The organism is Bacillus sp. FSL K6-2869, from assembly GCF_040869405.1.
In the GTDB taxonomy this organism is placed as follows: domain Bacteria; phylum Bacillota; class Bacilli; order Bacillales; family Bacillaceae; genus Bacillus; species Bacillus altitudinis.
Window position 1 is genome coordinate 1 of record NZ_CP152035.1, and the last position, 57,671, is coordinate 57,671.

General features: G+C 42.6%; 49 protein-coding genes, 5 tRNA genes, 6 rRNA genes, 1 other RNA gene and 1 other annotated feature. Of the genes, 54 read left to right on the top strand and 7 right to left on the bottom strand.

The features are described from left to right. The 12 genes from dnaA to rrf (MHI58_RS00060) all read left to right on the top strand — a co-directional run bounded on the left by dnaA (position 1) and on the right by rrf (MHI58_RS00060) (position 14,527). Positions 1 to 1,341, top strand: a complete 1,341-nt coding sequence (gene dnaA, locus MHI58_RS00005) for a chromosomal replication initiator protein DnaA (protein WP_008347594.1) — start codon at positions 1 to 3, stop codon at positions 1,339 to 1,341. Positions 1,342 to 1,537: 196 nt separating this feature from the next. Further along, complete coding sequence (gene dnaN, locus MHI58_RS00010; RefSeq protein WP_008347596.1) at positions 1,538 to 2,674, top strand: DNA polymerase III subunit beta; 1,137 nt, start codon at positions 1,538 to 1,540, stop codon at positions 2,672 to 2,674. Positions 2,675 to 2,824: 150 nt separating this feature from the next. After that, on the top strand, positions 2,825 to 3,040 hold the full coding sequence (gene yaaA, locus MHI58_RS00015) for a S4 domain-containing protein YaaA (RefSeq protein ID WP_008347598.1): 216 nt from the start codon (positions 2,825 to 2,827) through the stop codon (positions 3,038 to 3,040). A gap of 16 nt (positions 3,041 to 3,056) precedes the next feature. Further along, complete coding sequence (recF, locus tag MHI58_RS00020; RefSeq protein WP_024718424.1) at positions 3,057 to 4,169, top strand: DNA replication/repair protein RecF; 1,113 nt, start codon at positions 3,057 to 3,059, stop codon at positions 4,167 to 4,169. 17 nt (positions 4,170 to 4,186) lie between these two features. Then, complete coding sequence (remB, locus tag MHI58_RS00025; RefSeq protein WP_024718423.1) at positions 4,187 to 4,432, top strand: extracellular matrix regulator RemB; 246 nt, start codon at positions 4,187 to 4,189, stop codon at positions 4,430 to 4,432. A 57-nt stretch (positions 4,433 to 4,489) separates the two neighbouring features. Continuing rightward, positions 4,490 to 6,406, top strand: a complete 1,917-nt coding sequence (gene gyrB, locus MHI58_RS00030; RefSeq protein WP_024718422.1) for a DNA topoisomerase (ATP-hydrolyzing) subunit B — start codon at positions 4,490 to 4,492, stop codon at positions 6,404 to 6,406. A gap of 233 nt (positions 6,407 to 6,639) precedes the next feature. Further along, complete coding sequence (gene gyrA, locus MHI58_RS00035) at positions 6,640 to 9,144, top strand: DNA gyrase subunit A (protein WP_017359864.1); 2,505 nt, start codon at positions 6,640 to 6,642, stop codon at positions 9,142 to 9,144. A gap of 365 nt (positions 9,145 to 9,509) precedes the next feature. Continuing rightward, a 16S ribosomal RNA gene (locus MHI58_RS00040) occupies positions 9,510 to 11,058 on the top strand. 96 nt (positions 11,059 to 11,154) lie between these two features. Next, a tRNA-Ile gene (locus MHI58_RS00045) sits at positions 11,155 to 11,231 on the top strand. Between the two features lie 14 nt (positions 11,232 to 11,245). Beyond that, positions 11,246 to 11,321, top strand: a tRNA-Ala gene (locus MHI58_RS00050). A gap of 98 nt (positions 11,322 to 11,419) precedes the next feature. Beyond that, positions 11,420 to 14,350, top strand: a 23S ribosomal RNA gene (locus MHI58_RS00055). Positions 14,351 to 14,411: 61 nt separating this feature from the next. Beyond that, positions 14,412 to 14,527 (top strand): 5S ribosomal RNA (gene rrf, locus MHI58_RS00060). The 16S, 23S and 5S rRNA genes sit together here with 2 tRNA genes alongside, the layout of an rRNA operon. 11 nt (positions 14,528 to 14,538) lie before the next feature. Here rrf (MHI58_RS00060) and MHI58_RS00065 read toward each other — a convergent pair. After that, positions 14,539 to 15,507, bottom strand: coding sequence for a YaaC family protein (locus MHI58_RS00065; protein WP_056407810.1), 969 nt, complete (start codon positions 15,505 to 15,507; stop codon positions 14,539 to 14,541). A gap of 121 nt (positions 15,508 to 15,628) precedes the next feature. Here MHI58_RS00065 and guaB point away from each other — a divergent pair, with 121 nt between their 5' ends. Together guaB and MHI58_RS00075 are read left to right on the top strand one after the other, a co-directional pair. Then, positions 15,629 to 17,095, top strand: a complete 1,467-nt coding sequence (gene guaB / locus MHI58_RS00070) for an IMP dehydrogenase (protein WP_008342039.1) — start codon at positions 15,629 to 15,631, stop codon at positions 17,093 to 17,095. A 160-nt stretch (positions 17,096 to 17,255) separates the two neighbouring features. Beyond that, on the top strand, positions 17,256 to 18,581 hold the full coding sequence (locus MHI58_RS00075; protein WP_008342036.1) for a D-alanyl-D-alanine carboxypeptidase family protein: 1,326 nt from the start codon (positions 17,256 to 17,258) through the stop codon (positions 18,579 to 18,581). A gap of 42 nt (positions 18,582 to 18,623) precedes the next feature. Here MHI58_RS00075 and MHI58_RS00080 read toward each other — a convergent pair whose 3' ends face one another. Further along, a complete protein-coding gene (locus MHI58_RS00080; protein ID WP_008342034.1) occupies positions 18,624 to 20,102 on the bottom strand; it encodes a PLP-dependent aminotransferase family protein in 1,479 nt (492 codons plus the stop codon). A 246-nt stretch (positions 20,103 to 20,348) separates the two neighbouring features. Here MHI58_RS00080 and pdxS point away from each other — a divergent pair, with 246 nt between their 5' ends. The 5 genes from pdxS (at position 20,349) to MHI58_RS00105 (ending at position 24,590) form a co-directional block, all read left to right on the top strand. Beyond that, entirely contained in the window at positions 20,349 to 21,233 is an 885-nt protein-coding gene (gene pdxS, locus MHI58_RS00085) for a pyridoxal 5'-phosphate synthase lyase subunit PdxS (RefSeq protein ID WP_041506554.1), read from the top strand. A 20-nt stretch (positions 21,234 to 21,253) separates the two neighbouring features. After that, complete coding sequence (gene pdxT / locus MHI58_RS00090; protein ID WP_045035229.1) at positions 21,254 to 21,844, top strand: pyridoxal 5'-phosphate synthase glutaminase subunit PdxT; 591 nt, start codon at positions 21,254 to 21,256, stop codon at positions 21,842 to 21,844. A gap of 53 nt (positions 21,845 to 21,897) precedes the next feature. Continuing rightward, positions 21,898 to 22,113 (top strand) — a binding site (T-box leader). A gap of 48 nt (positions 22,114 to 22,161) precedes the next feature. Next, positions 22,162 to 23,436 (top strand): serine--tRNA ligase, encoded by a 1,275-nt coding sequence (gene serS, locus MHI58_RS00095; protein WP_045035228.1) that lies wholly within the window; start codon positions 22,162 to 22,164, stop codon positions 23,434 to 23,436. Between the two features lie 101 nt (positions 23,437 to 23,537). After that, complete coding sequence (locus MHI58_RS00100) at positions 23,538 to 24,365, top strand: methyl-accepting chemotaxis protein (protein WP_008342025.1); 828 nt, start codon at positions 23,538 to 23,540, stop codon at positions 24,363 to 24,365. 132 nt (positions 24,366 to 24,497) lie between these two features. Then, positions 24,498 to 24,590: transfer RNA gene (locus MHI58_RS00105), tRNA-Ser, on the top strand. An 84-nt stretch (positions 24,591 to 24,674) separates the two neighbouring features. Here MHI58_RS00105 and MHI58_RS00110 read toward each other — a convergent pair. The 4 genes from MHI58_RS00110 to MHI58_RS00125 form a co-directional block, all read right to left on the bottom strand. Further along, complete coding sequence (locus MHI58_RS00110) at positions 24,675 to 25,334, bottom strand: deoxynucleoside kinase (protein ID WP_024719578.1); 660 nt, start codon at positions 25,332 to 25,334, stop codon at positions 24,675 to 24,677. Further along, complete coding sequence (locus MHI58_RS00115) at positions 25,331 to 25,954, bottom strand: deoxynucleoside kinase (RefSeq protein ID WP_045035227.1); 624 nt, start codon at positions 25,952 to 25,954, stop codon at positions 25,331 to 25,333. Before MHI58_RS00115 ends, MHI58_RS00110 begins: the two co-directional genes overlap by 4 nt. 79 nt (positions 25,955 to 26,033) lie before the next feature. Further along, positions 26,034 to 27,335: a glycoside hydrolase family 18 protein gene (locus MHI58_RS00120; RefSeq protein ID WP_035391604.1), complete on the bottom strand. Its 1,302-nt coding sequence runs from the start codon at positions 27,333 to 27,335 to the stop codon at positions 26,034 to 26,036. Between the two features lie 45 nt (positions 27,336 to 27,380). Further along, complete coding sequence (locus tag MHI58_RS00125) at positions 27,381 to 27,935, bottom strand: isochorismatase family cysteine hydrolase (protein ID WP_045035226.1); 555 nt, start codon at positions 27,933 to 27,935, stop codon at positions 27,381 to 27,383. A gap of 79 nt (positions 27,936 to 28,014) precedes the next feature. Here MHI58_RS00125 and tadA point away from each other — a divergent pair, with 79 nt between their 5' ends. The 25 genes from tadA to rsmI all read left to right on the top strand — a co-directional run bounded on the left by tadA (position 28,015) and on the right by rsmI (position 47,010). Further along, the gene (gene tadA, locus MHI58_RS00130; protein ID WP_008342015.1) at positions 28,015 to 28,491 is read left to right on the top strand and encodes a tRNA adenosine(34) deaminase TadA; all 477 of its coding nucleotides are present in this window, start codon (positions 28,015 to 28,017) and stop codon (positions 28,489 to 28,491) included. 76 nt (positions 28,492 to 28,567) lie between these two features. Beyond that, positions 28,568 to 28,832: signal recognition particle sRNA large type (ffs, locus tag MHI58_RS00135), an RNA gene on the top strand. Between the two features lie 330 nt (positions 28,833 to 29,162). After that, positions 29,163 to 30,875 (top strand): DNA polymerase III subunit gamma/tau, encoded by a 1,713-nt coding sequence (dnaX, locus tag MHI58_RS00140; RefSeq protein WP_008342013.1) that lies wholly within the window; start codon positions 29,163 to 29,165, stop codon positions 30,873 to 30,875. Positions 30,876 to 30,900: 25 nt separating this feature from the next. Beyond that, positions 30,901 to 31,224 carry a YbaB/EbfC family nucleoid-associated protein gene (locus tag MHI58_RS00145; protein WP_008342011.1) on the top strand — a complete coding sequence of 108 codons (324 nt, stop codon included), beginning with the start codon at positions 30,901 to 30,903 and terminating at the stop codon, positions 31,222 to 31,224. Positions 31,225 to 31,239: 15 nt separating this feature from the next. Then, positions 31,240 to 31,836, top strand: coding sequence for a recombination protein RecR (recR, locus tag MHI58_RS00150; protein ID WP_003218094.1), 597 nt, complete (start codon positions 31,240 to 31,242; stop codon positions 31,834 to 31,836). An 18-nt stretch (positions 31,837 to 31,854) separates the two neighbouring features. Then, complete coding sequence (locus MHI58_RS00155; RefSeq protein ID WP_008342008.1) at positions 31,855 to 32,079, top strand: YaaL family protein; 225 nt, start codon at positions 31,855 to 31,857, stop codon at positions 32,077 to 32,079. A gap of 66 nt (positions 32,080 to 32,145) precedes the next feature. Next, positions 32,146 to 32,409 (top strand): pro-sigmaK processing inhibitor BofA family protein, encoded by a 264-nt coding sequence (locus MHI58_RS00160; protein WP_024719581.1) that lies wholly within the window; start codon positions 32,146 to 32,148, stop codon positions 32,407 to 32,409. Positions 32,410 to 32,683: 274 nt separating this feature from the next. Beyond that, positions 32,684 to 34,232: ribosomal RNA gene (locus tag MHI58_RS00165) — 16S ribosomal RNA — on the top strand. Positions 34,233 to 34,328: 96 nt separating this feature from the next. Further along, positions 34,329 to 34,405, top strand: a tRNA-Ile gene (locus tag MHI58_RS00170). A gap of 14 nt (positions 34,406 to 34,419) precedes the next feature. Continuing rightward, a tRNA-Ala gene (locus tag MHI58_RS00175) sits at positions 34,420 to 34,495 on the top strand. Positions 34,496 to 34,593: 98 nt separating this feature from the next. Then, positions 34,594 to 37,524, top strand: a 23S ribosomal RNA gene (locus tag MHI58_RS00180). 61 nt (positions 37,525 to 37,585) lie between these two features. Next, positions 37,586 to 37,701, top strand: a 5S ribosomal RNA gene (gene rrf, locus MHI58_RS00185). Between the two features lie 170 nt (positions 37,702 to 37,871). Then, on the top strand, positions 37,872 to 38,063 hold the full coding sequence (locus tag MHI58_RS00190) for a sigma factor G inhibitor Gin (RefSeq protein WP_045035079.1): 192 nt from the start codon (positions 37,872 to 37,874) through the stop codon (positions 38,061 to 38,063). A 128-nt stretch (positions 38,064 to 38,191) separates the two neighbouring features. Next, positions 38,192 to 38,806, top strand: coding sequence for a 5-bromo-4-chloroindolyl phosphate hydrolysis family protein (locus tag MHI58_RS00195; RefSeq protein WP_045035080.1), 615 nt, complete (start codon positions 38,192 to 38,194; stop codon positions 38,804 to 38,806). A gap of 21 nt (positions 38,807 to 38,827) precedes the next feature. After that, a complete protein-coding gene (locus MHI58_RS00200) occupies positions 38,828 to 39,889 on the top strand; it encodes a toxic anion resistance protein (RefSeq protein WP_045035081.1) in 1,062 nt (353 codons plus the stop codon). 77 nt (positions 39,890 to 39,966) lie between these two features. Beyond that, positions 39,967 to 41,373, top strand: a complete 1,407-nt coding sequence (locus tag MHI58_RS00205) for an aminotransferase class I/II-fold pyridoxal phosphate-dependent enzyme (RefSeq protein WP_045035082.1) — start codon at positions 39,967 to 39,969, stop codon at positions 41,371 to 41,373. Further along, positions 41,370 to 42,008 carry a dTMP kinase gene (tmk, locus tag MHI58_RS00210; protein ID WP_007496237.1) on the top strand — a complete coding sequence of 213 codons (639 nt, stop codon included), beginning with the start codon at positions 41,370 to 41,372 and terminating at the stop codon, positions 42,006 to 42,008. The genes MHI58_RS00205 and tmk overlap by 4 nt, the downstream gene beginning before the upstream one ends. A 79-nt stretch (positions 42,009 to 42,087) precedes the next feature. Continuing rightward, positions 42,088 to 42,417 carry a cyclic-di-AMP receptor gene (locus MHI58_RS00215; RefSeq protein ID WP_012008640.1) on the top strand — a complete coding sequence of 110 codons (330 nt, stop codon included), beginning with the start codon at positions 42,088 to 42,090 and terminating at the stop codon, positions 42,415 to 42,417. A gap of 12 nt (positions 42,418 to 42,429) precedes the next feature. After that, positions 42,430 to 42,870 carry a YaaR family protein gene (locus MHI58_RS00220; RefSeq protein ID WP_008341898.1) on the top strand — a complete coding sequence of 147 codons (441 nt, stop codon included), beginning with the start codon at positions 42,430 to 42,432 and terminating at the stop codon, positions 42,868 to 42,870. A gap of 11 nt (positions 42,871 to 42,881) precedes the next feature. Beyond that, positions 42,882 to 43,871 carry a DNA polymerase III subunit delta' gene (holB, locus tag MHI58_RS00225; protein WP_045035083.1) on the top strand — a complete coding sequence of 330 codons (990 nt, stop codon included), beginning with the start codon at positions 42,882 to 42,884 and terminating at the stop codon, positions 43,869 to 43,871. A 2-nt stretch (positions 43,872 to 43,873) separates the two neighbouring features. Next, positions 43,874 to 44,701 carry a stage 0 sporulation family protein gene (locus tag MHI58_RS00230; RefSeq protein ID WP_024719352.1) on the top strand — a complete coding sequence of 276 codons (828 nt, stop codon included), beginning with the start codon at positions 43,874 to 43,876 and terminating at the stop codon, positions 44,699 to 44,701. A gap of 14 nt (positions 44,702 to 44,715) precedes the next feature. Beyond that, the gene (yabA, locus tag MHI58_RS00235; protein ID WP_045035084.1) at positions 44,716 to 45,069 is read left to right on the top strand and encodes a DNA replication initiation control protein YabA; all 354 of its coding nucleotides are present in this window, start codon (positions 44,716 to 44,718) and stop codon (positions 45,067 to 45,069) included. Positions 45,070 to 45,124: 55 nt separating this feature from the next. Then, positions 45,125 to 45,868: a tRNA1(Val) (adenine(37)-N6)-methyltransferase gene (locus MHI58_RS00240; protein WP_017359328.1), complete on the top strand. Its 744-nt coding sequence runs from the start codon at positions 45,125 to 45,127 to the stop codon at positions 45,866 to 45,868. Then, positions 45,855 to 46,154, top strand: coding sequence for a GIY-YIG nuclease family protein (locus tag MHI58_RS00245; protein WP_024719353.1), 300 nt, complete (start codon positions 45,855 to 45,857; stop codon positions 46,152 to 46,154). Before MHI58_RS00240 ends, MHI58_RS00245 begins: the two co-directional genes overlap by 14 nt. Continuing rightward, complete coding sequence (gene rsmI / locus MHI58_RS00250; RefSeq protein ID WP_045035085.1) at positions 46,129 to 47,010, top strand: 16S rRNA (cytidine(1402)-2'-O)-methyltransferase; 882 nt, start codon at positions 46,129 to 46,131, stop codon at positions 47,008 to 47,010. The genes MHI58_RS00245 and rsmI overlap by 26 nt, the downstream gene beginning before the upstream one ends. Before the next feature lie 44 nt (positions 47,011 to 47,054). Here the strand turns inward: rsmI and MHI58_RS00255 are convergent, their stop codons facing one another. Continuing rightward, positions 47,055 to 47,345, bottom strand: coding sequence for an AbrB/MazE/SpoVT family DNA-binding domain-containing protein (locus MHI58_RS00255; protein WP_087975202.1), 291 nt, complete (start codon positions 47,343 to 47,345; stop codon positions 47,055 to 47,057). Positions 47,346 to 47,864: 519 nt separating this feature from the next. Here MHI58_RS00255 and metG point away from each other — a divergent pair. From metG to purR, 10 genes are all read left to right on the top strand, one after another. Continuing rightward, positions 47,865 to 49,865, top strand: coding sequence for a methionine--tRNA ligase (metG, locus tag MHI58_RS00260; RefSeq protein ID WP_041506541.1), 2,001 nt, complete (start codon positions 47,865 to 47,867; stop codon positions 49,863 to 49,865). An 81-nt stretch (positions 49,866 to 49,946) separates the two neighbouring features. After that, entirely contained in the window at positions 49,947 to 50,714 is a 768-nt protein-coding gene (locus tag MHI58_RS00265; RefSeq protein WP_017359325.1) for a TatD family hydrolase, read from the top strand. 244 nt (positions 50,715 to 50,958) lie between these two features. Next, a complete protein-coding gene (locus MHI58_RS00270; RefSeq protein ID WP_368004351.1) occupies positions 50,959 to 52,161 on the top strand; it encodes a ubiquitin-like domain-containing protein in 1,203 nt (400 codons plus the stop codon). Between the two features lie 160 nt (positions 52,162 to 52,321). Beyond that, positions 52,322 to 52,882 (top strand): ribonuclease M5, encoded by a 561-nt coding sequence (rnmV, locus tag MHI58_RS00275; RefSeq protein WP_008341876.1) that lies wholly within the window; start codon positions 52,322 to 52,324, stop codon positions 52,880 to 52,882. Beyond that, entirely contained in the window at positions 52,875 to 53,753 is an 879-nt protein-coding gene (gene rsmA, locus MHI58_RS00280; RefSeq protein WP_045035088.1) for a 16S rRNA (adenine(1518)-N(6)/adenine(1519)-N(6))-dimethyltransferase RsmA, read from the top strand. The genes rnmV and rsmA overlap by 8 nt, the downstream gene beginning before the upstream one ends. A 287-nt stretch (positions 53,754 to 54,040) precedes the next feature. Then, positions 54,041 to 54,925, top strand: coding sequence for a sporulation peptidase YabG (gene yabG / locus MHI58_RS00285; protein ID WP_007496216.1), 885 nt, complete (start codon positions 54,041 to 54,043; stop codon positions 54,923 to 54,925). Positions 54,926 to 55,138: 213 nt separating this feature from the next. Beyond that, a complete protein-coding gene (gene veg, locus MHI58_RS00290) occupies positions 55,139 to 55,396 on the top strand; it encodes a biofilm formation stimulator Veg (RefSeq protein ID WP_003217979.1) in 258 nt (85 codons plus the stop codon). Between the two features lie 161 nt (positions 55,397 to 55,557). Continuing rightward, positions 55,558 to 55,743, top strand: coding sequence for a small, acid-soluble spore protein, alpha/beta type (locus MHI58_RS00295; protein WP_045035101.1), 186 nt, complete (start codon positions 55,558 to 55,560; stop codon positions 55,741 to 55,743). Positions 55,744 to 55,890: 147 nt separating this feature from the next. Next, the gene (gene ispE, locus MHI58_RS00300) at positions 55,891 to 56,760 is read left to right on the top strand and encodes a 4-(cytidine 5'-diphospho)-2-C-methyl-D-erythritol kinase (RefSeq protein WP_045035089.1); all 870 of its coding nucleotides are present in this window, start codon (positions 55,891 to 55,893) and stop codon (positions 56,758 to 56,760) included. A gap of 55 nt (positions 56,761 to 56,815) precedes the next feature. Next, positions 56,816 to 57,649 carry a pur operon repressor gene (gene purR, locus MHI58_RS00305; RefSeq protein WP_007496210.1) on the top strand — a complete coding sequence of 278 codons (834 nt, stop codon included), beginning with the start codon at positions 56,816 to 56,818 and terminating at the stop codon, positions 57,647 to 57,649. Positions 57,650 to 57,671 lie beyond the last annotated feature (22 nt).

Sequence of the window (57,671 nt, forward strand, 5' to 3'; positions counted from 1 at the left end):
ATGGAAAATATTTTGGATCTGTGGAATAAAGCACTTCAAAAAATAGAGACAAAATTGAGCAAACCTAGTTTTGAAACATGGATGAAGTCCACTAAAGCCCATTCTCTTCAAGGAGATACGCTGACTATTACTGCACCTAATGAATTTGCGAGGGACTGGCTCGAGTCAAGATACCTTCACTTAATTGCAGATACCATCTATGAACTGACAGGCGAAGAGCTCAGCATCAAATTTATCATTCCTCAAAATCAGGACGAAGAGGAAGCCATGCCAAAATCTCCAATCAAAAAAATGTCGAAAGAAGAACCCGTTGAAATTCCACAAAATATGCTGAATCCAAAATATACATTTGATACTTTTGTTATTGGTTCAGGCAACCGTTTTGCTCATGCAGCTTCACTTGCAGTCGCAGAAGCACCAGCAAAAGCATATAACCCGCTTTTTATTTATGGGGGCGTTGGTTTAGGAAAGACTCACTTAATGCATGCGATCGGTCATTACGTCATCGACCATAATCCATCAGCCAAAGTGGTCTATCTATCATCTGAAAAATTTACAAATGAATTTATCAACTCAATCCGGGACAACAAAGCAGTCGATTTCCGTAATCGCTATCGGAATGTAGATGTGCTTTTGATAGATGATATTCAATTTTTAGCAGGAAAAGAACAAACACAAGAAGAGTTTTTCCATACATTCAACACACTTCACGAAGAAAGTAAGCAAATCGTCATTTCTAGTGACCGGCCGCCAAAGGAAATTCCGACACTTGAAGACAGATTACGCTCTCGATTCGAATGGGGCTTAATTACAGACATTACCCCGCCAGATCTAGAAACGCGTATTGCGATCTTACGTAAAAAAGCAAAAGCAGAAGGTTTAGACATTCCGAATGAAGTCATGCTTTATATTGCCAATCAAATTGACAGCAACATTCGGGAACTGGAAGGTGCTTTGATTCGTGTTGTTGCTTACTCTTCTTTAATCAATAAAGACATCAATGCTGATCTAGCAGCTGAAGCCCTAAAGGACATCATTCCTTCATCGAAACCTAAGGTGATTACAATTAAAGATATTCAAAGAATTGTAGGGCAGCAATTTAATATTCGATTAGAAGATTTCAAAGCGAAGAAACGTACGAAATCAGTTGCTTATCCAAGACAAATTGCGATGTATCTCTCTAGAGAAATGACCGATTCCTCTCTACCTAAAATCGGAGAAGAATTTGGTGGACGAGATCATACGACCGTCATTCATGCTCATGAGAAAATTTCAAAATTAATCGTTGAAGATGAACAGCTTCAGCAGCATGTCAAAGAGATCAAAGAACAACTAAAATAATCAAGCTGATAAGATAAGTACGGGAAAATGTGAATAACTAGAGCATAGTCATACACAGTCTGTCCACATGTGGATAGGCTGTCTTTCCTTTCTTTCTACCGACTTATCCACATATTCACAAGCCCTACTAGTACTTCTACGATTTTTATTAAATAAATATATATACATGTCATTAAGAAAAATTAGGAGGACCACTATGAAATTCACGATTCAAAAAGATCGTCTTGTTGAAAGTGTCCAAGATGTATTAAAGGCCGTATCCTCTAGAACAACGATTCCTATTTTGACAGGGATTAAAATTGTTGCATCTGATGAAGGGGTTTCTCTCACAGGGAGCGATTCTGATATCTCAATCGAATCTTTTATTCCTCAAAGAGATGGAGATTTAGAAGTCATTACAATTGATCGACCGGGAAGTATTGTGCTGCAAGCCCGCTTCTTTAGCGAAATCGTTAAGAAACTGCCTATGTCTACTGTCGAAATTGAGGTAGAACAAAATCATCTGACCATCATCCGCTCTGGTTCAGCAGAATTTAATTTAAACGGCTTAGATGCTGAAGAATATCCGCATCTGCCACAAATTGAAGAGCATCATGCTTTTCAAATTCCAACAGATTTGCTTAAAAACCTTATCCGTCAAACGGTTTTTGCAGTGTCCACCTCAGAAACACGACCTATCTTGACAGGTGTAAACTGGAAGGTTGAAAAAGGTGAATTAATATGCACAGCAACGGATAGCCATCGTCTTGCTTTAAGAAAAGCGAAGTTGGATATTAACGAGGAAAGCTCGTACAATGTGGTCATTCCAGGAAAGAGTTTAACAGAGCTAAGTAAAATTCTTGATGATGGACAAGATCTTGTGAGCATCGTCATTACGGAGACACAGGTTCTCTTTAAAGCACAGAACGTGCTATTCTTCTCAAGATTGCTGGATGGTAATTACCCAGATACAGCTCGCCTCATTCCGCAAGAAAGTAAAACGGATGTAGTAGTGAATACGAAAGAATTCCTTCAAGCGATTGATCGCGCATCACTTTTAGCAAGAGAAGGGCGTAACAACGTGGTGAAGCTTTCTGCTGATCCTGCGCAAAGCCTTGAAATCTCTTCTAACTCGCCTGAAATCGGTAAAGTAGTTGAAACGGTGCAAGCAGATGACATTAAAGGGGAGGATCTCAAAATCTCTTTCAGTCCGAAATATATGCTTGATGCTTTAAAAGTATTAGAGGGAACAGAGATTCATGTCAGTTTCACTGGCGCAATGAGACCATTCCTATTACGCACGCCAAATGATGATTCCATTTTGCAATTGATTCTTCCAGTTAGAACGTATTAATTTGGTCTAAAATGGCTGCTGTGTGAGCGCACAGCAGCTTTTTTCCTCGTTTCCTCAGCTTTCTTTCATCCCAGTTCGCTTTCCCCCTTTCCTTCTTGTCTTGTTTTTTAGTACAATTAGATATTAGTGATATTGAAAGAGGTCGATACAATGCCTAATCTGATAACGATTGAAACAGAAATGATTACATTAGGGCAGTTTTTGAAATTAGCGGAAGTCATTCAATCTGGTGGAATGGCGAAGTGGTTTTTAAGTGAACATGAGGTGTTCATCAATCAAGAGCCAGATAATAGACGGGGACGCAAATTATACCCAGGTGATGTTGTCGAGATAGAAGGTCACGGCACATTTCAAGTTGTGAATTAGAAACGGGTGACAATACATGTACATTCAAAGTCTGGCGTTAACTTCATACCGAAACTATGAACACACCGAGCTTCAATTCGACAATAAGGTGAATGTGATGATTGGTGAGAACGCCCAAGGTAAAACGAACCTGATGGAAGCGATCTATGTATTGTCGATGGCAAAGTCTCATCGTACGTCAAATGATAAAGAACTTATCCGATGGGACGAAGACTATGCTAAAATAGAAGGTAGAGTCATCAAAAAAAATGGTCCACTCCCCATGCAGCTCGTGATCTCAAAAAAAGGAAAAAAGGGCAAGGTCAATCACATTGAACAACAGAAACTCAGTCATTATGTTGGTGCCTTGAACACCATCATGTTTGCACCAGAGGATCTCAGCCTTGTGAAAGGTAGCCCGCAAATCCGCAGAAGATTCCTCGACATGGAGATTGGACAAGTGTCTGCTGTCTATTTGCATGATTTATCGCTCTATCAAAAAATCCTCTCTCAGCGGAATCATTACTTGAAACAACTGCAAACAAGAAAGCAAACGGATCAAGCGATGCTGGAGGTTTTAACAGAGCAGTTGATTGATGCGGCAGCGAAGGTTGTCAAAAGACGACTGACTTTTACGAAACAGCTCGAAAAATGGGCGCAGCCGCTGCATTTTGGGATTTCAAGAGAGCTGGAAACGCTCACGCTCCAATACCAGACGGCCATAGAGGTATCAGAAGCGTCAGACTTGTCGAAAATAAAAAATAGCTATGAAGAATCGTTTCAGAAACTAAGAGACAGAGAAATAGACCGAGGGGTGACGCTATGGGGGCCTCACAGAGATGATCTTCTTTTCTTTGTGAATGGTCGGGATGTTCAGACATATGGCTCTCAAGGGCAGCAAAGAACAACAGCTCTTTCACTAAAGCTGGCAGAAATTGATCTGATTCATGAAGAAATCGGTGAATACCCAATTCTTCTGCTCGATGATGTTTTATCTGAACTTGATGATTACAGACAGTCTCATTTGCTCCATACCATTCAGGGACGTGTACAGACCTTCGTCACCACAACAAGTGTTGAAGGCATCGATCACGCCACCTTGAAAGAAGCGGAAATTTTCAGAGTAGCCAGTGGAAAAGTAATTGACTGATAAATGAGGTGTGGGTCTTGTATATTCATTTAGGTGATGATTGTGTTGTTTCTACACGAGAGATTGTCGCAATTGTTGATTACAAAATGAGGTCATCTTCTGTTGTAGAGGAATTTCTTCAAAAACAAGAAGAACAAATCATTTCGTTGTCACAAGGGACACCCAAATCCATCGTCGTCACAACTAAATCTGTTTATTACTCTCCTCTTTCCTCAAGCACGCTCAAAAAACGTGCTTCATTTGTGATTGAAATTGAAGTCTAAAAGCTCAATTCATATAAATATATCGTTTAAGAAAAGTGTAGGTGAATGTACGTGGCAATGGAACAGCAACATAATAGTTATGATGAAAATCAGATACAGGTGCTCGAAGGACTAGAAGCGGTTAGAAAACGTCCAGGAATGTACATTGGGTCAACCAGTGCAAAAGGACTTCACCATCTTGTATGGGAAATTGTCGACAACAGTATTGATGAGGCTTTAGCTGGTTATTGTACAGACATTACAGTGCAAATTGAAAAAGATAATAGCATCACAGTGAAAGATAACGGCCGCGGAATTCCTGTTGGGATTCACGAAAAAATGGGACGTCCTGCTGTAGAAGTGATTATGACGGTTCTTCACGCTGGTGGTAAATTTGACGGCAGCGGTTATAAAGTATCTGGCGGTTTGCATGGTGTAGGGGCATCTGTTGTTAATGCGTTATCTACGACCTTAGACGTGACCGTATACCGTGATGGGAAAATTCATTATCAACAATTCAAACGCGGTGTTCCAGTTGGAGATTTAGAGATCATTGGTGAAACAGATGTAACAGGGACAACCACTCATTTTGTGCCAGATCCAGAAATTTTCACTGAAACCATTGAATTTGATTACGACACACTTGCTAACCGTGTACGTGAGTTAGCTTTCTTAACAAAAGGCGTCAACATCATCATTGAAGACTTACGTGAAGGCAAAGAGCGAAGAAACGAATACTGCTATGAAGGCGGTATTAAGAGCTATGTAGAACATTTGAATCGCTCGAAGGAAGTCGTTCATGAAGAACCAGTTTACATCGAGGGTGAAAAAGACGGAATCACCGTTGAAGTTGCACTGCAATACAACGATTCCTATACAAGCAATATTTATTCTTTCGCCAACAACATCAACACATATGAAGGCGGAACACACGAAGCAGGCTTTAAAACCGGTCTGACGCGTGTGATCAATGATTATGCTCGTAAAAATGGCGTATTCAAAGATGGTGACTCGAATTTGAGCGGTGAAGATGTACGAGAAGGCTTAACAGCCATTATCTCTATCAAACATCCAGACCCTCAATTCGAAGGACAAACGAAGACAAAGCTCGGTAACTCAGAAGCAAGAACCATTACCGACTCCCTCTTCTCCGAAGCACTTGAGAAATTCCTTTTAGAGAACCCTGATGCTGCAAAGAAAATTGTGGAGAAAGGTGTGATGGCAGCTCGTGCAAGAATGGCTGCCAAAAAGGCACGTGAGCTGACAAGACGTAAAAGTGCACTGGAAGTCTCTAGCTTGCCTGGGAAACTGGCAGACTGTTCTTCTAAAGATCCTTCCATCTCTGAGCTTTATATCGTAGAGGGAGATTCTGCGGGCGGATCTGCTAAGCAAGGTCGTGATCGACATTTCCAAGCGATCTTACCGTTAAGAGGGAAGATCCTAAACGTTGAAAAAGCCCGACTAGATAAAATTTTATCTAACAACGAGGTTCGTTCAATGATTACAGCGCTAGGGACCGGAATCGGAGAAGACTTCACTTTAGAGAAAGCACGTTATCACAAAATTGTGATCATGACTGATGCTGATGTTGATGGAGCGCATATTCGGACGCTACTCCTAACATTCTTCTATCGCTACATGCGTGAAATCATTGAAAACGGTTATGTGTATATTGCACAGCCGCCTTTATATAAAGTGCAGCAAGGAAAGCGTGTTGAATACGTGTATAACGATAAACAGCTAGATGAACTGTTAAAAACACTGCCTCAAACACCGAAACCTGGACTTCAGCGTTATAAAGGTCTTGGAGAGATGAATGCTACTCAGCTTTGGGAAACAACAATGGATCCTGATGCGAGAACACTTCTTCAAGTTACACTTGAGGATGCAATCGATGCTGATGAGACTTTTGAAATGCTAATGGGAGATAAAGTAGAGCCGAGACGTAACTTTATCGAAGAAAATGCACAATACGTAAAAAATCTTGATATTTAGATAGGTATCCCCCCTTGAGAGCAACCTTATTTCTTGTTTGGAATAAGGTTGTTTTTCAAGAAACAGGGGCGTGAAACGAATGTCCTGGTTTTCTGCGTTTCGTTGATTTTCTAGTAAATAAATGTGTATAAAGGCAAGATTATTGATATAATGGAGAATAGTCTTGTGAAGATAAATACATATTTACTCCCACATAATTTATTTCATGTGATACGTAAAGGGAGGTTCTTATAGTGAGTGAACAACATACACCAAATGTACGCGAAGTGAATATTAGCCATGAAATGCGTACGTCCTTTTTAGATTATGCAATGAGTGTTATTGTTTCGCGTGCATTACCAGATGTGCGAGACGGATTGAAGCCCGTGCATCGAAGAATTTTGTATGCGATGAATGACCTAGGTATGACAAGTGATAAACCATTTAAGAAATCTGCACGTATCGTTGGGGAAGTTATCGGTAAGTACCACCCTCACGGTGATAGCGCTGTATATGAAGCGATGGTTCGGATGGCGCAAGATTTCAACTATCGTAATATGCTGGTTGAAGGGCACGGGAACTTTGGTTCTGTCGATGGAGACGGTGCAGCAGCCATGCGTTATACCGAGGCACGTCTATCTAAAATTTCGATGGAGATCCTGCGCGATATCACAAAGGACACCATTGATTATCAAGATAACTACGATGGCAGTGAAAGAGAGCCAGTCGTTATGCCTGCTAGGTTCCCGAACTTATTAGTGAACGGGGCAACTGGAATCGCTGTAGGGATGGCAACGAATATCCCGCCTCACCAACTAGGTGAAGTGATTGATGGGGTATTGGCAATTAGTCAAAATCCTGAAATGACGACACAGGAACTAATGGACATCATTCCAGGTCCAGACTTCCCAACTGCGGGACAAATCATTGGCCGAAGCGGTATTCGTAAAGCGTATGAAACAGGACGCGGCTCTATTACATTACGTGCAAAGTCAAATATCGAAGAAACATCTAGTGGTAAGCAGCGCATTATCATCAACGAGATTCCTTACCAGGTTAATAAAGCTCGTTTGATCGAAAAAATCGCTGATCTTGTCCGTGATAAAAAGATTGATGGCATTACAGATCTTCGTGATGAATCTGACCGTAATGGAATGAGAATTGTCATTGAACTACGAAGAGACGCAAACGTCCATGTTCTATTAAACAATCTTTATAAACAAACGACACTTCAAACGTCCTTCGGTATTAACTTGCTTGCACTTGTTGATGGACAGCCGAAAGTGTTGTCTCTCAAACAATGTCTTGAATATTACCTTGAGCATCAGAAAGTGATCATTCGTCGAAGAACGGCGTATGAATTGCGTAAAGCGGAAGCAAGAGCTCATATTTTAGAAGGCTTAAGAATTGCGCTTGATCACTTAGATGAGGTCATTGCCTTAATTAGAGGCTCTCAAACTGCTGAAATTGCAAGAAATGGTTTGATGGAAAACTATAGCTTGTCTGAAAAACAAGCACAGGCCATTCTCGATATGCGACTCCAGCGTTTGACTGGTTTAGAAAGAGAGAAAATAGAAGATGAATACAAAGGGCTTGTTGAATTGATTGCTGAATTGAAAGCCATTCTAGCAGACAATGAGAAAGTTCTAGAAATCATTAGAGAAGAATTAACAGAAATCAAAGAACGCTTCAATGATACGCGCCGCACAGAAATTGTGACAGCGGGTATAGAAACAATCGAAGACGAAGATTTGATTCCTGTTGAAAATATAGTGATCACACTGACTCATAATGGTTATATTAAGCGCCTGCCTGCATCAACATACCGCAGTCAAAAAAGAGGCGGTAAAGGTGTACAAGGAATGGGAACCAACGAAGATGATTTCGTTGAACAGCTGATCTCAACATCTACGCACGATACGATTCTCTTCTTCTCTAATAAAGGGAAGGTCTATCGAGCGAAGGGCTATGAGATCCCTGAATTCGGACGAACAGCGAAAGGGATTCCGATTATTAACCTTCTTGAAGTAGAAAAGGGAGAGTGGATAAACGCCATTATTCCAGTCAGCGAATTTGATGAAGATTCGTATCTCTTCTTTACAACAAGACACGGTGTATCGAAACGAACGTCATTGTCTCAATTTGCAAACATCCGTAACAACGGTTTGATTGCACTCAGCCTGCGTGATGAAGATGAATTGATGGCTGTTCGTTTAACCAATGGTGAAAAACAAATCATCATCGGAACGAAAAAAGGAATGCTCATTCGTTTCGACGAGACAGATGTTCGTGAAATGGGACGTACAGCAGCTGGAGTTAAAGGGATCACACTTTCTGAGGATGACATCGTCGTTGGAATGGAAATCCTTGAGCCAGATGCAAATGTATTGATCGTAACTGAAAAAGGTTATGGTAAATTAACGCCTGAAAAAGAATATCGTGTCCAAAGCCGTGGTGGTAAAGGTCTGAAAACGTGCAAGATCACTGACAACAACGGTCCGCTTGTTGCAGTGAAGGCGACTAACGCTGAAGCTGAAGAAGACTTGATGATTATCACAGGCAGTGGTGTCATCATCCGTATGGCTGTTTCAGATATCTCCACAACAGGCCGAGTCACTCAAGGTGTCCGCCTGATCCGTCTAGGTGATGATGAACATGTCGCTACAGTGGCATTAGTAGAACAATCACCAGAAGACGATGAAGAGAATAGTGAAGAAAACGTAGAAAATGTAGAGTCAGATCAAGAGCAATCTGAGTAAAAATAAAGCCGGTGAAAAACCGGCTTTATTTTTTTTTTGAAAAAACATGATTTTTTTTGAAGTTTATAATGCTTTTTTCATAGATATGTGTTAATCTTTCAAAGGAGCAAAAAGAGGCTCTATTTTTTATCTCTTTCATAACAAAAACTTCTTAAAAAAATAAAATGTTTTTCAAGAAAAATGTTGACTATTGATAGAGATATATGATATATTTAAGTGGTCGCTTTGAGAGAGTGACAAACAAGTTCTTTGAAAACTAAACAAGACAAAACGTACCTGTTAATTCGAGTTTTTATAAAAAAATCCTATGATACATCATAGGTAGTCAGTCAAACTGGCGAAAAGCAAAACTTCGGTTTTGTACTTTTTCGGAGAGTTTGATCCTGGCTCAGGACGAACGCTGGCGGCGTGCCTAATACATGCAAGTCGAGCGGACAGAAGGGAGCTTGCTCCCGGATGTTAGCGGCGGACGGGTGAGTAACACGTGGGTAACCTGCCTGTAAGACTGGGATAACTCCGGGAAACCGGAGCTAATACCGGATAGTTCCTTGAACCGCATGGTTCAAGGATGAAAGACGGTTTCGGCTGTCACTTACAGATGGACCCGCGGCGCATTAGCTAGTTGGTGAGGTAACGGCTCACCAAGGCGACGATGCGTAGCCGACCTGAGAGGGTGATCGGCCACACTGGGACTGAGACACGGCCCAGACTCCTACGGGAGGCAGCAGTAGGGAATCTTCCGCAATGGACGAAAGTCTGACGGAGCAACGCCGCGTGAGTGATGAAGGTTTTCGGATCGTAAAGCTCTGTTGTTAGGGAAGAACAAGTGCAAGAGTAACTGCTTGCACCTTGACGGTACCTAACCAGAAAGCCACGGCTAACTACGTGCCAGCAGCCGCGGTAATACGTAGGTGGCAAGCGTTGTCCGGAATTATTGGGCGTAAAGGGCTCGCAGGCGGTTTCTTAAGTCTGATGTGAAAGCCCCCGGCTCAACCGGGGAGGGTCATTGGAAACTGGGAAACTTGAGTGCAGAAGAGGAGAGTGGAATTCCACGTGTAGCGGTGAAATGCGTAGAGATGTGGAGGAACACCAGTGGCGAAGGCGACTCTCTGGTCTGTAACTGACGCTGAGGAGCGAAAGCGTGGGGAGCGAACAGGATTAGATACCCTGGTAGTCCACGCCGTAAACGATGAGTGCTAAGTGTTAGGGGGTTTCCGCCCCTTAGTGCTGCAGCTAACGCATTAAGCACTCCGCCTGGGGAGTACGGTCGCAAGACTGAAACTCAAAGGAATTGACGGGGGCCCGCACAAGCGGTGGAGCATGTGGTTTAATTCGAAGCAACGCGAAGAACCTTACCAGGTCTTGACATCCTCTGACAACCCTAGAGATAGGGCTTTCCCTTCGGGGACAGAGTGACAGGTGGTGCATGGTTGTCGTCAGCTCGTGTCGTGAGATGTTGGGTTAAGTCCCGCAACGAGCGCAACCCTTGATCTTAGTTGCCAGCATTTAGTTGGGCACTCTAAGGTGACTGCCGGTGACAAACCGGAGGAAGGTGGGGATGACGTCAAATCATCATGCCCCTTATGACCTGGGCTACACACGTGCTACAATGGACAGAACAAAGGGCTGCGAGACCGCAAGGTTTAGCCAATCCCACAAATCTGTTCTCAGTTCGGATCGCAGTCTGCAACTCGACTGCGTGAAGCTGGAATCGCTAGTAATCGCGGATCAGCATGCCGCGGTGAATACGTTCCCGGGCCTTGTACACACCGCCCGTCACACCACGAGAGTTTGCAACACCCGAAGTCGGTGAGGTAACCTTTATGGAGCCAGCCGCCGAAGGTGGGGCAGATGATTGGGGTGAAGTCGTAACAAGGTAGCCGTATCGGAAGGTGCGGCTGGATCACCTCCTTTCTAAGGATATATGGAGCAGCGTACGTTTTTCGTCTTGTTTAGTTTTGAAGGAACTTGCAAAAGATCCTACAACATCATATCTTCGATATGAAAGATGGGCCTGTAGCTCAGCTGGTTAGAGCGCACGCCTGATAAGCGTGAGGTCGGTGGTTCGAGTCCACTCAGGCCCACCATCTTCTATTAAATCGGGGCCTTAGCTCAGCTGGGAGAGCGCCTGCCTTGCACGCAGGAGGTCAGCGGTTCGATCCCGCTAGGCTCCACCAACGTGTTCTTTGAAAACTAGATAACAATAAGTAATACATTCACATTGAATGCAATGCAAAGTTCATCACACATAGTGATTCTTTCTAAAGTAAGAAATGGTTAAGTTAGAAAGGGCGCACGGTGGATGCCTTGGCACTAGGAGCCGATGAAGGACGGGACGAACACCGATATGCTTCGGGGAGCTGTAAGCAAGCTTTGATCCGGAGATTTCCGAATGGGGAAACCCACTGCTCGTAATGGAGTAGTATCCATACTTGAATACATAGAGTATGAGAAGGCATACCCGGGGAACTGAAACATCTAAGTACCCGGAGGAAGAGAAAGCAAATGCGATTCCCTGAGTAGCGGCGAGCGAAACGGGAACAGCCCAAACCAAGAGGCTTGCCTCTTGGGGTTGTAGGACACTCTATACGGAGTTACAAAGGAACGATATAAGCGAAGAGGTCTGGAAAGGCCCGCCAAAGAAGGTAACAGCCCTGTAACTGAAATGTTGTTCTCTCCAGAGTGGATCCTGAGTACGGCGGAACACGTGAAATTCCGTCGGAATCCGGGAGGACCATCTCCCAAGGCTAAATACTCCCTAGTGACCGATAGTGAACCAGTACCGTGAGGGAAAGGTGAAAAGCACCCCGGAAGGGGAGTGAAATAGATCCTGAAACCGTGTGCCTACAAGTAGTCAGAGCCCGTTAACGGGTGATGGCGTGCCTTTTGTAGAATGAACCGGCGAGTTACGATCCCGTGCAAGGTTAAGCAGAAGATGCGGAGCCGCAGCGAAAGCGAGTCTGAATAGGGCGCATGAGTACGTGGTCGTAGACCCGAAACCAGGTGATCTACCCATGTCCAGGGTGAAGTTCAGGTAACACTGAATGGAGGCCCGAACCCACGCACGTTGAAAAGTGCGGGGATGAGGTGTGGGTAGGGGTGAAATGCCAATCGAACCTGGAGATAGCTGGTTCTCTCCGAAATAGCTTTAGGGCTAGCCTCAAGGTAAGAGTCTCGGAGGTAGAGCACTGATTGGACTAGGGGCCCCTACCGGGTTACCGAATTCAGTCAAACTCCGAATGCCGATGACTTATCCTTGGGAGTCAGACTGCGAGTGATAAGATCCGTAGTCGAAAGGGAAACAGCCCAGACCGCCAGCTAAGGTCCCAAAGTATACGTTAAGTGGAAAAGGATGTGGAGTTGCTTAGACAACCAGGATGTTGGCTTAGAAGCAGCCACCATTTAAAGAGTGCGTAATAGCTCACTGGTCGAGTGACTCTGCGCCGAAAATGTACCGGGGCTAAACGTATCACCGAAGCTGCGGACTGTTCTTACGAACAGTGGTAGGAGAGCGTTCTAAGTGCAGTGAAGTCAGACCGGAAGGACTGGTGGAGCGCTTAGAAGTGAGAATGCCGGTATGAGTAGCGAAAGACGGGTGAGAATCCCGTCCACCGAATGCCTAAGGTTTCCTGAGGAAGGCTCGTCCGCTCAGGGTTAGTCGGGACCTAAGCCGAGGCCGAAAGGCGTAGGCGATGGACAACAGGTTGATATTCCTGTACCACCTCCTCACCATTTGAGCAATGGGGGGACGCAGGAGGATAGGGTAAGCGCGGTATTGGATATCCGCGTCCAAGCAGTTAGGCTGGGAAATAGGCAAATCCGTTTCCCGTGAAGGCTGAGCTGTGATGGCGAGCGAAATTTAGTAGCGAAGTTCCTGATTCCACACTGCCAAGAAAAGCCTCTAGCGAGGTGAGAGGTGCCCGTACCGCAAACCGACACAGGTAGGCGAGGAGAGAATCCTAAGGTGATCGAGAGAACTCTCGTTAAGGAACTCGGCAAAATGACCCCGTAACTTCGGGAGAAGGGGTGCTTCTTAGGGTGTTAAAGCCCCGAGAAGCCGCAGTGAATAGGCCCAGGCGACTGTTTAGCAAAAACACAGGTCTCTGCGAAGCCGTAAGGCGAAGTATAGGGGCTGACGCCTGCCCGGTGCTGGAAGGTTAAGAGGAGCGCTTAGCGTAAGCGAAGGTGCGAATTGAAGCCCCAGTAAACGGCGGCCGTAACTATAACGGTCCTAAGGTAGCGAAATTCCTTGTCGGGTAAGTTCCGACCCGCACGAAAGGCGCAACGATCTGGGCACTGTCTCAACGAGAGACTCGGTGAAATTATAGTACCTGTGAAGATGCAGGTTACCCGCGACAGGACGGAAAGACCCCGTGGAGCTTTACTGCAGCCTGATATTGAATGTTGGTACAGCTTGTACAGGATAGGTAGGAGCCTTGGAAACCGGAGCGCTAGCTTCGGTGGAGGCATCGGTGGGATACTACCCTGGCTGTATTGACCTTCTAACCCGCTGCCCTTATCGGGCAGGGAGACAGTGTCAGGTGGGCAGTTTGACTGGGGCGGTCGCCTCCTAAAATGTAACGGAGGCGCCCAAAGGTTCCCTCAGAATGGTTGGAAATCATTCGCAGAGTGTAAAGGCACAAGGGAGCTTGACTGCGAGACCTACAAGTCGAGCAGGGACGAAAGTCGGGCTTAGTGATCCGGTGGTTCCGCATGGAAGGGCCATCGCTCAACGGATAAAAGCTACCCCGGGGATAACAGGCTTATCTCCCCCAAGAGTCCACATCGACGGGGAGGTTTGGCACCTCGATGTCGGCTCATCGCATCCTGGGGCTGTAGTCGGTCCCAAGGGTTGGGCTGTTCGCCCATTAAAGCGGTACGCGAGCTGGGTTCAGAACGTCGTGAGACAGTTCGGTCCCTATCCGTCGCGGGCGCAGGAAATTTGAGAGGAGCTGTCCTTAGTACGAGAGGACCGGGATGGACGCACCGCTGGTGTACCAGTTGTTCTGCCAAGGGCATCGCTGGGTAGCTATGTGCGGACGGGATAAGTGCTGAAAGCATCTAAGCATGAAGCCCCCCTCAAGATGAGATTTCCCATTCCGCAAGGAAGTAAGATCCCTGAAAGATGATCAGGTTGATAGGTCTGAGGTGGAAGCGTGGTGACACGTGGAGCTGACAGATACTAATAGATCGAGGACTTAACCTATATTCTAATGTGAAAAATGAACATTGTTATCTAGTTTTGAGAGAACATTCTCTCCATCAGGTTTGGTGGCGATAGCGAAGAGGTCACACCCGTTCCCATACCGAACACGGAAGTTAAGCTCTTCAGCGCCGATGGTAGTTGGGGGTTTCCCCCTGTGAGAGTAGGACGCCGCCAAGCTTTTCAAAGGATCAGTTCCAGTCGGAACTGGTCTTTTTTGTGTTTTCTTCTAGCAGCATCATGATATAAGCCGGAAACTTGTCCTCTGCAATCTCCATATAACGTTCAATCATGACATAATCATCACTAATATATTGAGATAAAAGCTCGTACCACCATTCTGTTTCGTAGCGGGCAATCATACTGAGATTATACATTAACAAGTAATGGCTGATGATCTCAGGAATCCCTAAAAAGGCATCTCGCGTTGATGGAATGAACCATTGATTCATTTCTAAATCATAATGAAGATGAGTAGCAAGAGCAGGGTTTTCTTCTGAAAATACATCAAATGTTAGTTTTTTAGCTTCTCGTTGCTTAAGCTTCCAAGTTGTATGGAACTCAAAATATTCAATAAAACGTTCGGCAGACATGTTATAGAGCAAGGGAATATGATCTTGAATCAACATGCCATTTGCTTGTTCTATTTTCACTAAAGTCGCGGGTTGTTTTTGAAACTCCAGAATATGACCCATTTCAGGTATTTTTGAAAGGAGATTGATCATCGTAAATCGTTCATCTTCAAGACCATTTAAATGAAATAAGTGCTTTAATACATGCATACATAATCCGTTTCGCTGAATCTTGACTTCATCCTCACTAAAACGATAATGTTGCTTCTTTCTTTTTCTTGAGGTGACACCATGAGCTAAGACAGAGGTTTGAGAAGGATAGTCGGGATCCACTGTCAGCAAACATGCCTTTAACAGCTGTGCCATTCCATAAAACAATAAAATCGGTTTTAGTTCAAGTGGAGCTGATGCGGCTTGGTCATAAAATGTATGACCGTGCTTTAAAAAGTAAATAAATCGTTCACAGTTTTTATAGGCCTGCTGGTTTGCCTCCTGAATCTTCCGTTTCTCGTACTGTTGAAATAGAAACTTTTGGGAAGTTTCAAGTGAGTAAAAACGTTTTAAATCCTTCCATCCTGAACTTTTCATCTTCTTCCTCAACTCTCTTTATATTTTCTAAAAATTGCAACTGTTTGTTGCTTCCTTGACATGCTGTTTCCTAGTTGATAATCTACATATAATATTTTGCCGAAAAGAGGGGGATTTACTAATGTGGGAAAGTAAATTTTCAAAAGAAGGTTTGACGTTTGACGATGTGTTGCTTGTTCCAGCAAAGTCTGAGGTGCTTCCGCGTGATGTCAATTTATCAGTTGAGTTAACAAGCACTTTAAAGCTGAACATTCCAATTATTAGTGCGGGAATGGATACTGTGACGGAATCACAAATGGCGATTGCAATGGCACGTCAAGGTGGTCTTGGAATCATCCATAAGAACATGTCTATTGAGCAGCAAGCTGAACAAGTGGACAAAGTAAAACGTTCAGAGCGTGGTGTTATTACAAATCCATTTTTCTTAACACCGGATCATCAAGTATTCGATGCAGAACATTTAATGGGTAAATATCGTATTTCTGGTGTACCGATTGTTAATAACGAACAAGATCAAAAGCTTGTTGGGATTATTACGAACCGTGACCTTCGTTTTATTTCGGATTATTCAATGAAGATTAGCGACGTGATGACAAAAGAGGAACTTGTGACAGCTTCTGTTGGAACAACATTAGAAGAAGCTGAAAAAATCCTTCAGCAATATAAAATTGAAAAATTACCTCTTTTAGATGACGAAGGAACATTAAAAGGTCTCATCACCATCAAAGATATTGAAAAAGTGATTGAATTCCCTAACTCCTCTAAAGATGCACATGGCCGTTTAATTGTTGGTGCCGCTGTAGGTGTCACTGGCGATACAATGACTCGTGTGAAAAAATTAGTAGAAGCCAATGTTGATGTGATCGTCATTGATACAGCACACGGTCATTCTCAAGGTGTTCTAGACACTGTATCGAAAATCCGTGAAACGTATCCTTCTCTTAACATCATTGCTGGTAACGTTGCAACAGCTGAAGCAACAAAAGCATTGTTTGAAGCTGGAGCAGATATTGTAAAAGTGGGTATTGGACCAGGATCGATTTGTACAACACGTGTTGTTGCAGGAGTCGGTGTACCACAAATCACAGCGATTTATGACTGTGCAACAGAAGCAAGAAAGCATGGTAAATCTATTATTGCAGATGGTGGAATTAAATATTCAGGTGATATCGTGAAAGCATTAGCTTCTGGTGGACATGCTGTTATGCTGGGAAGCCTTCTTGCTGGTACATCTGAAAGCCCAGGAGAAACAGAAATTTTCCAAGGCAGACGTTTCAAAGTATATCGTGGTATGGGTTCTGTTGCTGCAATGGAAAAAGGAAGTAAAGATCGTTACTTCCAAGAAGATAATAAAAAATTCGTTCCAGAAGGTATCGAAGGACGTACACCGTATAAAGGACCAGTTGTTGACACTGTTTACCAACTTGTTGGCGGTATTCGCTCTGGTATGGGCTACTGTGGAACACAGGACTTACGTACTCTTAGAGAAGAAGCACAATTCATTCGCATGACAGGTGCGGGTCTTCGTGAGAGCCATCCACATGATGTACAAATTACAAAAGAATCACCAAACTACACAATTTCTTGATAAATTGTGACAATCAAATTACATTTGACAGGGTCTATGACTCTGTCTATTTTTTTTGTCTTTATTGTGATAAAATTTATACTGTTGTGTCGAAATAAGCCCTTGTGGATTAAATATATATGAAAAACGTCGAAAAAAGATGAATACGGAGGTATGACGATTGAACAGCAAGATGTTGAAACAGCTTATGGTCTCTATCCTTGCATTGGCATTGATTGTTACTGCATTTACCCCAATGTCCAAAGCAAAAGCGGCTGAAGATCCATTCAATGTGAATGCGAAAGCAGCCATCCTTATTGAAGCTTCTACAGGTAAAATTCTTTATAGTAAAAACGCAGAACAAAGACTGCCTATTGCAAGTATGGCAAAGATGATGACAGAGTATCTATTACTAGAGGCAATTGCTGAAGGCAAAGTGAAATGGGATCAAACATATACGCCAGATGATTACGTGTACGAAATTTCTCAGGACCGCAGTTTATCCAATGTTCCATTGAGGAAAGATGGTTCGTATACTGTCAAAGAACTTTATCAAGCAACGGCTATTTATTCAGCAAATGCAGCAGCAATTGGTCTAGCAGAGGTAATCGCTGGATCAGAATCAAAGTTTGTTGAAAAAATGAATGCAAAAGCAAAAGAACTTGGTTTAACCAATTACAAATTCGTGAATGCAACTGGATTAGAAAATAAAGACTTACATGGCAAACAGCCAAAAGGTACGGGACCTGATGAAGAAAGCGAAGTTTCCGCAAAGGATATGGCTTTGCTTGCACAGCATCTCATCAAAGATCATCCAGAAATTCTTGAAACAGCAAGCATCGCGAAAACAAAGTTCAGAGAAGGCACAGATGACGAAATGGACATGCCAAACTGGAACTTTATGCTTAAAGGACTTGTGAAAGAATATGAAGGCGTAGACGGTCTGAAAACGGGCTCTACTGATTCAGCTGGTTCTAGCTTCACAGGTACAGCAAAACGTGGTGACATGCGTGTGATCGCAGTTGTCCTTAATGCTAAAGGAAATCTTCATACAGCTCGTTTTGATGTGGCGAAAAAATTGTTCGATTATGCCTTTAAAAACTTCACGATGAAAGAAATGTACAAAAAAGGCCAACAAATCAAGGGACATGAAAACATCGAAGTCGATAAAGGGAAAGATAAAGAAGTACCCGTCGTGACGAAAGAAGCTTTCTCTGTACCGGTTAAAAATGGTGACGAGAAGAGCTATAAAGCGAAAGTAAATATTGATAAAAAGAACCTAGAAGCTCCTATTAAAAAAGGAACGAAGGTTGGCATGCTGACGACTTCTTATTCTGGTGATGAGAAGGACTACGGCTATTTGAGTAAAGACCAATCAGGTGTTGAGCTTGTGACGAAAACAGGTGATGAAAAAGCAAACTGGTTCATCCTTGCAATGCGTGGTGTAGGTGGATTCTTCGCTGGCATTTGGGGCGGAATCGTCGACACAGTAAAAGGTTGGTTCTAATAAAAAAACTGCTCTCTATATGTGAGAGCAGTTTTTTTATCGTTAAAAGAAAAGAGATTGTTTGTGGTTTTGAGGTGTAGACAAGGCCTGCTGAAAAATACCACATAACTTTTCCATACCTTCCGTCAGTGCCTTTTCATTCACATAAGAAAAGCTAAGGCGTATATAATTCTGCTTCGGCTCCCCAGGATAGCAGACAGAGCCAGGCAGGAAGGTGATTTGCTGCTTCCGTGCCTCATGTAATAGGGCACGTGTATCGACCCAGGAAGGAAAGCTAAGCCACAAATTGAGCCCGCCCTGTGGGATTTGCCACGTGACGTCCTTTGGCGCATGCTTTGTCAACACATCCATCATCAAATCGCGTCTCACCTTCAAGGCAGTTCTTAATTTTTTCGTATGATCGATCATTTTCTTGGAAGTGAGAAACGGTAAGATCGCCTTTTGGGTGAGAAGCGGGCTCCCTAAATCATTATTGGCTTTTGCAGCTAATAAACGGTTAAATATAGAGCCTGACGCTGTAATAATTCCAATTCTGCATCCTGGAGCCAGTGTCTTGCTTAATCCTCGTAAATAAATGACGTGTCCATCGTGATCTAGGCTTTTAATGGGTGCCGGCGGCTTCTTTTCAAAATAAAGCTCACGATAAGGATCATCCTCTACAATGAGACAATCAATGCTTTGTGCCAGTAAAAGCAGCTGTTTTCTTCGTTTCATCGACATACTAGCACCTGTAGGACTGTGAAAAGTAGGAATGGTATAGATGAGCTTTGGTTTATATTTATCACAAATGCTTTGAAGCTGTTTCATGTTCATTCCTTCATGATCGACAGGAACCGTAATAATTCGTGCCCCCCTCCCCATAAAGACATCAATTGCGCCTGGATAAGTGGGCGCCTCCATGACAACTACATCATCTGGCCCGATAAATGTACGTGCTACTAAATCAAGCCCTTGCTGAGAACCGCTAGTGACAAGGATATTTTCAGGAGTAGAAGGAACATCTAATTTTTCTAGAAATGATTGAATGACCTGACGAAGCTGAAGGTCACCTTGTATTTCACCGTATTTTGACATGATTTGAGGATGCCGGGCTAGGACATGCTGCATTTCTTTTTCTAAATACCGGTTAGGTAAAAGACCAGGATCAATCATAGAGGAAGAAAGATTAATGGCTTCTTCGACATAGTGATACTGAGCGAATTGAGACCTTGGTAAATAATCTGGGATCGATAACTGCCAATCGAAAGAAGTAGATGATTGAACCGGGATGTCGGTTTGCTCATGCTGCTCATTCACAAACGTACCTTTCCCTTGTACAGTCGTTAAAAATCCGTCGTCCTTAAGCCGTGTATATGCTTTTGCTGCTGTGACAAGACTTACATTTAGCTGTTTCGCTAGATCACGTACAGTCGGCAGCTTATCGCCTTGCTGAAGCAGACCTGATTGAATGTGATCAACGATGGAAAAGTAAATCTGATTCGAAAGAGATGTATCTGAATGTCGATGGATATCAATATGCATGAAAATCCTCCAATGGGTGTGGAATTGTTATAGATGGTTTCGAATTGTTATAGATGCATTATAACATGTTAATAACACTTAAAAGAGGGAATGATGCCTTTTAAACTATGAAACCTTGATATATAAGGGTTTCTTCTTTTTTATGAGCTAATTGAATTGTTATACTATTCTCTTTATTGTTATACTCTATCGCTTGTATGATAAAGGTGTTGAATCAATCGAATAGACAAATGGGAGGAAACAATTGTGAGCAATAAGGGAACTGAACGAGTAAAACGTGGAATGGCAGAAATGCAAAAAGGTGGCGTCATTATGGATGTCGTCAATGCTGAGCAGGCAAAAATCGCAGAAGAAGCAGGCGCAGTGGCAGTGATGGCACTAGAACGGGTACCAGCTGATATCCGTGCAGCAGGCGGTGTTGCCCGTATGGCAGACCCAAGAATCGTGGAAGAAGTACAAAATGCAGTAACGATTCCAGTCATGGCAAAAGCACGTATCGGCCACATCGTGGAAGCTCGTGTTCTTGAAGCACTTGGTGTTGATTATATTGATGAGAGTGAAGTGCTGACGCCCGCAGATGAGGAATTCCATTTAAATAAAAATGAATACACGGTTCCTTTCGTATGTGGCTGCCGTGATCTAGGTGAGGCGACTCGTCGTATTGCAGAAGGTGCATCTATGTTGCGTACAAAAGGTGAGCCTGGTACAGGAAATATTGTAGAAGCTGTTCGTCATATGAGAAAGGTCAATGCTCAAATTCGTAAAGTGTCGGCAATGAGTGAAGATGAATTGATGACAGAAGCCAAGAATCTGGGCGCACCTTATGAATTATTGCTTCAAATTAAAAAAGATGGCAAATTGCCAGTTGTAAACTTTGCTGCTGGAGGTGTTGCAACACCAGCAGATGCAGCATTAATGATGCAGCTTGGAGCAGATGGTGTATTTGTCGGCTCTGGTATCTTCAAATCAGACAATCCAGCTAAGTTTGCAAAAGCGATTGTAGAAGCAACGACTCATTTCACAGATTACCGTCTAATTGCAGAGCTTTCTAAAGAGCTTGGAACAGCGATGAAAGGAATTGAAATTTCAAATCTATTGCCAGAAGAGCGTATGCAAGAGCGTGGCTGGTAATTAAGGGAGCGCAAACGAACATGCTAACAATTGGTGTACTAGGGCTTCAAGGAGCGGTGAGAGAGCATATTCAATCGATTGAAGCTTGTGGCGCAGCGGGAAAGATCATCAAGCGGGTAGAGGAGTTAGAAATTGTTGACGGTCTCATTATCCCTGGTGGTGAAAGTACGACGATGAGAAGACTCATGGATACGTACCAATTCATTGAACCGATTAAAGCGTTCGCTGCTCAAGGTAAACCGATATTTGGGACTTGTGCCGGTTTGATTATGCTGGCAAAGCATATAGAAGATCGAGAAGATGCTCATCTTGGACTGTTAAATGTCTCTGTTGCACGTAATTCGTTTGGCAGACAGGTAGACAGCTTTGAAGCAGATGTAGAAGTGAAAGGACTGGATGCGCCGTTTACAGGAGTGTTCATCCGTGCGCCTCATATCATCAGCGCAGATGAGAGCGTAGAGGTCATGGCTGAGTATGACGGCAGGATTGTGATGGCGAAAGAAGACAATATCTTAGGTTGTTCTTTTCATCCAGAGCTGACGGACGACCATCGGTTAACACAGCTGTTTGTTGAGATGGTGGAGTCCTATAAAACGAAGCTTGCTGTATAAAACGGTTGAAAAGAGATAAAACTTATAGTACATTAAAATCACAATCAAAGATCGAAAAAGCGTTGACGGGAAATAGTAAGAAGCCCCTCTTTCTCAGAGAGCCGATGGTTGGTGAGAATCGGTGAAAGATGCATTCTGAATCCATCCTTGAGCGAAATGCTGAAACACGAAGTAAGCATTTACGGTGATGCCGTTACAGAGGAAAGAGGAAAGCATGCTTTTGGCGTGTTTTCAATCAGGGTGGCAACGCGAGAGCTCTCGTCCCTTTCATGGGATGAGGGCTCTTTTTATTTTTCGATAAAAAAGGAGTGTTACACATGCTGGATATTAAACAACTGCGCACGGATTTTGATCAAATCAAAGAAAAATTAGCCCATCGAGGCGAAGATTTAGCGGATTTTGATAAGTTTGGTGAGCTGGATGAAAAAAGAAGAGAGTTAATCGGCAAAACAGAAGTATTAAAGAGCCGAAGAAATGAAGTATCACAGCAAGTGGCTGTTCTAAAAAGAGAAAAGAAAGACGCCGATCACATTATTCAAGAAATGCGTGAGGTAGGCGATGAGATTAAGAAGTTAGATGATGAATTAAGAACAGTAGAGGAAAGCCTGCAAACCATCCTGTTCTCAATTCCAAACATCCCTCATGACTCTGTACCAGTCGGTGAAACAGAAGATGACAACATTGAAGTGAGAAAATGGGGCGAACAGCCAGCCTTCTCATTTGAACCAAAGCCGCATTGGGATGTAGCGGATGAGCTGAAGATTTTGGATTTTGAACGTGCAGGAAAAGTGACAGGAAGCCGTTTCGTTTTTTATAAAGGGCTAGGCGCACGGTTAGAGCGTGCACTTTATAACTTTATGCTGGATTTACACGTAGATGAATTTGGTTTTACTGAAGTACTACCACCTTATATGGTCAACAGAGCAAGCATGACAGGAACTGGACAGCTTCCAAAGTTTGAAGAGGATGCTTTTAAAATTCGAGAAGAAGATTATTTCCTCATTCCAACGGCTGAAGTGCCAATTACGAATATGCACCGTGACGAAATTCTTGAAGGAGAGCAGCTGCCAATCAATTATGCAGCGTTTAGTGCTTGCTTTAGATCAGAAGCTGGTTCTGCTGGTAGAGATACGCGCGGACTCATCCGTCAGCACCAATTTAACAAAGTAGAGCTTGTGAAATTTGTCAGACCAGAAGAATCTTATGAAGAATTAGAAAAACTAACAAACCAAGCAGAAAAAGTTCTTCAATTATTGAACCTGTCATACCGTGTCATGAGCATGTGTACAGGAGATTTAGGCTTTACGGCTGCGAAGAAATACGATATCGAAGTATGGATTCCAAGCCAAAATACGTATCGTGAAATTTCTTCTTGCAGTAACTTTGAAGCGTTCCAAGCGAGACGAGCAAACATTCGTTTCCGCCCTGAGCCTAAAGCCAAGCCAGAACACGTCCACACATTAAATGGATCTGGTTTAGCAGTAGGAAGAACTGTTGCAGCCATTTTAGAAAACTATCAACAAGAGGATGGAACAGTGATCATTCCTGAGGTGTTACGTCCTTATATGGGAAATAAAGAAGTGATAAAATAAGATGCCGTCATGGCATCTTATTCTTTTTACCTAAACTTCTACAGCTTTTCTAAAATAAGCCGATAAAAGAACTAAAAGCATCTAGGAAAGAAGGAATAACCTTGAATAGGCTTGACTATTATGTTGAAATGGCTCAATTACTCAGAAAAGTTCTAGATGAAAGTGTTCTTTTCGGCATCACTGATACAGAAAAGGTACTTTGCTATTATCCATCGACCACAGTAGATTTTGGCATTAAAGTAGGGGACGCTTTAAACCCAGAGGACCAAAACGTGGCGACGACATTAAGAGGACAAGAATATGATGGGCATTTGCCAGAGTCTTTATATGGTTATGAAATTGCTGTAAAAGGTTATCCGATTTTTGATGAAGATAGAAAAGTGATTGGCTCTTTTTTAGTGGCTTTTTCACATCATCGTGAGAAGAAATTAAGCGGCTATATGGAACATATCAATAAAGTAGCGAAAGAGTTACAAGGTGGAATTGAGCAAATTGCTGCTCATTCTCAAGAACTGGCTGCGACAAGCTTAGAAATTAGTGAACAGGCCGGAAGAGCAGAAGAGAAATCCGCAAACATTGAAGAAGTCGTCAAAACCATTGGCGGTATTGCGAGACAAACAAATCTGTTAGGACTCAATGCTGCAATTGAAGCGGCAAGAGCAGGTGAAAATGGAAAAGGCTTTGCTGTTGTTGCAGACGAGGTACGTAAGTTATCAGATGGATCAAAGGAAGCAGCTGAAACCATTAATGCATTTTTAAAAGAAATCCAAGACAGCATTGGCACTTTATCTGAAAATATCTCACAAATCAGCAGTTCAACAAACGAACAAGCTAAACAAGTGACAGACTTTACAAAGATTATTGAGTCATTAAATGATTTTAAAGAAGAGATGAATCTTTTTATTGAAGAAATTAGACAGGATACGTAATAAATGGAGAGCAGCCGATTATCGGCTGCTTTTTATAGGCTAAACATCATACCAAAATCAAATGTTGAAATTTTTTTCGAAAAGATGTTGACTTAAAATAAGATGATATGATATATTAATTCTTGTCGATACGGAGGAATACCCAAGTCCGGCTGAAGGGATCGGTCTTGAAAACCGACAGGGGTGTCAAAGCCCGCGGGGGTTCGAATCCCTCTTCCTCCGCCATATTGATTTTACCTTAGTTGAATTGAAACGCATAAAAATTGGAAATTGTCAAACCGCTGCATTCGAGAAATGCAGCGGTTTTTTTTATTTTGTGTTAGAGCGATTTTTTTGAATAACAGAAGCAATTTCATGAAGAATTGGATCAAGTGAGCTTTCATCATGAAGTAAGTCGTAATCTTCGATATTTATTTTAATCACAGGGCATAGATCAAATTGTTCAATCCATTCTGTATATCGAGTGTACATTTCTTCCCAATATGCTCGATCGGTTTGAGTTTCCATCTCTCTCCCGCGCTCTTCAATACGATGTAATATATGATCTAAATCCCCATGCAAGTAAATGAGGACATCTGGGTGAGGAAAGTAAGGTGTCATCACCATCGCCTCAAATAGACTCGTATACGTTTCATAGTCTACCTCTGACATGGTACCTTTGTCTGCGTGCATTTTAGCGAAAATACCAGTGTCCTCATAAATGGACCGATCTTGTACATAACCTCCACCAGACTCGAAGATTCGTTTCTGCTCCTTAAAACGTTCAGCTAGGAAATAGACCTGTAAATGAAAGCTCCATCTTTGGAAATCTGAATAAAAAGGCTCTAAGTATGGATTATCATCTACTTTTTCGAGAGAAGTTTGAAATCCTAGCTTGTCCGCTATTGTTTTCGTCATGGTCGATTTTCCGACACCAACTGTCCCTGCAATTGTAATGACAGCATCCTTTGGTATTTCAATATTTTTCATAGTACTTGCTCCTTTATGTTCTGTACAATTTGCTGGTAATCTTGCTGTGAGGAAACGAAGTCTGTATGATCGCCTTCAATTGTAATGATAGGAAGACCTGGGTCAGTTTGTTTTAAATGCTCGATGGCCAACTCATAATCTTCAATCAGGGTTTTTAAATAAGCTGGATCAATGTCTTCTTCAAAAGATCGGCCTCTCATCTTTATTCTATCAAGTAAGGTGGGAAGGCTGGCTTTTATATAGATCATGGCATTTGGTTTAGGAAGATCATCTGTCAGCAAGTGATAGATCTTTCTGTATTTATCCATGTGCTTTTTGGATAAGGTTCTTTCTGCAAAGATCATATTTTTATAGACATGATAATCAGTGACAATCGGCTGCTGTTTTTTGATATAGTTCTCTTCAATAGATTCTAACTGTTTAAACCGATTGCATAGAAAGAACATCTCAAGCTGAAAGCTCCATTGTTCCATATCTTCATAAAATTTATCTAAGAATGGATTTTCTTCTACAATTTCTTTTACTAAAGGAAATTGAAATTCCTTTGAAAGCATTGTAGCCAAGGTTGTTTTTCCGGCTCCAATTGGGCCTTCCACTGCAATAAAAGGGGCAGGATACATAGGCGTTCTCCTCTATCTATAAAGTTGTCAAACCAATGTATATTGTACCATACCCCTTCTGAGAGATAGAGCGTATGAATTACGATGTCGTTCTTTTTTCAATATTAAATTGATCTGATAACAACAACCAGTTTTGTGGGAAGGATAGACCTAATTTCCAGTAAGCAATTCCATTTAGGTTTAACTCTTTAATGAGATTAAATTTGGCTTGAATGGATCTTGCATCTTCAAACCAAACCTCGTGTTCTTTGTTGTTAGCATCTGTATAACGGAAATAAGGTGCTTGTGCTGTTTCGTCATATAAAATGGATACATTATTCTCTCTAGCAATGGCGATCGCTTGTTGAGGGCTGACGGCTTTGGCGATAGGGCCTCCTTGAACATAAGGAAGCGTCCAATCATAACCATATAAATTCTGCCCCATCACAATTTTATTGGCAGGTATGACAGTCAGTGCATATTCAATGACTTGGCGGACAGGGCCGATCGGAGAGACGGCTTGTGCAGGCCCGCCGCTGTAGCCCCACTCATAAGTCATTAGCACAACATGATCAACAATCTTTCCAATTGCTTCATAGTCATGCGCCTCATACCATTTTCCTTTCTGTTCACTGCTTGTTTTAGGAGCGAGTGCCACAGAAATAGTCCAACCCTGTTGATGAAAACGAGTTGTTGCTTCTCTTAAAAATTGAAGGTAGGCTTCTTTATCAACAGGGCGTAAATATTCAAAGTCAAAATGGATTTCTTTTAATTGATACTTTTGAGCAACGCGGACGATTTCATTTAATAATGTCGTTTTGACAGATTGATTTGTTAAAAGGATTCGCCCGAGTTCATCACTAAATTTATCATTCTCTAGATTTGTAACTACCATGGATAAAACCGTTCTGCTTTGAGCGGCAATCTGAGGTAATTGATCTAATGGTGGCTCGCGAAGTGTTCCGTCTCTTTGCGCTTGAAAACTAAAAGCGCCGAGATGTGTTAAGTATGGAGATGCCTCTCTGGCTGCTTGCTTTAAATTTTCGCTGACTTGGTTTCCGCGTGGTTCTATATAAGCATTAGAATTAATATTTCTTTTCGGTCTTTGTGGAATATAAAGCAAGAAGCGAATAGGCAATATAGCTTCAGGTCGAATCCGATTCACACGTGCCAATTCTTCTACCGAAATTTGAAATCTTCTTCCAATTTGATAAAGTGTATCATTTTGTTTGACCTCATAAAATTGACCTCTTATAGGGATGACAATTGTTTGTCCAACGACTAGTTGATTTGGTGTTTCGATGTCGTTGGTCCGAATGATTTCATTTACCGTTGTTTTAAAACGCATGGCAATCTCATTTAACGTATCTCCTCTTTTGACAACATAAATTTGAATGGTCAACGCCCCCTTTGTTATTGCTAACAATTTATGAGGGTGATGGATAAATCATGTTTGATTTTCATCCGTGATCTCTTTAGTGGTTGTGATTTTGGCGAGAAGAACGTTCTCCATCATCGTTAAAGCGTACTCGTTGTCCCTATCATCATTTGAAGCAATACAATCTTTAGGTACAGTGAGGTTGTACTCTCGCATGTAAGCGTCATTTGCAGTGAACAGGACACAGATGTTTCCGGCAATTCCAGTTAAAATAAGTTCTTGCACACCTAATTCATTTAGGAGTGTCTCTAGTGCTGTTCCGTAAAAAGCAGAGTGCTTAGGTTTAATTAAGAAGTAATCATCTTTAGATGGTGCTATTTGCTCTAAAATAGGGGCACTTCTTTCGTTTTTACATGTTTCCATAACAGCTTTGATATCAGCTTTCCAGAGTCCATAGTGGTCGTTGATATAGATAATTGGCCAATTTTTCTTGAAAGCGTGTTGTTTAAGGGCTAAAATTTTATTGGTCATTTGCTCTGTTTTTTCAGCGAGCACATGTCCCATTTCGAAATCAAAATTATTGATCATGTCAATAATAAGCAGTGCCTTTTGTTGTTTTGGCAAATCAAGACCCCCTTTAAAAGATTGTGATAATATGTTAACCTCAATATCCTTTAAAAAAACATGAAAAGAGAGCCGTGCTATGACGAAAGATGAACAGTTTATGCAAGAAGCTATTTCTGAAGCTTTGAAAGCAAAACAAATAGGAGAAGTTCCAATCGGTGCCGTCATCGTTGTTGATGATCAAATTGTAAGCCGTGCTCACAATTTAAGGGAAAGTGAACAGCGATCAATTGCTCATGCGGAATTACTTGCTATTGATGAAGCGTGTAAAATGACTGGTAGCTGGCGTTTAGAAGATGCTGTACTTTATGTTACACTCGAACCGTGCCCAATGTGTGCAGGCGCTATTGTACTTTCAAGAGTGAAAAAGGTCGTTTTTGGTGCCTATGATCCTAAAGGTGGATGTGCTGGTACTTTAATGAATTTATTGGACGATGAGCGGTTCAATCATCAGTCTGAAGTCATTGGCGGTGTGCTTGAAAATGAGTGTGGTGAGCTGTTAAGTCAGTTCTTTCGAGACCTCCGTCAGCGGAAGAAGCAAGCGAAAAGTAAATGAATGGATGTCGTTTGCAATTTTATCACTTAGAAGGTATACTTATGTCTGCGTCACCAACAATTTAATATTCATTTTGCCGTGCTAAGCGGGGAGGTAGCGGTGCCCTGTACTCGCAATCCGCTCTAGCGAGGCCGAATCCCTTCTCAAGGTTCGTTTACTTCAAGGTCTGCCTTAAATAAGTGGTGTTGACGTCTGGGTCCTGCGCAATGGGAATTCATGAACCATGTCAGGTCCGGAAGGAAGCAGCATTAAGTGAAACCTCTCATGTGCCGCAGGGTTGCCTGGGCCGAGCTAACTGTTTAAGTAACGCTTGGGGTAGCGAATCGACAGAAGGTGCACGGTAAATCAATATTAAATGTAACTCATCTAGTTTATCTAGGTGAGTTTTTTGTTGCTATTGAAAGAATATATCGGTTGCTTTGTTTATACAAATAGCAAAAAAGCCATTTTCGGGTGAGGTATTTTTGAAGCAATTCACAAAGGGAACGAATGTTCTTGTTTATCTGGCAGGCATTTTCAGAGAGTAGGAAAACACGTTTTTTAATCAAGAAAAGTAATAAGTCTTTAAAGGAAATGCTCTTTTTCGTTTATTAGAAAATAAAGGTGTACTTTTGAATTGATCGTTGCATCATGTATAATGAACATGATGATAAATGGAGGAGGGCGTATTTGTGAGTTATCAAGCTTTATACCGAGTGTTCAGACCTCAAGTTTTTGAGGATGTTGTTGGACAAGAACACATCACAAAAACGTTGCAAAATGCCCTTTTGCAGAAAAAGTTTTCTCATGCTTACTTATTTTCAGGTCCTAGAGGAACAGGTAAAACAAGTGCTGCCAAGATTTTTGCGAAAGCAGTGAACTGTGAAAAGTCACCTGTTAGTGAGCCGTGTAATGAGTGTGATGCCTGTAGAGGGATTACGACCGGTTCGATTTCAGACGTGATTGAAATAGATGCTGCCTCAAATAACGGGGTAGATGAAATTCGGGATATACGTGATAAAGTGAAATTTGCTCCTTCAGCGGTTACATATAAGGTTTATATTATAGATGAGGTACATATGCTCTCTATCGGGGCATTTAATGCACTTCTTAAAACCCTAGAGGAACCACCTGCTCATTGTATCTTTATTTTGGCTACCACAGAGCCTCATAAGATTCCTCTTACCATCATATCAAGATGTCAGAGATTTGATTTTAAACGGATCACGACAAAAGATATTGTTGGACGAATGGAGAAAATTGTAGATGCAGAAAGCCTAAATATACAAGAGGGTTCACTCGAGATTATTGCTAGTGCGGCAGATGGAGGCATGCGTGACGCACTCAGTCTCCTTGACCAAGCGATCTCATTTAGTGGTGAACAGCTCACAATTGATGATGCACTGCTCATTACAGGTGCTGTATCTCAGCATTTCATTAGTCAGCTTGCTGAAGCCATTTTTGAGCAAAATATTGCGATAGCGCTGGATACGTTAAATGAATTGCTTCAACAGGGGAAAGATGCCGCGAAATTAATAGAGGATATGATCTTCTACTTTAGAGATATGCTTCTTTACAAAACAGCACCGGATCTTGAAGGTGTCCTTGAAAAAGTCAAAGTCGACGATAAGTTTGTGGCTCTTTCAGAACGTGTGGCACCTCAGTTTCTTTATGAAACGATTGAAGTGCTGAATAAAAGCCATCAGGAAATGAAATGGACAAACCATCCTAGAATTTTCTTTGAAGTAGCTGTGGTTAAGCTCTGTCAGTCAACGGCTGGTGCTGTATCATCTCCGGCTGATTCCGACCTAACAGCGTTAACGAATAAAATAGACAGGCTGGAACAGGAGCTATCTAGGCTAAAAGCTGAGGGTGTTCCAATGACTCAGTCTCAGAGTCCTCAAGCAAAAACGGAAGCACCTCGACCTCAAACGAGTAATAAAAATGGTTATCGTGCACCTGTCGGTCGAATTCATGAGATTTTAAAAGAAGCGAAGCGGCCGGAGCTAGAAAAAATAAAAGGCAAATGGGGAGAGCTTCTTGCCCAATTAAAACAGCAAAATAAGGTATCTCACGCTGCGCTATTAACAGATAGTGAACCAGTTGCGGCGGCAACTCATGCCTTTGTTTTAAAATTCAAATTTGAAATACATTGTAAGATGGTGGCCGAAGATAAAAGTGGTGTTCGAACCAATCTTGAGCAACTGCTAGAATCTATGCTAGGAAAAAGAGTGGAATTAGTTGGCGTTCCTGACGCTCAATGGGGTAAAATAAGAGAAGAATTTTTAAGAGATCATCAGCCTGAAGAACAAGCAGATGGTCAGGCAGCTTCTGCTGAAGAAGATCCATTAATTGCAGAAGCAAAGAAGTTAGTAGGAACCGATTTAATTGAAATTAAAGATTAACAATTTGAAAGAGAGTGGTGTTCATATGCGCGGTGGAATGGGAAATATGCAAAAAATGATGAAACAAATGCAAAAAATGCAGAAGGATATGGCTAAGGCTCAAGAAGAGCTTGCAGAAAAAGTCCTTGAAGGTACGGCAGGTGGCGGCATGGTCACTGTAAAAGTAAATGGACAAAAAGAAGTCGTTGATGTGGCGATTAATGAAGAAGTTGTTGATCCTGAAGACATCGATATGCTTCAAGATCTTGTACTTGCAGCAACAAATGATGCATTGAAAAAAGTTGATGAACTAACAAATGAAACAATGGGTCAATTCACAAAAGGAATGAACATGCCAGGTTTATTCTAGGAGGAATAACTGAAGATGCAATATCCTGAACCAATATCAAAGCTGATTGATAGCTTTATGAAATTGCCAGGAATCGGACCTAAAACTGCGGTCCGTCTGGCTTTTTTTGTTCTTAGTATGCAAGAAGATGTCGTGCTGGATTTTGCGAAGGCACTTGTTAATGCAAAGCGTAATTTAACTTATTGTTCTGTTTGCGGACATATCACCGATCAGGATCCTTGCTATATTTGTGAAGATACAAGAAGAGATCAATCTGTGATCTGTGTCGTGCAGGATCCAAAAGATGTGATCGCAATGGAAAAAATGAAAGAATACAACGGCTTATATCATGTGCTTCATGGTGCTATTTCACCAATGGACGGAATTGGGCCAGAGGATATTAAAATTCCTGACCTATTAAAAAGATTGCAAGACGATCAAGTCACAGAGGTCATTCTTGCAACCAATCCAAACATTGAGGGAGAAGCAACAGCCATGTATATCTCTAGATTGTTGAAACCATCAGGAATTAAACTCTCTCGCATTGCTCACGGACTCCCAGTAGGTGGAGATTTAGAGTATGCGGATGAAGTCACACTTTCTAAGGCTCTAGAAGGCAGACGTGAGATGTAGGAAGGAGAAGTACGGTACATGGGTTTTCTTCGCAGAAAATCAATTCGAAAAGAATTCGATGAGATATTAATTCAACAGCTTTTTAAGCAAAAGGAAGAATGGAACAGACAAAAAAAGCTTGTCGCAAATAGCGTTGAGCCTTCACCGGACATTCTATTCGAATTAAAGCTTGCTCAAGCGAAGTACTTTTTCTATCTGAGAGAAGCGAAAAAGAGAAATTTACGTTTAAACAACTGGAGATAGCAGGTCTATTTTCCATAATCCTCTCATATGCTTGTACTATTCATATGAAGAGGAGATGAGAGGATTATGGAACCTGTTATTGTGATTGGTTCAATTTTGTTAGCTGTTTTATTGTTGTTTATGTCGGGTGTTCAAGCGAATCCATTCAAATGGTTAGGGTTTATCGGAATAAAATTTGTCGCAGGTGCTCTTTTTTTATTTTGTCTCAATTTATTCGGCGAGAGTTTAGGGCTTCATGTTTCCATTAACCCTGTAACGAGCGGAATTAGTGGTTTGTTGGGCATTCCAGGTGTAGCAGCTTTAGTCGTAATTGAAAAGTTCATTATTTAATGCAAAATATTGTTGACTTTGATTATATATGGTGGTAAATTAATATACGTCGCTGATGACGAAGAAACGAAAAAACATAATAACAAAAAAGTTGTTGACACTAACAACTTGGATGTGATAAGATGTTCTAGTCGCTTCTGAAGCGGTAAACAAGTTCTTTGAAAACTAAACAAGACAAAACGTACCTGTTAATTCGAGTTTTTATAAAAAAATCCTATGATACATCATAGGTAGTCAGTCAAACTGGCGAAAAGCAAAACTTCGGTTTTGTACTTTTTCGGAGAGTTTGATCCTGGCTCAGGACGAACGCTGGCGGCGTGCCTAATACATGCAAGTCGAGCGGACAGAAGGGAGCTTGCTCCCGGATGTTAGCGGCGGACGGGTGAGTAACACGTGGGTAACCTGCCTGTAAGACTGGGATAACTCCGGGAAACCGGAGCTAATACCGGATAGTTCCTTGAACCGCATGGTTCAAGGATGAAAGACGGTTTCGGCTGTCACTTACAGATGGACCCGCGGCGCATTAGCTAGTTGGTGAGGTAACGGCTCACCAAGGCGACGATGCGTAGCCGACCTGAGAGGGTGATCGGCCACACTGGGACTGAGACACGGCCCAGACTCCTACGGGAGGCAGCAGTAGGGAATCTTCCGCAATGGACGAAAGTCTGACGGAGCAACGCCGCGTGAGTGATGAAGGTTTTCGGATCGTAAAGCTCTGTTGTTAGGGAAGAACAAGTGCAAGAGTAACTGCTTGCACCTTGACGGTACCTAACCAGAAAGCCACGGCTAACTACGTGCCAGCAGCCGCGGTAATACGTAGGTGGCAAGCGTTGTCCGGAATTATTGGGCGTAAAGGGCTCGCAGGCGGTTTCTTAAGTCTGATGTGAAAGCCCCCGGCTCAACCGGGGAGGGTCATTGGAAACTGGGAAACTTGAGTGCAGAAGAGGAGAGTGGAATTCCACGTGTAGCGGTGAAATGCGTAGAGATGTGGAGGAACACCAGTGGCGAAGGCGACTCTCTGGTCTGTAACTGACGCTGAGGAGCGAAAGCGTGGGGAGCGAACAGGATTAGATACCCTGGTAGTCCACGCCGTAAACGATGAGTGCTAAGTGTTAGGGGGTTTCCGCCCCTTAGTGCTGCAGCTAACGCATTAAGCACTCCGCCTGGGGAGTACGGTCGCAAGACTGAAACTCAAAGGAATTGACGGGGGCCCGCACAAGCGGTGGAGCATGTGGTTTAATTCGAAGCAACGCGAAGAACCTTACCAGGTCTTGACATCCTCTGACAACCCTAGAGATAGGGCTTTCCCTTCGGGGACAGAGTGACAGGTGGTGCATGGTTGTCGTCAGCTCGTGTCGTGAGATGTTGGGTTAAGTCCCGCAACGAGCGCAACCCTTGATCTTAGTTGCCAGCATTTAGTTGGGCACTCTAAGGTGACTGCCGGTGACAAACCGGAGGAAGGTGGGGATGACGTCAAATCATCATGCCCCTTATGACCTGGGCTACACACGTGCTACAATGGACAGAACAAAGGGCTGCGAGACCGCAAGGTTTAGCCAATCCCACAAATCTGTTCTCAGTTCGGATCGCAGTCTGCAACTCGACTGCGTGAAGCTGGAATCGCTAGTAATCGCGGATCAGCATGCCGCGGTGAATACGTTCCCGGGCCTTGTACACACCGCCCGTCACACCACGAGAGTTTGCAACACCCGAAGTCGGTGAGGTAACCTTTATGGAGCCAGCCGCCGAAGGTGGGGCAGATGATTGGGGTGAAGTCGTAACAAGGTAGCCGTATCGGAAGGTGCGGCTGGATCACCTCCTTTCTAAGGATATATGGAGCAGCGTACGTTTTTCCTCTTGTTTAGTTTTGAAGGAACTTGCAAAAGATCCTACAACATCATATCTTCGATATGAAAGATGGGCCTGTAGCTCAGCTGGTTAGAGCGCACGCCTGATAAGCGTGAGGTCGGTGGTTCGAGTCCACTCAGGCCCACCATCTTCTATTAAATCGGGGCCTTAGCTCAGCTGGGAGAGCGCCTGCCTTGCACGCAGGAGGTCAGCGGTTCGATCCCGCTAGGCTCCACCAACGTGTTCTTTGAAAACTAGATAACAATAAGTAATACATTCACATTGAATGCAATGCAAAGTTCATCACACATAGTGATTCTTTCTAAAGTAAGAAATGGTTAAGTTAGAAAGGGCGCACGGTGGATGCCTTGGCACTAGGAGCCGATGAAGGACGGGACGAACACCGATATGCTTCGGGGAGCTGTAAGCAAGCTTTGATCCGGAGATTTCCGAATGGGGAAACCCACTGCTCGTAATGGAGTAGTATCCATACTTGAATACATAGAGTATGAGAAGGCATACCCGGGGAACTGAAACATCTAAGTACCCGGAGGAAGAGAAAGCAAATGCGATTCCCTGAGTAGCGGCGAGCGAAACGGGAACAGCCCAAACCAAGAGGCTTGCCTCTTGGGGTTGTAGGACACTCTATACGGAGTTACAAAGGAACGATATAAGCGAAGAGGTCTGGAAAGGCCCGCCAAAGAAGGTAACAGCCCTGTAACTGAAATGTTGTTCTCTCCAGAGTGGATCCTGAGTACGGCGGAACACGTGAAATTCCGTCGGAATCCGGGAGGACCATCTCCCAAGGCTAAATACTCCCTAGTGACCGATAGTGAACCAGTACCGTGAGGGAAAGGTGAAAAGCACCCCGGAAGGGGAGTGAAATAGATCCTGAAACCGTGTGCCTACAAGTAGTCAGAGCCCGTTAACGGGTGATGGCGTGCCTTTTGTAGAATGAACCGGCGAGTTACGATCCCGTGCAAGGTTAAGCAGAAGATGCGGAGCCGCAGCGAAAGCGAGTCTGAATAGGGCGCATGAGTACGTGGTCGTAGACCCGAAACCAGGTGATCTACCCATGTCCAGGGTGAAGTTCAGGTAACACTGAATGGAGGCCCGAACCCACGCACGTTGAAAAGTGCGGGGATGAGGTGTGGGTAGGGGTGAAATGCCAATCGAACCTGGAGATAGCTGGTTCTCTCCGAAATAGCTTTAGGGCTAGCCTCAAGGTAAGAGTCTCGGAGGTAGAGCACTGATTGGACTAGGGGCCCCTACCGGGTTACCGAATTCAGTCAAACTCCGAATGCCGATGACTTATCCTTGGGAGTCAGACTGCGAGTGATAAGATCCGTAGTCGAAAGGGAAACAGCCCAGACCGCCAGCTAAGGTCCCAAAGTATACGTTAAGTGGAAAAGGATGTGGAGTTGCTTAGACAACCAGGATGTTGGCTTAGAAGCAGCCACCATTTAAAGAGTGCGTAATAGCTCACTGGTCGAGTGACTCTGCGCCGAAAATGTACCGGGGCTAAACGTATCACCGAAGCTGCGGACTGTTCTTACGAACAGTGGTAGGAGAGCGTTCTAAGTGCAGTGAAGTCAGACCGGAAGGACTGGTGGAGCGCTTAGAAGTGAGAATGCCGGTATGAGTAGCGAAAGACGGGTGAGAATCCCGTCCACCGAATGCCTAAGGTTTCCTGAGGAAGGCTCGTCCGCTCAGGGTTAGTCGGGACCTAAGCCGAGGCCGAAAGGCGTAGGCGATGGACAACAGGTTGATATTCCTGTACCACCTCCTCACCATTTGAGCAATGGGGGGACGCAGGAGGATAGGGTAAGCGCGGTATTGGATATCCGCGTCCAAGCAGTTAGGCTGGGAAATAGGCAAATCCGTTTCCCGTGAAGGCTGAGCTGTGATGGCGAGCGAAATTTAGTAGCGAAGTTCCTGATTCCACACTGCCAAGAAAAGCCTCTAGCGAGGTGAGAGGTGCCCGTACCGCAAACCGACACAGGTAGGCGAGGAGAGAATCCTAAGGTGATCGAGAGAACTCTCGTTAAGGAACTCGGCAAAATGACCCCGTAACTTCGGGAGAAGGGGTGCTTCTTAGGGTGTTAAAGCCCCGAGAAGCCGCAGTGAATAGGCCCAGGCGACTGTTTAGCAAAAACACAGGTCTCTGCGAAGCCGTAAGGCGAAGTATAGGGGCTGACGCCTGCCCGGTGCTGGAAGGTTAAGAGGAGCGCTTAGCGTAAGCGAAGGTGCGAATTGAAGCCCCAGTAAACGGCGGCCGTAACTATAACGGTCCTAAGGTAGCGAAATTCCTTGTCGGGTAAGTTCCGACCCGCACGAAAGGCGCAACGATCTGGGCACTGTCTCAACGAGAGACTCGGTGAAATTATAGTACCTGTGAAGATGCAGGTTACCCGCGACAGGACGGAAAGACCCCGTGGAGCTTTACTGCAGCCTGATATTGAATGTTGGTACAGCTTGTACAGGATAGGTAGGAGCCTTGGAAACCGGAGCGCTAGCTTCGGTGGAGGCATCGGTGGGATACTACCCTGGCTGTATTGACCTTCTAACCCGCTGCCCTTATCGGGCAGGGAGACAGTGTCAGGTGGGCAGTTTGACTGGGGCGGTCGCCTCCTAAAATGTAACGGAGGCGCCCAAAGGTTCCCTCAGAATGGTTGGAAATCATTCGCAGAGTGTAAAGGCACAAGGGAGCTTGACTGCGAGACCTACAAGTCGAGCAGGGACGAAAGTCGGGCTTAGTGATCCGGTGGTTCCGCATGGAAGGGCCATCGCTCAACGGATAAAAGCTACCCCGGGGATAACAGGCTTATCTCCCCCAAGAGTCCACATCGACGGGGAGGTTTGGCACCTCGATGTCGGCTCATCGCATCCTGGGGCTGTAGTCGGTCCCAAGGGTTGGGCTGTTCGCCCATTAAAGCGGTACGCGAGCTGGGTTCAGAACGTCGTGAGACAGTTCGGTCCCTATCCGTCGCGGGCGCAGGAAATTTGAGAGGAGCTGTCCTTAGTACGAGAGGACCGGGATGGACGCACCGCTGGTGTACCAGTTGTTCTGCCAAGGGCATCGCTGGGTAGCTATGTGCGGACGGGATAAGTGCTGAAAGCATCTAAGCATGAAGCCCCCCTCAAGATGAGATTTCCCATTCCGCAAGGAAGTAAGATCCCTGAAAGATGATCAGGTTGATAGGTCTGAGGTGGAAGCGTGGTGACACGTGGAGCTGACAGATACTAATAGATCGAGGACTTAACCTATATTCTAATGTGAAAAATGAACATTGTTATCTAGTTTTGAGAGAACATTCTCTCCATCAGGTTTGGTGGCGATAGCGAAGAGGTCACACCCGTTCCCATACCGAACACGGAAGTTAAGCTCTTCAGCGCCGATGGTAGTTGGGGGTTTCCCCCTGTGAGAGTAGGACGCCGCCAAGCTTTTCAAAGGATCAGTTCCAGTCGGAACTGGTCTTTTTTGTATTTTAAAAAAGGAACAAACACTCGATCTGGCATGGATACATATACTAAACTATCATCTAAAACATTCTTAATTTTGTATACAATTGAAAGCGCTAGGGCATACTGAAGCTATAAGTGGAGGTGTCACAATGAGCAAAAAAGAGCGAGAAGCAATTTGTTTGATTTGTGAAGAGAAAAAAACAAAGGGAATTTATTTATATCATCAGTTTTTATGCCGAGATTGTGAACTGAAGTTAATTTCTACATCAACCTCGGATCCTAGTTATGCTGATTATGTAAGAAAGCTTAAAAATCTTCATACGCCGCCTTTGTATTCATAGACCATTAGATGGTCTTTTTTTATGGGCAATCGGGGATTGGGCCTGTTTTTTGGAACTTAGTTTGGACATCAACCGTAATAAATAATAAGATAAACAGAGAGCCTGATTATTCATAGGAGTCGATGAACATGAAATCAATTTTTTACACATTTGTATGGGCCGTTCTCTCTACTCTTTTTTCGCTGGTGATTTTAACTGTCAGTATTGGTGTTTTCCATCATCATGTTGGATTGTCGATACTGTATGCGATGATTGGGTGGAGTGTGATGTTTGCAGGAAGCCGATGGGCTGCCTTCCAGTTGTTTTTGAAGAAACATGGACTGTCTCGCAGTGATTATGTATATATTAAACAGCACTTAAAAGAAGCTGGGCAAAAGCTGGTTCGTTTGAAGAAAGCTTTATTTGCTGTGAAGAACGTACAGACGATCAAGCATAATTATGAAATTCTTCGGCTTGCACGACGCATCTATACGATAACAAAAAAGGAACCGAACCGGTTTTATGATGCACAGCGGTTTTATTTTGAGAGTTTGGATTCTGTTGTTGAATTAACTGAGAAATATGCACTGCTGTATAATCAGCCGAATCGTAGCCATGAGCTTGAAATGACATTAAGCCAAACTCGAGTCACGCTGACTGAACTGCAAAAGCAATTAACGAATGATTTACAGCAAGTTTTAGGAAGAGATATAGAAGCACTTCATATTGAACTGGAAGTGGCCGATAAAATGATTAAAAAATAGACATGAAAGGAGTCAAACTCGATGAAACCAGAAGATCCAGTCATACCACCAGCCCCATCTACTACAGATCTTCCGTTTCGGGTGTTTGATACCTTATCTGATGAGGAAAAGCAGGAGGCGCTACAGCGAGCTGAGAAGATCCCTGACCATCCACAAAAACTTCTTTTCTATGGCACACGTGTGCAGGAACGATTGTTAGAACAATCAAAACAAATGATGCAATATGTGGAGAAAAAAGATATTGACCAAATCGGAGACGTTCTAGAAGCTTTTTTACAGCAACTGCATTTAGTGGAGCCAGAGGATTTATTGCCAAAGAAGCGAGGCTTTTTTTTAAGGTTATTTCAGCGAGAAAAGCGTTCTACTCAGGAGATCATATCTCGTTTTAAACAAGCAGAAGCACAGATAGAGAGATTGTCAGCAAGGCTTCGTTACGCAAGAGGCGTGTTAATTTCGGACCATAAGTTATTGGAGCGTTTATTTGAAGAAAATCAATCATACTTTCAAGAGATGACGTTACAGGTTGCAGCAGTTGAAGCAAAATTGTCGCTGTTAGAGCAACATGCCCTAACAGAATCACAGTCACATGATCGGACATTAGAGAAACAATTGATGAGTCGGGAAGTCGATGAAGAAGAATATATGGAGAGATTAAAAGAACGGAAGTATGATTTGTTGTTGAGCCGTCAAATCGCACTGCAATGTAATGCCCAAATTCGAATGATTCAGCATACAAACCATACATTAGCCAATCATATTCAATCAACTGTTTCCGCATCAATTCCTTTATGGATCAACCAAATATCGATTGCGTTCAATCATATTCAGCAGCGAGCCAATTCAGCGCTTGAGCAGCGTATCCAGCAAACATATGAACAGGTATCGAAGCAGCAAGGACAGCTGCTTGAAGATGCATCCTTAACGCCTATAGATACGTTGAAAAAGGTTCAGCGCCAATTGGCCGAAACATTGCAGGAAACGTTGCAGGTAAAAGAACATGGGAGCCAAGAACGAGCTCAATTAAAAAGTAGCATGCATGAGGCAGAGCAGAAGCTGGTGAATCATAAACCAATAAAGGAATGAGAATCCATCTTTCAGTTCACTTGTTTGAACGTTATAATAGATATAAGATATCGTTTAAGTGAAAAGGGTCGATTTGTTTGAAAACACCTTTATATACAGCATTATCACAACATGCGGAAAAGAAGCCCTATTCTTTTCACGTTCCGGGACATCACAATGGAGATGTCTTTTTTGATGAGGCACGGTCCTATTATGCATCCATTCTTCAGCTGGATGTGACAGAACTTGAAGGTCTAGATGATCTTCACCATCCGACTGGGGTGATTCAAGAGGCAGAGGATTTATTGGCAAAGCTATATGGAGCTAAACAAAGTTTTTTCCTTGTGAATGGCACAACCGTTGGCAATTTGGCGATGGTGATGTCTGCGTGTCAGGCTGGGGAGGGCATTTTCGTTCAGCGAAATTGTCATAAGTCTGTGTTCCATGCGATTGAGCTTGCGGGAGCGACGCCTATTATGTTAGAAACTGAGAGTGATCCGCACTTGCACGTCCCAACTCATGTGACGGAGGGAACAGTCAAACAAGCTATGGCGACACATCCTAACTGCCGGGCAATCGTTTTGACATATCCGAACTACTACGGACATGCAGCTGATTTATCAGGGCTCATTCAAATGTGTCATGAAGCTGGCATCATTGTATTGGTTGATGAGGCACATGGTGCTCATTTTGTATTAGGCGGTGCCTTTCCTCCTTCTGCCCTTTCCTATGGAGCAGACGTGGTGGTACAATCAGCACATAAAACCCTTCCGGCAATGACGATGGGGTCTTATCTCCATCTTCAAGGAGACCGAATTGATGTGAAGCGGATGAAGACTTTATTAACGATGCTTCAAAGCAGTTCACCTTCCTATCCAATTATGGCTTCGTTAGATGTGGCGAGAGCTTATGTGGAGGAGTTGAAGGGAAAAGGGTTAATGGACGAAATCATGAGAGACTTGGCAAAGCTGAAAGCACAGTTCAATATGATCTCCAATCTCGAAGTGGTTGAGTCTGACTCTTTATCTATGGATCCATTAAAATGTATCATTCGTTCAACAAAAGGGCTGACAGGCTATGAACTCAAAAAGGTGCTTGAGTCGGTGGAGGTTCACCCAGAACTTGCGGATGAACATCAAGTCTTACTCGTTTTTGGTCTAGGACAGACAAAGGACGTTCCTTTTACAGCTATAGAGCAGGCTCTTCAGCAAAGTGATTCATTGCTTGTAAAAAAAGAGCCTCAAACGGGATCACTCTTCTTAGAGGACGATCAGCAAAAGCGAGATGTAGAAGCTGTTCCATTCGAAAAAGCAACTGGCCGGATTAGTGCAGAATCGGTCATTCCCTATCCGCCTGGCATTCCTTTGATGATTAAAGGAGAACCGATTGAATCAGATCAAATTGCGACGTTAAGCCGTTTGCTTGGGCATCAAGTTCATGTGCAAGCAAGTCAGGTGATTCACCAGAGAAAATTATATGTTTATATAGAAGAGGAGACACTATGAGCGGTATGTTTATTACGTTTGAAGGACCGGAGGGTGCTGGAAAAACGACAGTGATTCGAAAAGTGTACGAAGAAATGGAACGTCAAGGATATGCAGTGATGGCGACACGTGAGCCTGGAGGCATCGACATTGCAGAGCAAATTCGTGAAGTCATTTTAAATGAAAAAAATACAAAAATGGACGCAAAAACAGAGGCATTGCTTTATGCAGCAGCTAGAAGGCAGCATTTGGCTGAAAAAGTAGAACCGGCATTGAAGCGGGGGGAAACTGTTTTATGTGATCGTTTTGTCGACAGCTCCCTTGCTTATCAGGGCTATGCGAGAGGGCTTGGGATTGAAGAAGTCAAATCCATTAATGATTTTGCCATTGATGGCACGATGCCGCAAATGACCATTTACTTTTCCATTACACCAGAGGAAGGTCTAAAGCGAATTGATGCCAATCAAGGAAGAGAAAAAAATCGATTAGACATGGAAACATTGAATTTTCATCAAATGGTCAGAGAAGGATATGAGCTGCTGATTGCGCAATCACCAGAACGATTCCGTGTAGTAGATGCGTCTCAGCCTGTTCAGGATGTCTTTAATGAAGTGTTTCAGCTGATTCAGGACACATTAAAGAAAAATCAAATATGACCTCATTCCCAATCGTTGTTATAATATAGAGGAAGACATCGGCATGTCACCTGTGCCTAAAATGAAGGAGGCCAATCAAATGAAATTAATTGTTGCCGTTGTACAGGATCAAGATAGCAGCAAGTTATTGAAAATATTGACCGAACATCAATTCGGCGTGACAAAATTAGCTTCGACTGGTGGATTTCTAAAGTCTGGGAATACGACTTTTATCATTGGTTGTGATGATGTCCGAGTGGATAAAGCGTTACAGCTAATCAAGGAAAATTGCCGTAAACGTGATCAAATGATCGCGCCTGTATCACCAATGGGTGGAAATGCAGATTCATATGTACCATACCCTGTTGAGGTTGAAGTTGGTGGAGCTACCGTCTTTATTCTGCCAGTTGAACAATTTCATCAATTTTAAGGATGGGTTGCTGTGAAAATTAATCAAGATATGCGGCTGCTTTTAGAAAAGCGTGAACTTCAAGCGATGAAAGGAAGCCAAACTTCAGCATCGTTTAAATCATCGATGGAGACACAAAGCGGTAAAATGCGTTTAGAGCAGCTGACAGTCATGCTGAGCGATATCGAAGTCTTCGGCAAAAAACTGACAAAGTCACGAAACCTTAAAGATTTGGCTAGGTTTAAAGGACTTGTGAAACGCTTTGTAAAAGAAACAGTCGATAATGGATTAAATATAGAGACATCAAGGAGCTTTGACATTTATGGCAACACACGAACACTCGCTTTAGTCAAAGCATTAGATGAAAAGCTGATTGAGTTAACAGAGGATATGATGAATCAAGAGAAACCCTCGATTGATTTGCTTGAACGTATTGGAGAAATAAAAGGTTTATTGATTAACCTTTACACATAGAGAGTGATAACATGGCAATTAGCTGGGATGACATGAATGATCTACAGCCGCGCGTCATGCGGCTGATTTTTAATAGTATTGATAAAGACCGACTGGCTCATGCTTACTTATTTGAAGGAAAAAAAGGGACAGGAAAGCTAGATGCTGCGATGCTTTTAGCGAAGAGCTTTTTTTGTTTGGAAGCAGGAGTGAAACCATGCGAGTCCTGTCAAAACTGCAAAAGAATTCAGTCTGGCAACCATCCAGATTTACATCTAGTGCAGCCTGACGGTCAATCAATTAAGAAGGCGCAAGTGCAGGCTTTGCAGGAGGAATTTACAAAAGCAGGCGTAGAATCGCATCGGAAAATGTATATCATTCTCCATGCGGACAAAATGACGGTCAATGCTGCGAACAGTTTATTAAAGTTCCTAGAGGAGCCCAACCGGGAAACGATGGCAATTTTAATCACTGAACAATCGCATAAAATGCTGGATACGATTATTTCAAGATGTCAGATGCTTAGCTTTCAGCCGCTGCAGCCGCAATCTTTGGAGCAGCAGCTTTTACAAGAAGGCGTGTCTCAGGATCTCGCAAGGCTTTTGTCGAATTTAACCAATAATTTAGCAGAAGCACTCGAATTAAGTCGAAATGATCAGTTTGCAGAGTCTAGAGCGAAAGTGATAAAATTGTATGAAGTCTTACACCAGCGAAAAGAACATGCATTTTTTTATATACAAGATCAATGGATGCCTTTTTTCAAAGAGAAAGACCTTCAAGAAACTGGTCTTGATATGCTTTTATTTATATATCGTGATGTATTGTCGATTCAAATAGGAAATGAAGATAAAGTCATTTATCAAGACTTATTCCAGACAATAAAGCAGCACGCGCTGCATTCCACACAGCAAATGGTGACGAATCAGATCCTTGCTGTATTAGAAGCGAAAAAGAGACTTCAATCCAACGTGAATGCCCAAGGGCTAATGGAGCAATTGGTGTTGATGTTGCAGGAGGGATAAGCTTGTACAACGTAATTGGTGTTCGCTTTAAAAAAGCGGGCAAAATCTATTATTTCGATCCTAATGGATTTCATATAGAAAATGATAGTTGTGTCATTGTAGAAACGGTTAGAGGTGTTGAGTACGGGCAAGTGGTCATCGCCAATAAAAAAGTAGATGAACACGATGTGGTTCTCCCTTTGCGTAAGGTGATTCGCGTCGCAGACGAACGAGACCGGCTCATCGTTGAGGAGAACAAAGAAGCAGCGATGGCAGCCTTTGACACATGTCTTCAGAAAGTAAGTGAACACGGCCTAGAAATGAAGCTGGTCGATGTCGAATTTACATTCGACCGCAACAAGGTCATCTTCTATTTTACAGCGGATGGCAGAGTAGATTTCCGTGAGCTGGTCAAGGACCTTGCATCTATCTTCAAGACGAGAATTGAACTTCGTCAAATCGGTGTAAGAGACGAGGCGAAAATGCTAGGCGGCATTGGTCCGTGTGGCCGTATGCTTTGCTGTTCAACTTTCTTAGGAGATTTTGAACCTGTGTCCATTAAAATGGCAAAAGATCAAAACCTCTCGTTAAACCCTACCAAAATTTCAGGGCTTTGCGGTCGTTTGATGTGCTGCTTGAAATATGAGAATGATGAGTACGAAACAGCAAAAGAACAATTACCGGACATCGGTGAAACGATTCAGACGTCTAATGGCTCTGCAAAGGTAGTAGGGCTTAATATTTTAGAACGAATTTTGCAAGTTGAATTAACCGGGCAAGAAAAAGTGATAGAATATACTTGGGAAGAATTAATACAAGAAGGCGTTGTATCTGCACAAACAACTGAGTAACGAGGTGTGCCACCTTGGATAAAAAGGAACTATTTGATACGGTGATTAATTTAGAAGAACAAATCGGTTCTCTTTATCGCCAGCTAGGTGATTTGAAAAATCATATTGGTGAAGTGATTGAAGAAAATCATCAGCTGCAGATGGAGAATCAGCACTTGCGTGAACGTCTGGATCAATCCGATCGAGATAAACCGTCTGAGGCAGAGCATGATTCTGCCCAGAAGCCAAGTCATTCTGATATAGGAGAAGGTCATGATAACCTAGCTCGTTTATATCAGGAGGGCTTCCATATTTGTAATGTACATTATGGGAGCATTCGGAAAGAGGGAGACTGTTTGTTCTGTCTGTCATTTTTAAATAAAAAATGAGAAAAGGCTTCCGCTGAATCGGGAGCCTTTTTCACAGGAAAAGAAAGGATACATCATGGTTTCGTTAAGAGAAGATGAACGTTTAGACTACTTGCTTGCAGAAGATATGAAAATTATTCAAAGTAAAACGGTGTTCGCCTTTTCATTGGATGCAGTGTTATTAGCAAAATTTGCGTATGTGCCGATTCAAAAAGGGGAGATTATTGATCTTTGTACGGGAAATGGCATCGTTCCATTGCTGCTTTCGACGAGATCTAAAGCCTCTATTACAGGGGTTGAAATTCAAGAACGTCTGTTTGATATGGCAAAGAGAAGTGTGGCGCATAATCAACTGGAGCAGCAGATTGAGTTGATCCATGGTGATTTAAATGATATGCCTAAACGGTACGGAAACCACAAAGTAGACGTGATTACTTGTAATCCGCCATATTTTAAGACTCCTTCTAAGGATGAAATCAATGAAAATGAGTATTTGGCGATTGCACGTCATGAGATTCATTGTACATTAGAAGATGTCATTCGTGTTTCTTCCACTTTGCTAAAGCAAGGAGGCAAACTGGCAATGGTTCATCGCCCTGGACGGCTGCTTGAGATTGTTGAAATGATGAAGAAATACCGAATTGAGCCAAAACGAATTCAATTTGTATATCCGAAACAGGGAAAAGAAGCGAATACCATTTTAGTGGAAGGGATGAAAGATGGAAAACCGGATTTGAAAATCCTCCCGCCGCTTTTTGTTTATGGAGAAGACCAAGAGTATACAAAAGAAATCAGGACGATACTGTATGGAGAAGCATAGTCATTATTTCTATGTATTGAAATGTGCAGATGGCAGTTTGTACGCTGGGTATACAAATAACTTACAAAAAAGGCTGACTGCCCATAATAGTGGGAAGGGTGCAAAGTATACGAGAGCTAGACGGCCGGTGGAACTCTATTACCACGAATGCTTTTTAACCAAAAGAGAAGCCATGCAACAGGAATATCGTTTCAAAACGTGGACACGTCGAAAAAAGGACATGTATATAGAAGAAAAGCGAATCAAAAAGGAGGCGGCACATGAAAAAGACACAGAAAAGCTTTGATGGTCAATCAGAAATGGGTATTCTTTATCTCGTACCAACCCCGATTGGAAACTTAGAAGATATGACGTTTCGAGCGATACAAACGTTAAAAGATGTAGACTATATTGCCGCAGAAGATACGAGACAAACGAAAAAGCTTTGTCATGTCTATGAAATTGATACCCCACTAACGAGTTATCATGAACATAACAAAGATAGCAGTGGTCATAAGTTAATCGAATGGTTAAAAGAAGGAAAGAACATTGCACTCGTGAGCGATGCCGGTTTACCGACGATCTCTGATCCAGGAGCCGAAGTGGTTCGCGACTTTGCGAACATCGGAGGCTATGTCATTCCGTTACCTGGTGCAAATGCAGCACTTACGGCGCTCATTGCGTCAGGAATCGCACCTCAGCCATTTTTCTTTTACGGTTTTCTTGATCGTCAAAAAAAGGAAAAGAAAAAACAGCTGGAAGCATTGAAGAAACGCCAAGAAACAATTGTTTTCTATGAAGCGCCCCATCGGTTAAAAGAAACGCTGACTGTGATGAAAGAAGTGTGGGGGAACCGGAATATTGCCATTACGAGAGAACTGACAAAGAAATTTGAAGAGTTTATTCGTGGAGATTTAGAATACGCGCTGACCTGGGTGACAGAACAACAAATCCGTGGTGAGTTCTGTCTCGTTGTACAAGGAAATGATCAGGATGAAGAAGAACTGAATGAAGAAGCTTGGTGGAATTCTTTATCTGAAAAAGAGCATGTGATCCATTACATAGAGGAAGGGTTAACGTCAAAAGAGGCTATTAAACGTACTGCGGTCGAACGTGGTGTGCCAAAGCGAACGATCTATGATGCGTATCATATTGAACAATAAAGAAAGGTTCTTGCAAACGGTGCAAGAACCTTTTTATATAAAACTTATTTTTGTGATTGAAGTTGGTTTTGGATTTCGTTAATGATTTGCTCTGCACCTTCACGGCTAAGAACTAATTTACCATTAGCAAGTTTAAGGTTATCGTCTGATACTTCACCTGTTACTTGGCAAGTCATGTTTGGTTTATATTTTTTTAGGATAATTTTTTCATCATCAACATAAATTTCCAAAGCGTCTTTTTCTGCGATTCCTAACGTACGGCGAAGCTCGATTGGAATCACCACGCGTCCTAATTCGTCAACTTTACGTACAATACCTGTAGATTTCATCTTCATTCTCCTCCCAAAAAGTTCTTATTCTTAATATAATATTATCTTCGTCATTATTCGACAAATTCCTTACATTCCTAGCATAACAAGGTTTCCATAAATCGTCAATCATTTTGTTTACTATTGTTTGTAAAATATGACTCTTAAAGTCAAAGGACCTTGAAACTACCGGTGTATAAGGATTTTTCAGAATTTATCTATAAAAATATGAAAAATGACGATAACAGATTAACAAGACTTTTGCCCTAATTTAGCCAATTGTAAATCTGGAAATAGATTTCATACGACAATATTCGACAAAATGTCGAGCGGTTTGTCGTTTTTTTCGAAAAACTCATCTTTTTCGTTCATTTCAATCTGTTCTATGTATATATGCTTGATCTTAAAGGCTAAGATGGTATCATAGAGAAAGCACAAGTGCAAAACATAATGAAATGATCTGACACATTTTAATGAAGTATGATGACCGCTCTCGTCCATTGGGCGGGAGTTTTTGACATTTACACACAAGCAGGAGGTTCCGACATGCCGGAAAAGAAAAAAACGTTTTATCTGACTACACCAATTTACTATCCGAGCGGAAAATTACATATTGGACATGCTTATACGACAGTGGCAGGGGATGCCATGGCTCGATATAAACGTCTGCAAGGCTATGATGTGATGTATTTAACGGGTACAGATGAGCACGGACAAAAAATTCAGCAAAAAGCTGAAGAACAAAATATTACACCGATTGAGTATTTAGATCCGGTCGTTGCTGACATTAAATCATTATGGAAGAAACTCGACATTTCAAACGATGATTTCATTCGTACAACGGAAAAAAGACATACGAAAATCATTGAGCAAGTCTTCCAAAAGTTGCTTGATCAAGGAGATATTTATTTAGATCAATATGAGGGCTGGTACAGTATTCCTGATGAAACATTCTATACGGAAACACAGCTTGTTGATGTTGAGCGAAATGAGAAAGGGGAAGTCATTGGAGGGAAAAGCCCAGACAGTGGACACCCTGTTGAATTGATTAAAGAGGAATCATATTTCTTCCGTATGAGTAAGTATGCAGATCGCTTACTAGACTATTACGAAAAGAACCCGTCGTTCATTCAGCCTGAATCAAGAAAGAATGAAATGATTAATAACTTCATTAAACCGGGGTTAGAGGATTTAGCTGTATCAAGAACAACCTTTGATTGGGGCATTAAAGTACCTAATAATCCGAAGCACGTCATCTATGTATGGATTGATGCGTTATTCAACTACTTAACAGCGATTGGCTACGGAACCGATCAAGATGAAAAATATAAAAAATATTGGCCTGCCAACGTACACCTAGTCGGGAAAGAAATTGTACGATTCCATACAATTTACTGGCCAATTATGCTGATGGCGCTTGATCTGCCGTTGCCAAAACAAATTTTTGCACATGGCTGGCTGCTCATGAAAGATGGCAAAATGTCTAAATCAAAAGGGAACGTAGTAGATCCTGTTACGTTAATTGATCGCTATGGTCTTGATGCTCTTCGTTATTACCTGCTACGCGAAGTACCATTTGGTGCAGACGGTGTGTTTACACCAGAAGGATTCGTGGAACGTGTAAACTATGACCTTGCCAATGATTTAGGAAACTTGCTTAATCGTACAGTGGCGATGGTGCAAAAATACTTCGACGGTACATTAAGCAGCTATAAGGGACCAGTCAATGAGTTTGATGAGGAACTAAAAGCTGTAGCCGAACAAACGGTGAAAGCCTATGAAGAAGCGATGGAAAACCTCGAATTCTCAGTGGCTCTTTCAAATGTTTGGACATTAATCAGCAGAACGAATAAATATATTGATCAAACAGCTCCTTGGGTATTAGCGAAGGATGAAACAAAACGAAAAGAACTGCATTCTGTGATGTACCATTTAGCAGAATCACTTCGAATCACAGCTGTATTGTTAACACCATTCTTAACAAAAACACCTGAGAAAATCTTCTTCCAGCTTGGAATTGAAGAAGAGAAACTCAAAAGCTGGGAAAGCATTCTTTCTTTCGGTGCGATTCAAAAAGCGACGGTACAAAAAGGTGAGCCATTGTTCCCTCGTTTAGAGGTTGAAGAAGAAGTGGCATACATTAAAGAGAAGATGCAAGGAAGTGCGCCTAAGGTAGAAGAAGAGTCAGTTGAAATAGAAGAAACTGAATTACCTGAACTGGGTGCCGAAATTGCCTTCGATGATTTTTCGAAAGTTGACCTTCGTGTAGCACAAGTATTGGAAGCAGCACCAGTGAAAAAAGCTGACCGTCTCTTAAAGCTTCAGCTTGATTTTGGATTTGAAAAGAGACAAATTGTCTCAGGGATTGCCAAGCATTATCAACCAGAAGAATTGGTAGGGAAGAAGCTCGTCTGCGTAGCGAATCTCACACCAGTTAAACTAAGAGGAGAAATTTCCCAGGGAATGATTTTAACAGGAGAAACTGGTGGTAAATTGCAGGTTCTTGAAGTAGATCAATCTCTAGCAAATGGAACGAAAATTTTATAATTTAACAAAGGTGTTCCACGTGTAACATTTCGTCGAACACCTTTTGTTTTTCAGAAGAATTGTCGAAAGGAGCAATCAACCATGTTATTTGACACACATGCCCATTTAAATGCTGAACAATATAATGAAGACTTAGAGCAGGTGATTGAAAGAGCCAAAAGTGAAAAGGTAGAGAAGATTGTGGTAGTCGGGTTTGATCGCCCAACCATTACGAGAGCGATGGAGCTAATTGAAGCATATGATTTTATGTATGCAGCCATCGGCTGGCATCCTGTTGATGCCATTGATATGACAGATGAAGATTTGGCTTGGATCAAAGAATTATCTCAGCATGAAAAGGTTGTTGCCATTGGAGAAATGGGTCTAGATTACTATTGGGACAAGTCGCCAAAAGATGTGCAAAAAGAAGTCTTTAGACGTCAAATTGCTCTTGCAAAAGAAGTGAATCTGCCAATTATCATTCATAACCGTGACGCTACGGAAGATGTAGTGACGATCTTAAAAGAAGAAGGAGCGGCAGAAGTCGGAGGAATTATGCACTGCTTTACTGGCAGCCTCGAAATTGCAAAAGCATGTATGGAAATGAACTTTTATATCTCATTCGGTGGACCTGTGACATTTAAAAATGCGAAAAAACCGAAAGAAGTTGTAAAGGATATTCCAAGTGATCGTCTTCTAATTGAGACAGACTGCCCGTATTTAACTCCAGCGCCATTTAGAGGGAAACGAAATGAGCCGAGCTATGTGAAATATATCGCAGAACAAATTGCTGAATTGCGAGAAATAAGCTTTGAAGAGCTTGCTGCATTGACAACAGAAAATGCGAAAAAAGTTTTCCGTATAAACTGACAGTATATGATGTCAATCCTTGTTTAAGCTTGTCCAATTGTGAAACATAACGAAAAAGTTCTACACGTTTGCGCCTCCTCATAGGATAAGTTGTCGATAAGTCTTTCTTCCCTTCCTTCCAAAAATCTCCCATAATAGGTTTACAATCGAGCATTTTTGTACAGTGGGTGGAAGGGTTGACAGGTTTTGAGATACTCTATATAATCTCTCCGAGGAGAAGGAGGCGTTTTTCATCGTACAAAAAATGAAAAATCTGTTTTCTGTCAAGCTAGGAAAAGGCAAGGTTTTATTTCTAGTCGCTTGCTTGCTTTTAGCTGGAACTGGGACGGCTTACGGTGCGCATGAGCTCACTAAGCAGTCTATTACCATTTCAATCAATGGCAAAGAGAAGACAATTCGTACACATGAAGAGACAGTAGCACAGCTGCTTTCAGACCTTGGAATAGGGACCAGGGCGGAGGATCAAATCTCTCCAAGTCTAAATACAAAGATTCAAGACAACATGAACATTGTGTATGATGCGGCTATACCGGTTCATCTCACCCTAGATGGGAAAGAGAAAACGATATGGACAACAGATCAGACGGTTGGAGCATTATTGAAGAATGAGAAGATAGATATTGGGAAGCACGATCAAGTAACTCCAGGAAAGAATGACAAGATTAAAAAGAATATGGATCTTGTGGTTCAGCAGGCCTTCCAGGTCAGCTTAAACGATGGAGGAAAGGATAAGAAAGTGTGGACCACTTCGACTACGGTCGCTGACTTTTTAAAGCAACAAGAGCTGAAGCTCAAGAAGCACGATAAGATCAAACCTGCGTTACATAGTCACCTTTCTAAAAAAAGCGCAGATGTGAAGATCACTCGGGTGGAAAAAGTCACCGATGTAGTGGAAGAGAAAATTGCTTTTGATACCAAACATAAAAAGGATCGATCTCTTGAAAAAGGAAAAGAGAAGGTGCTTGAAAAAGGTGAAGAAGGTAAATTAAAGAAGCACTATGCCATTGTGAAAGAAAACGGCAAAGTGGTGTCTAAAGAATTAATTAAAGAGGTTACTGCAAAAGACAGTAAGGATCGTTTAGTGGCCGTTGGTACACAAGTGTCCAAGAAAGAACCTAAAGCGTCCCCTGCGGTTTCAAGAAGTAATGAATCGTCAGGAAAAGAGTTCTATGTGACGTCCACAGCCTATACAGCGGGCTGTGCTGGATGTACGGGTAGAACGTCTACAGGCTTTAATTTAAAAGCAAATCCGGGTGCAAAGGTCATAGCAGTAGATCCGAGTGTCATTCCGCTGGGCTCTAAAGTGTATGTGGAAGGCTATGGGTATGCCGTTGCATCAGACACTGGATCTGCTATAAAAGGGAATAAAATTGATGTGTTCGTCCCAAGTAAGTCGGCAGCTTATCAATGGGGAAATAAACGAGTGAAAATTAGAGTGCTCAAATAAACACATCAAATCATTTATATGAACAGAGGGCTTTGCGCACCCTCTGTTTTTTTGGTTATAATAGAAGCACTGTTTTCTAATTAATTAGACGCAAAAACAGCATGGAAGGTTTCATTTTTTGACAAAAAAATGTAGATTGTTTTTGCAAGCGGAGGAATACATGAAAATCAAAGAAATCATTGTGGTGGAGGGGCGTGACGACACTGCTAGAGTAAAAATGGCAGTTGATGCAGATACGATTGAAACGAATGGATCTGCCATTGGCGATACAGTCATTCAACAAGTGCGTCTTGCTCAGGAGACGAGGGGGGTTATCATTTTAACTGATCCTGATTTCCCTGGGGAAAAGATCCGTAAAACCATCGCAGAGGCTGTCCCTGGCTGTAAGCACGCCTTTTTACCAAAACACCTTGCGAAAGCGAAGCGGGACAAAGGAATTGGTGTCGAGCATGCTTCCTTGGATAGTATTCGAGAATGCCTTGCACATGTCCATGAGGAAATGGAAGAATCAGAAAGCGAGATTACGTTAGACGATTTATTTGACGCAGGCCTTATCGGAGGCGAAGCATCAAAACGCCGCCGCGAACGATTAGGTGTGCTTTTAAATATAGGATATACAAATGCGAAGCAGCTGCAAAAGCGTCTTCACATGTTCCAAATAACGAAAGAGGATTTTATTGCGGCCTTAAAGACCGTCATGCAGGAGGAAGCCGATGAATAAAGATATTGCGACGCCCATCAGAACGAAGGAAATACTGAAGAAGTACGGTTTCTCTTTTAAAAAGAGCTTAGGGCAAAACTTTTTAATTGATACGAATATTTTAGATCGCATTGTCGATCATGCAGAGATAACGGATGAGACCGGTGTGATTGAAATTGGCCCTGGTATCGGTGCGTTGACTGAACAGCTCGCCAAACGGGCAAAGAAAGTCACGGCTTTTGAAATCGACCAGCGCCTATTGCCGATTTTAAACGATACGCTTTCTCCATATGATAATGTCACCATTATTCATCAAGACGTATTAAAAGCAGATGTAAGAAAGGTGATTGAAGAACAGTTTGCTGACTGTAAAGAAGTAATGGTCGTAGCAAACCTTCCTTATTATGTGACGACACCAATTATTATGAAATTGCTTGAAGAAAACCTTCCATTGAAAGGCATCGTTGTCATGCTGCAAAAAGAAGTAGCAGATCGCATGGCTGCTGTTCCTTCATCAAAAGAATACAACTCTTTGTCGATTGCAGTGCAATTTTATACAGAAGCGAAGACGGTCATGGTTGTGCCGAAAACGGTTTTCGTCCCACAACCAAATGTGGATTCAGCGGTAATCAAACTAACTGTTCGTGAAACGCCTGCGGTCTCAGTAGACAATGATGCGTTTTTCTTTCAACTGATTCGTGCGAGTTTTGGCCAGCGCCGGAAGACATTGATGAATAACTTGATGAACAATCTGCCAGATGGCAAGAAACATAAAGCCATCATTGAAGAAGCCCTTGTAACAGCTGAGGTTGATGGGAAACGCCGCGGTGAATCATTGTCAATCGATGAATTTGCCCGTTTGTCCAATGTTTTACACAAAGCCCTTTCATAAGGGCTTTTCAACGTGTAGACAAACCCTCGCATTCGGTGTCAGTCCTGCGCGCTGGTGCTCACGAATGTCAAATTCGCTCCGCGTCAGTACTCGTCCATCCTAGACTGCAAAGGTTTTCTATCACGCTGAAAAGAAGACAAAGCTCTTTCATAAGGGCTTTTTTCTTTTGGTTTTCACCACTTCACCTGTTCAGGCATAGGCTAGAAAGAACAACACACCTGAAAGAAGAACAAGTGTAGCGTAAGACGATACCAACAGGATAAGAGCCTGATTGTGGAGTGAAAAGCATGCAATTTCAAATAGGAGATATGGTGACGAGGGCATCCTATCAGATGGATATTATGTTTCGTATCATTCGAATTGATGAGACAGACCAGCACGAAGCCACCGCCATTTTGCATGGGAATGAAGTGAGGCTGATCGCCGATGCGAAGATGTCAGATTTGGTCTTGATTCAAAAAGAGGAGCAGCTGACAAGAGAGAAGGACGATGAACGGAAAATTAACGAATCGCTCGACTTACTCAGGCAAGATTATCAGCTGCTTCGTGAAAAACAAGAGTATTATACGTCTGGACAATATCAGCATCAGGAGCAGTATTTTCATATGCCCGGAAAGGTTCTGCATTTAGATGGAGATGCTTCATACTTAAAGAAATGCTTAGATGTATATGAAAGAATCGGTGTACCTGTGTATGGTGTGCATTGCCACGAGAAGAAAATGCCAAGCATGATTGATTCATTAATTGATCAATACCGACCTGATATTTTGGTCATCACAGGACATGATGCGTATTCTAAACAAAAGGGCGGTGTACACGATATCGGTGCATATCGTCATTCTCGTCATTTCGTTGAAACGGTTCAAAAGGCAAGAAGGAAGGTTCCGCATTTAGATCAGCTCGTGATCTTTGCAGGTGCCTGCCAATCTCATTTTGAATCATTAATTCAAGCAGGTGCTAATTTTGCAAGCTCACCCTCACGTGTCAACATTCATGCACTTGACCCCGTCTATATTGTTGCCAAGATCAGCTTCACTCCATTTGTAGATCGAATCAACGTGTGGGATGTGCTCCGAAATACGCTGACGAGAGAAAAAGGTCTCGGAGGGATTGAAACAAGGGGTGTTTTAAGGGTAGGTATGCCATATAAAAGAGACCATGAATCGACATAACCCGACTGATTTCAGTCTGGTTTTTTTTATGCTCAAAAAGAAATTTCATATGAATACATAATTCACCGGAATTTGAGAAAAATAGGGAGGAGAAAAGGTAGAAGTTTGTCAAAATTATTTTGTTGACAATGGCTCGTGTTGGTTGATATAATTTAATTTTTATTTGACAAAAATGGGCCGTTGTTGTATAATTATCTCAGTGAGGTGGATGCAATGGCGAAGACTTTGTCCGACATCAAAAGATCGCTTGATGGTAACTTAGGTAAACGTTTGACGTTAAAGGCTAACGGAGGCCGCCGAAAAACAATTGAGCGTTCGGGCATTTTAGCTGAAACGTACCCTTCTGTTTTTGTGATTCAATTAGATCAAGATGAGAATTCGTTTGAAAGAGTTTCTTACAGTTATGCAGATATACTGACTGAGACGGTCGAATTAACGTTCGATGATACCGCTAGCTCAGTCGCCTATTAATGGGCAGTGAACTTTTTGTTTACTGCTTTTTGTTTTGCCTTTTTTCTGTATGGGAGGCTGTCCATTATTTGAAAGGGGTAAAAGGCGGGAATCGATGCAAAATAAGAAAGCCACGAATGAGTGGCAATGATTCGAATTCTCGACCAAAGGGGCTGTTTCGTTTGGGTAGACGCCGAGGCATCATGTCAGATGAGTTCAAATACGAGCTGGCGAAGGATCTTGGATTTTATGATACCGTCAAAAATGGAGGCTGGGGAGAGATTCGTGCGCGTGACGCAGGAAATATGGTCAAACGTGCCATTGAATTAGCTCAACAGCACATGGCTCAAGAAGAGAATCACCGATAAAGAAATGATCAGGGATACCTCGGGTGTCTCTGGTCTTTTTTGCTTGAAAAAGTGAGTGTGCTGGGGGCAAAAGCCAATATTCATCAGATCCATCAAATGTGATACAATATTGATACTTATGTTTAGATGGAGAAGTAGGTGAAATGTTTGCGTATTTTAGAAAAAGCACCGGCAAAAATTAATCTCTCACTTGATGTTCATGGAAAAAGACCGGATGGATATCACGAAGTGGAGATGGTGATGACAACAATAGATCTTGCAGATCGACTAGAGCTGACGGAGCTGGACAAAGACGAAATCCGTGTATCATCTCATAATCGTTTTGTGCCAGACGATCAACGGAATTTGGCTTATCAGGCGGCTAAATTATTAAAAACAAGATTCGGTATTCAAAAAGGCGTATCGATTGTCATCACAAAAGCAATTCCCGTCGCAGCAGGTTTAGCTGGAGGCAGCAGTGATGCCGCAGCAGCGCTTCGCGGCTTAAACCGTTTGTGGAAGTTAAATCTCACGTTAGATGAACTAGCTGAGCTTGGAGCGGAGATCGGCTCAGATGTCTCTTTTTGTGTACACGGAGGGACAGCGCTAGCGACAGGACGTGGAGAGAAACTAAAGCATATTGCGACACCGCCGCATTGCTGGGTGATTTTAGCGAAGCCGGTGATTGGGGTATCTACAGCTGAGGTCTACAGACAATATGACGCAAGCAAAGTAGAACACCCAAATGTACAGTGTATGATTGAAGCAATTGAAGCGAAAGATTATAAAGAGATGTGCGGCTCACTCGGTAACGTGTTGGAATCTGTGACATTAAAGATGTATCCGGAAGTCGATATGATTAAGAGACAGATGAAACGTTTCGGAGCAGATGCTGTATTAATGAGCGGCAGCGGGCCAACTGTATTTGGCTTGATTCAATATGAATCGAAGGTACAAAGAATATATAACGGACTGAGAGGATTTTGTGATCAGGTTTACGCTGTCCGCATGATCGGCGAACAAAATACCCTTGATTAAATCCGTATATTAAGTTATATTATTCATAAATTATTCGGGTTCTGGGGGTAAGTTCATGAAGTTTCGTCGAAGCGGCAGATTGGTGGACTTAACAAATTATTTGTTAACCCACCCGCACGTACTAGTACCTTTAACTTTTTTTGCAGAGCGATATCAATCTGCGAAGTCCTCTATTAGTGAAGACTTAACGATTATCAAACAGACCTTCGAACAGCAGGGAATAGGGACTTTACTTACTGTACCTGGCGCTGCTGGCGGAGTGAAATATATTCCAAAGATTCATCTGAAAGAAGCAGACGAAGTCGTCAACGATATCGGAGAGGCATTATCAACTCCTGAACGTGTGCTTCCTGGCGGTTATTTATATTTAACTGATGTTTTAGGCAATCCATCGATTCTTGCGAAAATCGGTAAGCTTTTTGCGACCATTTTTTCGGATCGACCGATTGATGTTGTCATGACTGTTGCGACGAAAGGTATTCCGATTGCCTATTCTGTTGCAGGTTATTTAAATGTGCCTGTTGTGATCGTTAGAAAAGATAATAAGGTAACTGAAGGATCAACTGTGAGTATTAATTATGCATCAGGTTCTTCTAACCGAATTCAAACCATGTCACTTGCAAAGCGGAGCTTAGATAAAGGATCCAATGTGTTGATTATTGATGACTTTATGAAAGCAGGCGGAACCATTAATGGCATGATGAATCTTCTAGAGGAATTTAATGCAAATGTTGCAGGGATCGGTGTTTTATTAGAAGATGAAGGCGTAGATGAACGTCTTGTCGATGAATATGTATCACTTTTAAAGCTTTCAACCATTGATATGAAGCAGAAAATCATTGAGATTAATGAAGGTAATTTCCACGAGTTTTTTCATTCGAAAGCTTAAGCTTTGATCAAACATGTATTTG

Excerpts from the sequence above, each read along its gene's own strand:
- dnaA (WP_008347594.1), top strand. The coding sequence starts at position 1 with ATGGAAAATATTTTGGATCTGTGGAATAAAGCACTTCAAAAAATAGAG.
- dnaN (WP_008347596.1), top strand. The coding sequence starts at position 1,538 with ATGAAATTCACGATTCAAAAAGATCGTCTTGTTGAAAGTGTCCAAGAT.
- yaaA (WP_008347598.1), top strand. The coding sequence starts at position 2,825 with ATGCCTAATCTGATAACGATTGAAACAGAAATGATTACATTAGGGCAG.
- recF (WP_024718424.1), top strand. The coding sequence starts at position 3,057 with ATGTACATTCAAAGTCTGGCGTTAACTTCATACCGAAACTATGAACAC.
- gyrB (WP_024718422.1), top strand. The coding sequence starts at position 4,490 with ATGGAACAGCAACATAATAGTTATGATGAAAATCAGATACAGGTGCTC.
- MHI58_RS00065 (WP_056407810.1), bottom strand. The coding sequence starts at position 15,507 with ATGAAAAGTTCAGGATGGAAGGATTTAAAACGTTTTTACTCACTTGAA.
- guaB (WP_008342039.1), top strand. The coding sequence starts at position 15,629 with ATGTGGGAAAGTAAATTTTCAAAAGAAGGTTTGACGTTTGACGATGTG.
- MHI58_RS00080 (WP_008342034.1), bottom strand. The coding sequence starts at position 20,102 with ATGCATATTGATATCCATCGACATTCAGATACATCTCTTTCGAATCAG.
- pdxT (WP_045035229.1), top strand. The coding sequence starts at position 21,254 with ATGCTAACAATTGGTGTACTAGGGCTTCAAGGAGCGGTGAGAGAGCAT.
- serS (WP_045035228.1), top strand. The coding sequence starts at position 22,162 with ATGCTGGATATTAAACAACTGCGCACGGATTTTGATCAAATCAAAGAA.
- MHI58_RS00110 (WP_024719578.1), bottom strand. The coding sequence starts at position 25,334 with ATGAAAAATATTGAAATACCAAAGGATGCTGTCATTACAATTGCAGGG.
- MHI58_RS00115 (WP_045035227.1), bottom strand. The coding sequence starts at position 25,954 with ATGTATCCTGCCCCTTTTATTGCAGTGGAAGGCCCAATTGGAGCCGGA.
- tadA (WP_008342015.1), top strand. The coding sequence starts at position 28,015 with ATGACGAAAGATGAACAGTTTATGCAAGAAGCTATTTCTGAAGCTTTG.
- MHI58_RS00145 (WP_008342011.1), top strand. The coding sequence starts at position 30,901 with ATGCGCGGTGGAATGGGAAATATGCAAAAAATGATGAAACAAATGCAA.
- recR (WP_003218094.1), top strand. The coding sequence starts at position 31,240 with ATGCAATATCCTGAACCAATATCAAAGCTGATTGATAGCTTTATGAAA.
- MHI58_RS00155 (WP_008342008.1), top strand. The coding sequence starts at position 31,855 with ATGGGTTTTCTTCGCAGAAAATCAATTCGAAAAGAATTCGATGAGATA.
- MHI58_RS00160 (WP_024719581.1), top strand. The coding sequence starts at position 32,146 with ATGGAACCTGTTATTGTGATTGGTTCAATTTTGTTAGCTGTTTTATTG.
- MHI58_RS00190 (WP_045035079.1), top strand. The coding sequence starts at position 37,872 with ATGAGCAAAAAAGAGCGAGAAGCAATTTGTTTGATTTGTGAAGAGAAA.
- MHI58_RS00195 (WP_045035080.1), top strand. The coding sequence starts at position 38,192 with ATGAAATCAATTTTTTACACATTTGTATGGGCCGTTCTCTCTACTCTT.
- MHI58_RS00200 (WP_045035081.1), top strand. The coding sequence starts at position 38,828 with ATGAAACCAGAAGATCCAGTCATACCACCAGCCCCATCTACTACAGAT.
- tmk (WP_007496237.1), top strand. The coding sequence starts at position 41,370 with ATGAGCGGTATGTTTATTACGTTTGAAGGACCGGAGGGTGCTGGAAAA.
- MHI58_RS00215 (WP_012008640.1), top strand. The coding sequence starts at position 42,088 with ATGAAATTAATTGTTGCCGTTGTACAGGATCAAGATAGCAGCAAGTTA.
- holB (WP_045035083.1), top strand. The coding sequence starts at position 42,882 with ATGGCAATTAGCTGGGATGACATGAATGATCTACAGCCGCGCGTCATG.
- MHI58_RS00240 (WP_017359328.1), top strand. The coding sequence starts at position 45,125 with ATGGTTTCGTTAAGAGAAGATGAACGTTTAGACTACTTGCTTGCAGAA.
- MHI58_RS00245 (WP_024719353.1), top strand. The coding sequence starts at position 45,855 with ATGGAGAAGCATAGTCATTATTTCTATGTATTGAAATGTGCAGATGGC.
- rsmI (WP_045035085.1), top strand. The coding sequence starts at position 46,129 with ATGAAAAAGACACAGAAAAGCTTTGATGGTCAATCAGAAATGGGTATT.
- MHI58_RS00255 (WP_087975202.1), bottom strand. The coding sequence starts at position 47,345 with ATGAAGATGAAATCTACAGGTATTGTACGTAAAGTTGACGAATTAGGA.
- metG (WP_041506541.1), top strand. The coding sequence starts at position 47,865 with ATGCCGGAAAAGAAAAAAACGTTTTATCTGACTACACCAATTTACTAT.
- MHI58_RS00265 (WP_017359325.1), top strand. The coding sequence starts at position 49,947 with ATGTTATTTGACACACATGCCCATTTAAATGCTGAACAATATAATGAA.
- MHI58_RS00270 (WP_368004351.1), top strand. The coding sequence starts at position 50,959 with ATGAAAAATCTGTTTTCTGTCAAGCTAGGAAAAGGCAAGGTTTTATTT.
- rnmV (WP_008341876.1), top strand. The coding sequence starts at position 52,322 with ATGAAAATCAAAGAAATCATTGTGGTGGAGGGGCGTGACGACACTGCT.
- rsmA (WP_045035088.1), top strand. The coding sequence starts at position 52,875 with ATGAATAAAGATATTGCGACGCCCATCAGAACGAAGGAAATACTGAAG.
- yabG (WP_007496216.1), top strand. The coding sequence starts at position 54,041 with ATGCAATTTCAAATAGGAGATATGGTGACGAGGGCATCCTATCAGATG.
- veg (WP_003217979.1), top strand. The coding sequence starts at position 55,139 with ATGGCGAAGACTTTGTCCGACATCAAAAGATCGCTTGATGGTAACTTA.
- purR (WP_007496210.1), top strand. The coding sequence starts at position 56,816 with ATGAAGTTTCGTCGAAGCGGCAGATTGGTGGACTTAACAAATTATTTG.